Raw genomic sequence first — 55990 nt, 5'->3', positions numbered from 1 at the left:
CGCCGTTCATGGGACCCTCGCCGGCCACATCGGGGACATCGAGGCCGGCCGCGACGGCCACCGCTGTCACCACGACAATCGCCACCAGCGGCGCGGGCACGGCCTTGGTGATCCGCGGCAGCACGGCGATGATGGCCAGGGTCAGCGCGAACAGGGGGTACACCAGCCACGGCACGCCGATCAGGTGCGGCACCTGCGCAGCGAAAATCAAGATGCCCAGGGCATTGACGAAGCCGATCATGACAGACCGTGGGATGAAGCGCATCAGCCGTGCCAGCCCGGCTGCGCCAAACGCAATTTGGACCAGCCCGGCGAGCAGCACGGCGGGGAGCACGTAATCCACCCCGTGGATTTTTACCATGGGTGCAATGACCAGCGCCACCGAGCCGGCCGCGGCCGTCACCATGGCGGACCGCCCGCCGAGGAAGGACATGGACACGGCCAGCACCACGGAGGCCACCAGCGAGACCATGGGGTCCACCCCTGCAATGACGGAAAAGGAAATGACTTCCGGGATCAACGCCAGCGTGGTCACCATGCCGGCCAGCACCTCGCGGCTGAGCAGCCGGGGCGTGCGCAGGACCTGCAGGTGTCCGGCCCAGGTGTCAGCATCTGCCGGCACGGAGGTGGGGGATGCCGGCTTCGCAGTGGTGGCGCGGGCCTTGGCGTTCTTGGGCACGGTGTTCTTTCGTCGGGGGCGGGCTTCGCATTGCCGGGATCCGGAGATTGCCGGGTCCGGAACGCAGGTGCCTAAGTGACGCTGCGTGCTGGAGGCGGTCTCAGAATCGGACCGTGCCCACCTTACCGTGCCGTGGCTGCCCCGCATCCCCGGCCCGGACAGCAACTAACCCGCACCAGTGGTCGAAAAATCGCGAATCGAGACTTTTTTCGAGCACTGGTGCGGGTCGGTGTTTATGCGGCCGAAGCCCGCTCCCTAGACCGTGGCGGTGGCGGCGTCAAACTCCAGGCGGTGCAGGCGCTCGCGGTCCACGATGCCGTTGGGCTTGCCCAGGTTGACTACCAGGAAGGCCTTGCGGGGCGTGCCGTCATTGAACTCGGCGTCGATTCCTGCGGCATCAAAGCCGCCCATGGGGCCGGCGGCCAGTCCGGCGGCGCGGGCGGCCATGATGAAGAAGCCGGCCTGAATGTGGGCGTTGTTCACGGCCATGCCCTGGCGCAGTGCGTCGTTGGCGGCAAAGGTGGGAACCATGCCGGCCGCGTGCGGTGCGGTGGTGGGCATGAGGTCGTGCCAGTCGGTGTCGTAGCTGAGCACGGCAACCATCGGCGCGGCCAGGGTCTTCGCCTTGTTGCCGTCCGCCATGTGCGCCACCAGGCGCTCGCGGGCCTCCGTGGAGCGGACCCAGGTAATGCGCAGCGGCTGGATGTTCATGGCGGTCGGGGCCATCTTGGTCAGCGCATAAACGGCCTCGAGGGTCTCGTCCGCAATCTCGTCCTCGGCCCAGCTGTTGGCGGTGCGGGCCTCCAGGAACAGAGCCGCGGCGGCATTCGTGTCCAAGATCAGCTCATCCTGCAGGTTGATTTCCGAAGAGATGTCAATGCTCACGGGCCCAGCTTTCTGTTTCGAGGTAGGTATTACGTGTTTGTCAGCGCCGGAGGGGCCGCAATTGTTTCCTTAGTCGTTGTGAGTTGTGTCACGGGGACCTTGTGTGGCTAGGCTTGGCCGGTGGGAATGAGAAGTACGACGTCGGCCGGCACCAGTTCCTTCAGCCGCGCCCTGGCGCTTTTGGTCGCCGGGACATATTTCATGGAAATCCTGGACGGCACCATCATTGCCACGGCGGCGGCCGGCATGGCCGCGGACCTCCACGTCCGGCCGGTGGACATCAACCTGGCCATGACGAGCTACCTGATCACCCTGGCGGTGGGCATACCCATCAGCGGCTGGCTGGCCAAACGCTTTGGCGCCCGGCGCGTGTTCACAGCTGCCATCGCCATTTTCACGCTCGCGTCGCTGTTGTGTGCGCTCAGCCCCAACCTGGCGTTCCTCTGCGGCGCGCGGATGCTCCAGGGGCTGGGCGGGGCCATGATGGTCCCCGTCGGCCGGCTGGTGGTGCTGCGCGACGCCGACAGGAAGGAGTTCCTGGAGGCCATCGCCTACCTGACCTGGCCGGCACTCATCGCCCCGGTCATCGCCCCGGCACTGGGCGGGCTGCTCACCACCTATGCCAGCTGGCACTGGATCTTCCTGATCAACGTCCCGCTAGGCATCATCGCCTTCATCACGGCGACCAGGGTGGTCCCGGACATCCGCGCCCGCAAGGTGCCACCGCCGGACTGGACCGGCTTCGTCCTGTGCGGCGTTGCCCTGGCCGCGCTGGTGATTGGGCTGGAACGGGTGGGTTCGGCACCCACCCGGTGGGCCGGCGTCGTGCTGTGGCTGGGCCTGGCACTGGCCAGCGGAACAGGCGCGCTCTGGTGGTTCCGGCGTGCGCGCCATCCGCTGCTGGACCTGCGGGCGCTGCGCATCCCCACCTTCCGGGCGGGCAACGGGGGCGGGGCGCTGTACCGGCTGGTCATCAACGCCGTGCCGTTCCTGCTGCCGCTGATGTTCATGCTCGGTTTTGGCTGGACGGCGTTTGAGGCCGGGCTGATGACCATGGCCGTGTTTGCCGGAAACGTGCTCATCAAGCCCGCCACCTCGCCGCTGATCCGCCGCTTCGGCTTCCGGAACGTGCTGCTCCTCAGCAATGCCGGCGGTGCGCTGGTCCTTGGCGCGTGCGCGCTGCTGGGACCCGAAACACCCCTGGTGGCCATCGCGGCCGTGCTGTTTGCCAGCGGCGTGCTGCGTTCCATCGGCTTCAGCGCCTACAACACGCTGCAGTTTGCCGACGTGCCCAAGGCGCGCATGTCCGGGGCCAACACGCTCTCTTCCACCATCGCCCAAATTGCCACCGGCCTCGGCGTTGCCGTGGGGGCCCTGATCCTGCGGGCCGCGGACGCGCTGCTGCCCGGCGCGGCGCCCGTGGCCAGCTACCAATGGACGTTTGCAGTGCTGGCCGTCCTGATGTTGTATCCGGTGTTGGAGGCGCTGCTCATGCACCGCACCGCCGGCGAAGAGGTGCGGACGCGGTAGCTCGCGCCGGGCATCGGGGGCCGCGGCCCGGTATTTCCTCGGCGACTATCCGACCCGTCGGCCGCAAGCGGCCTTTGGGGTCTCCTTTACGTCGCCTACGGAAACACCGTGCCGCTGCCTTGAGGTCCGGAAGTGCCCCAACGGCAAGCCAGCAGGTGGAGCCGGCGTTTTTTGTAGGCCGCGTAAAGGAGACCTAAGGCCGCCCGCGGCCGACGGTCGGATAGCGGCCGGAAAAATGCCGGGCCACCGGCAGGTGTACAGCTCTCGACCAGCGGGCGCTGCTCGTGCCATGATGCTGGCACCGGAATATAAGCCGGGGCCGGGCAACGCAAGGGAGCGCTGAATCATGACAACGTGGAAAATACGGGACTTTCACCCGCAAGACGTGGAGGGGATACTGGCACTGTGGCAGTCGCTGAAGGAGAACGGCGTCGAACCCGTCTACGACCTGTCCGAGGTGCTGGCCTCCTGCGAAAAGGACCATGCCGTGGTGGCGGCCCACGGTGACCAGGTCGTCGGGGCGGCGGTGGGCAGGGCCGCGCACGACCAGGGCTGGATCGTGTTTCTGTCCACCCTGCCAAAGTTCCGCGGGCGGGGGATCGGCACCTCGTTGCTGGCCGCCGTCGAAAACCGCATGGCGGCACACGGGCTGAACAAGCTCTCCGCACTTATGCCGGAAACCGAAACGCGCGTGGAGGCATTCACCAACCGCGGCTTCGTGGTCAAGAAAAACCTGCGCTACTTTGAACGCCGCATTCCCGTCCAGCGCGCCGAGCTGGGCGCCCTGGAGGAACTTGGCGGGCGCCTGCTGCCGCGTGACCTTTGGGACCGGGTGGCCGGGATGACGGCGGAGAAGGAGCTGCTGGAACGGCGGCTGGTTTTGCCGTTGGCGGAGTCGGAGCTTGCCGAGGAATTCGGGGTGGTGCCGCCGCGCGCCGTCGTGTTGTTTGGGCCGCCCGGAACCGGAAAAACCACCTTTGCCAAGGCCATGGCGTCCCGGCTGGAGTGGCCGTTTGTGGAGGTGTTCCCGTCACGGCTGGCGGGGGAACCCGGCGGCCTGGCCGGCGCCCTGCGGCAGACGTTCCTGGACATTGCCGAGCTGGAGCATGCCGTGGTCTTCATTGACGAGGTTGAGGAGATCGCCGCCCAGCGCTCGGGGGAGCCGCCGTCGCCCATGCAGGGCGTGACGAACGAGCTGCTGAAGATCATCCCGGCGTTCCGAGACCAGCCGGGCCGGCTGCTGGTGTGCGCCACGAACTTCATCCGCTCGCTGGACTCGGCGTTCCTGCGCCACGGACGCTTCGACTACGTCATCCCCATCGGGCTGCCGGACGCAGACGCCCGCACCGCCATGTGGAACCGCTTCATCCCGGCTGCCGCGGTGGGGCATGTGGACGTCGCCGGGCTGGTCGCCGCCAGCCGCGGCTTCTCCCCGGCAGACATCGAGTTTGCGGCCCGCAGCGCCTCCCAGCGCGCGTTGGAAAAAGCCGTGTTCGACGACGGTGCCGGACCGGGCGGTTCCGCCGGCGTCCGCCGTGGCCCGGTCACGGCCGATTACCTCGAGACCATTGCCGACACCCGGGCCACCGTCAGCGACGCCGTCGCCGCGGACTTCCTCGAGGACATCGACGCCCTGGCCCGGACCTGACCGGATGCCCCCCCCCCGACGTTGGGCCCACAGCTTCGAGGGCCCCGACACGAGTACGCGGGTGTTGGAAACAGCTGGGGAGGATCCTTCATCTCCACGGGGAGGGTTGCCCGTGGTCGGGTGGGGTCACGGCGGCAGTTGTTGTCGGGCGCCGGCGTGGTTCGGCTAGACTCACTGGCAGTGACACGGGGTGCCCTTCGCAGGGCTGAGAACCACACCCGTTGAACCTGATCTAGTTAGCACTAGCGAAGGGATGTCCTGCCGGTCTCCTGCGTGCTGCCATTATCGGCGGCACGCGGCCGTGCCCATCTTTTCGCCTTATTAAAGGTGGAGAACCATGCAGTTTTCAGACCAAACAGTCCTCGTTACCGGTGCCGGCCGCGGCCTCGGCGCCCACATAGCCCAGGCATTCCTGGACGCCGGAGCCCGGGTGGTGGTCAACTACCGCAACAGTGCGGACACCGCCGGGGCACTGGCGGCGGAGGCCGGCCCCGGGCGGGCACTGGCCGTGCGGGCCGACGTCACCAACCCGGAGGATGTCGCGGTGCTGTTCGCAACGGCGGAACGGCATTTTAGCGCCCCCGTCACCACCGTGGTGAACAACGCGCTGGCCGACTTTTCCTTCAACGGCGACGCCCGGGCCACCGCCGGCGGCATATCCTGGGCCGACTTTGACGCCCAGTTTTCCGGCAGCGTCCGCGGCGCCCTGAATACCACCCAGGCGGCCCTGCCGGGCATGAAGGCTCACGGCTTTGGCCGGATCGTGAACATCGGCACCAACCTGTTCCACAACCCGGTGGTGCCATACCACGACTACACGGCGGCCAAGGCCGCGCTGCTGTCCCTGACCCGCACGCTCGCCGTGGACCTGGGACCTTCGAATATCAGCGTGAACATGGTCTCCGGCGGCCTGCTGCGCACCACCGACGCCAGCGCGGCCACGCCCGAGGAGGTCTTTGACTACATTGCCGCCGCGACCCCGCTGCGCCGGGTCACCACTCCGGCCGAACTCGCCGACGCCGTGCTGTTCTTCGCGTCGCCGTGGGCCAGGTCGGTGACGGGCCAGAACCTCATGGTCGACGGCGGACTGGTGATGAACTGATGCCCGGCCAATTGGCGGGGCGCCTGATGCACCTGAATGTGTTCCTGCACGGCTGCGGCCACCACGGCGCGGCCTGGCGGATGCCCGGCTCCCCGATCGCGGAGCTGGGCGACATCCGGTACTACGAGCGTCTGGCCCAAACCGCCGAACGAGGGCTCTTTGACGCGGTCTTCTTCGCGGACGGCCAGTCCGCCGGCGATCCGGCCGACGGGCCGCTGTGGCACCTGGAGCCACTGACCATGCTGGCCGCGATAGCCCGTGCCACGGAGCGGATCGGTCTGGTCGCCACGGTGTCGTCAACGTTTTACGAGCCCTTCCACGCTGCCCGGATGCTGGCATCGCTGGACCACATCAGCGGCGGGCGCGTGGGGGTGAATGTGGTGACTTCCATGTTCGATGCCGAGGCCCGTAACCACGGGATGGCCACCATGCCGTCGCACGCCGAACGCTACGCCCGGGCCGCCGAGTTCATTTTCGTGGCACTGGGCCTGTGGAATTCCTGGGACGACGGCGCCCTGCTTCGGGACCGGGCGGGGTGCTACGCGGACGCGGCATTGGTACGCCCCGTGCTCCATGAGGGCAGCCACTTCAGGGTGGACGGCCCCCTGAATGTTCCGCGGTCGCCGCAGGGCAGCCCGGTGCTGTTCCAAGCCGGGGCCTCGGAGCCCGGGCGTGAGCTTGCCGCCAGGTATGCCGAGGGCGTTTACGCCGTCGCCTATGACCTGCCCAGCGCCCAGGCGTACTACCGCGACGTCAAGCGCCGCATTTCGGAGGCGGGGCGGGACCCGGAAGCGGTGGCGATCATGCCCGGGCTCGTCACGTACGTTGCGGCCACGGAAGGGGAAGCGCGGGCGAAGCAGGCTGCCGTCGATGCCCGCCTGCCGGTGGAGGCGTCACTGGCCCAGCTGGGCCGCTTTGTCCAGCGGGACTGCAACGGCTGGGAGCTGGACGCTCCCGTGCCGGCCCTGGTGCCGGCGTCGGACTTCACGGGGCCGCAGGGCCGCTACGCCACCATCCTGCGCATCATTGAGACCGAGCGGCCCACGGTGCGCCAGCTGCTGGGCCGGCTGGCTGCCGGCGGCGGGCACGTCACGATGGTGGGAACCCCGGAGCAGGTGGCCGATGAAATGCAGCGCTGGTTTGGGCAGGGCGGTGCGGACGGCTTCAACCTGATGCCGCCACTGCTGCCGGAGTCGCTGGAGGACTTTGTGAAGCTGGTGGTCCCGGTGCTCCAGCGGCGCGGCCTGTTCCGCACGGAGTACACGGGCAGCACCCTGCGCGGTCATCTGGGCCAGGCTGCGGTGGCGGCCCAGCCCTTTTTCATGCCTGTTTAGCTGCCGGTCCGGCCGGCTGGGCCTGCGGTCCGTCCGGCTGGGAATGATTGGCCGGGCCGGGAAGCCCGGCAAGGAACAGGTCCAGGCCAAAACCAAACGCGGCGTCCGTGTCGGTGCCTTCGTCCGCGAGCAGGCCCGCGCGGAACAGTCCGGCGCGGGTCTGTTCCTGGGTGGCCGAGCCCACGACGTAATGCACCAGGGCACCGGCCGCCCACTCCGAGTGCCGGGGCGACAGGCCGCTGGCGGCCAAAAGTGTGGTGAGGTGCAGCAGCGGAGACGGAGTTTCCGGTGCCAGGGCGTGGGCCAGTGCCACCACCTCGGCGCCGTCGCGGACGGCCAGCAGTGCGGCGCGGATGCGCAGGGCGAGGTGCCGGATGTCCTGCTGGGCGCCGCCGCCGGAGTCCCGGGGTCCTGAGCCCGTGCTCCCTGAGCCTTCAACTGTGGCTGCTTCAGCTGTGTCCGCGGGGGCCAGGATTAGCCCGGCAAGTACCGTCAGCAGCTCCTGTTTGTTCTTCACGTGCCAGTACAGGGCCCCTGGCTGGACGCCCAGGTCCCGGGCCAGGCGGCGCATGGACAGGTCCGCAAGGCCGTATTCCCGCAGGATTCCCATGGCGGTGTCCACGATCAGCTCGCGCGTCAACGCCATGGTGACCGTCCCTTTCCTTTTGTCCGGTGTGCCGCGAAGGCACCACTCCATCTTCCCCCATTCGCGGGCGCCCCGGTTGACAGCCGGTCCCGCAACTCCCACACTTGAACGGTGTTCAATTACTTTCAAGACCTCGCCGACCGACAGCTGTCCGGTGCCACCCTGACCCGTGCCGAGGCCCTCGCCATCCTCGAATCCACCGATGGCCAGCTGCTGGACGTGGTGTCCGCCGCCGCACGGCTGCGCCGCGCCCACTTCAGCAACACCGTCAAGGTCAATTACCTGGTCAACCTGAAGTCCGGGCTGTGCCCCGAGGACTGCACGTACTGCTCACAGCGCCTCGGCTCGGCCGCTCAGATCCTGAAATACACCTGGCTGAAGCCGGAGGAGGCCGTGGCACAGGCGGGCACCGGCATCCGCGCCGGGGCCTCTCGGGTCTGCATGGTGGCCAGTGGCAAGGGCCCCAGCGACCGGGATGTGGACCGCGTGGCCGGCATGGTCAGGGAGCTCAAGGGGGAGCACCCTGACGTGGAAGTCTGCGCCTGCCTGGGCATCCTGAAGGGCGGTCAGGCCGCGCGCCTCAAGGACTCCGGCGTGGATGCCTACAACCACAACCTGAACACCAGCGAGTCCATGTACGCCGAAATCTGCTCCACCCATGAATTCTCCGACCGCGTGCAGACCGTGGAACACGCCAAGGACGCCGGCCTTTCGCCGTGCTCGGGCCTGATCGTGGGCATGGGTGAGAGCAACAATGACCTCATCGACGCCGTTTTCGCCCTGCGCGGGCTGGGCAGCGAGTCCATCCCTGTCAACTTCCTCATGCCCTTTGAAGGCACCCCGCTGGAAGGGACCTGGCTGCTCACGCCCGCCCAGTGCCTGCGCATCCTGGCCATGGTCCGGTTCGCCTGCCCGGACACGGAGCTCCGCATGGCCGGCGGCCGCGAAATGCACCTGCGCACCCTCCAGCCGTTGGCCCTGCATGTGGCGAACTCCCTTTTCCTGGGCGACTACCTCACCAGCGAGGGTCAGGAAGGGCAGGCCGACCTGGACATGATCGCGGACAACGGCTTTGTCGTGCTGGGGCGGGAGCAGCCGGGACAGGACCCGGACGACGGCGCAACCTCCCCGGGCGCGCCCGTCGCCATCCGCCGCCGCGGGGCAGGTACCCGGGTGGCGCCCAATGCCTGAGGGCACGCGGGCCGCCGGGGCCCTTGTTGCGGCGGAGGCCCTTGTCGCAGCGGAGACGGACACCGCGTCCCTGGCGCCTTCCACCAGCGGGCCAATGCCCCGCGAGCTCACGTCCCCCGAGCCAATGCCCCGCGGGCCCGCTTCCCCGGAGCCCAGGTCCCCGGAGGTCACCTCCCCGGAACCCGTGCCCCGCGCACTCATGTCCCGGGACCTTATTTCCCGAGATCGGGGACTGCTGTGGCACCCCTACGCCCCTCTCGACGGGGACGCACCCTATGCAGTGCACGGCGCCTCCGGAACGCGCTTGAGCCTCGGCGCGGCCGACGGCACGCAATTTGAGGCCGTAGACGCCATGAGCTCCTGGTGGTCCGCCGTCCACGGCTACCGGCACCCTGCCCTGGACCGGGCCCTGCTCGACCAGGCCGGCCGCTTCAGCCACGTCATGTTTGGCGGGCTGACCCACGAGCCAGCTGTCCAGCTGGCCGAACGGCTCGTGGCGCTGGCGCCGGAAGGACTGGACCACGTGTTCTTCGCGGACTCCGGCTCCGTGTCCGTCGAAGTGGCCCTGAAACTGGCGGTGCAATACCAGCAAGGATGCGGCCGCCCGGAACGGACGCAGTTCCTGGCACTGCGCGGTGGCTACCACGGAGACACCTTTGCCGCCATGAGCGTATGCGACCCCGTCGACGGCATGCACGCGGCCTTTCCGTCCCTGGTGGCCCGCCAGCGGTTCCTGCCCCGGCCACCAGCCGCACGGCTGGTCGGCGGTGAACTGGTGGCCGACCCGGCCGAAGTGGCCGCCTGGATTGGCATTCTGGAAGAGACAGTGGGCCGCCACCGCGACGAGCTGGCGGCCATCATTGTGGAACCGGTGCTGCAGGGCGCCGGCGGCATGCACGTCTACGCCCCCGCAGCGCTCGCCGCCGCCCGGCGCGTGGCCAGCGAAAACGGCCTGCTGCTGATCTGCGACGAGATCGCCACCGGCTTTGGCCGGACCGGGAAATTGTTTGCCTCCGAATGGGCGGGGGTGGCCCCCGACATCATGTGCGTGGGAAAGGCTCTGACCGGCGGCTACCTGACGCTGGCGGCCATGCTGTGCTCGGCCGGCGTTGCCGCCGTCATCACCGGCTCGCCGCTGCGCACCCTGCTGCACGGGCCCACATTCATGGCCAACCCGCTGGCCTGCGCCGTGGCCTGCGCATCCCTGGAACTCCTGGCCTCGGCGGGGTGGCAGGAGCAGGTTGCCCGCATCGGGGCGGGGCTGGCAGATGCCCTGGCCCCGGCAGCAGGGCTGGCCGCCGTCCGGGACTTCCGCGTCCTGGGTGCCGTGGGCGTCGTGGAGCTGTCCGCCCCCGTCAACGTCCCGGCCGTGACGCGCGCCGCCCTGGAACACGGGGTGTGGGTGCGCCCCTTCCGCAACTTGATCTACACCATGCCCCCGTACATCAGCACGTCCCAGGACATTGCCGCCATCGGCGCGGGAATCCACGCGGCCGTGGCGCAGGTGCACGGCTGATGGCGGACACCGACACGGCCATGGACGCCTGGCTGCGCTCGCGGGCAGACGTGCGGGCGCAGCGCGGACTGGTTCGCGGCACCGAACCGCAGACCGGGCTGGTCGACCTGGCATCCAACGACTACCTGGGCCTGGCCGGGGATCCCCGGCTGGCGGCCGCTGCCGCCGAGGCAGTGGCGAGGTATGGCACCGGCGCCCGAGCGTCGCGGGTGGTGTGCGGCACCACGGGCGCCCACCAGGAGCTGGAGCGGCAGCTTTGCCTCCTCACCGGCCAGGAAACGTCCCTGGCGTTTTCCAGCGGTTACACCGCGAACCTTGGCGTCGTCACCGCGCTGGGTGGCCCGGGGACCCTGATGATTCACGATGCCCACGTGCACGCTTCGCTGCGCGACGGCATCAGGCTTTCCCGCTCCCCGGCCGTCGCCGTGGCCCACCAGGACATCGCTGGGATCAGGGCGGCTCTGGCCGGGCGCACCCAGCCGCGGGCCGTCGTCGTGCTTGAGTCCATATATTCGGTGCTCGGTGACGCAGCCCCGCTGGCCGAGGCGGCCGCGCTGTGTGCGGAGTTTGATGCGCTCCTGTTGGTGGATGAGGCCCACGGGATCGGCGTGGCCGGTGCCGGCCGGGGCGCCGTCCATGCGGCCGGCCTGGCCGGGGCGGCGCATGTGGCCGTCACGGCCACGCTGTCCAAGGCGCTCGGTTCACAGGGCGGCGCCGTCCTGGGCTCCGCCTTATTGCGCGAGCACCTGGTCAACACGGCCAGGACCTTCATTTTCGACACCGCGCTGGCGCCCGCTGCCGCAGCGGCAGCGGGAGAGGCCGCGCGGATCGTGTTGGCCGAGCCCGGCCTCGCCCGGCGCGTGCTCGAGAACGCCGCGGCGCTGGCGCGGCGTTGTGGAACGCAGCTGGCGGCCGGCGCCGTGCAGTCCATCCCCGTGGGGTCGGCGGAGCGCGCAGCCTCCCTGGCGGCCGGGTTGCGCGCAGCCGGCGTTGCCGTGGGCTGCTTTCGCCCGCCCAGCGTGCCCGACGGCGTGTCCCGCCTGCGGCTCACGGCCCGGGCCAACCTCACAAAAGCGGAACTGGAGCAGGCCGCCGGTGCCGTGGCCCTGGCCGTCGGCGACGCTGCTGGGAACGCCGTTGCCGGGGACCGCGTTGCCGGGGGCCCCGTGGCGGGCACCGCAGACCGCGCGGGAGCCATGGCATGACCTTCACCGTCATCTCCGATCCTGCCCGGGTGCGCGAGGTCATGCGCCGCACGGACGACTTTGCCCCCACGAACGCCCTGACCTCGGTGGTGCCGCTCGCCCCGGCTGCCCTTCGTGTCCTGAGCAGGGCGCGCTTTGCGCTGCCGCCCGTCCTGGCCTCGGCCACCGGGGCGCAGCACCGTGCGGTGCGGACCCTGGTGGGCCGCTTTTTCACGCCCGCCAAGGTGGCCGCCATTGGGCCGCGCGTGCGCGAACTGACGCGGGAGAGGCTGGCCGCCGCCAGTGCAGGGCTGGGCGCGGGCACCGTGGACCTGGCAGATGCCCTGGCCCGGCACATTCCGCCCGTCATCATGGCCGAACTCACGGGGCAGCCCACCCCGGAGCTGGCACTGCTCAAGCGCTGGAGCAGGGATTCGCTTGAGTTGTTTTGGGGCTGGCCCGACCCCGATCGGCAGGTGCTGCTGGCCGGCAGCGCCGCCGAATTTTACCTGTGGCTCCGGCAGGAGGCGGCAGCGTCCCGTGGCACGGATTCCCTCTTTGGTGTGCTGGATACCGCCGGGCTGTCCCAGCCGGAGGTGTGTTCACTGGGCTATTTCCTGGTGATCGCCGGGCAGGAAACCACCTCCCAACTGATCAACACGGCCCTCTACCGTGGCATTGAAAAGGCCGGCAGTCCGGGGCAGGACAGCCCAGGGCCTGACAGCCCAGGAGTCGACGGCGCCGTCTGCGGAGCCGGTGGGTGGGCGGCGCTGGCGGCCCCGGACGAAGCCGGCTCCCATGTGCGACGGGTGCTCTCCTCCGAGTCCTCCGTCCATACCTGGCGGCGGGAAGCCCTGCACGAAACGGTCCTGGACGGCGACGTCCTGCCCGCCGGGGCCGAGATCCTCCTGGAGCTCAGCGGCCGGCACCCGGGCGATGCCGTGCCCACCGCCTATTCGCTCGCATTTGGCCACGGACTGCACCGCTGCCTCGGTGCCCGGCTGGCAGAACTTGAAACGGCCCTGGTGGTGGAGGAAACCGCGCGCGCCCTGCCCGGCCTGCGCCTGGCCGGACCCCGGCCGGAGTGGCTGCGCCTGCTGTCCTTCCAAGCGCCGCTGACCGTCACTGTCACTGGGGGAACCCCATGAAACTGTCCGCCATCACGTTCGTCACAGGCACCGACACCGATGTGGGCAAGACACTGACGACGGCGGCCCTCGCCGCAATGCTGGCCGACGGCGCCTCCGTTGCCGTCTACAAGCCCACCCAGACGGGGGTGTCCCCGGGCGGTGCCGGCGACATGGACGAGGTGGCCCGGCTCAGCGGCGTCGGTACAGTCTTTGAAGGCATCCGCCTGCTGGAGCCCATGGCGCCGGTGGCCGCCGCTGTCCGGGAGAACCGGCCGCTGCCTGCCCTGGCGGACCACGTGGACCGGATCAAGGAACTGGCCGCATCCTACGTCCACGTGCTCGTTGAAGGCGCCGGCGGCTTGCTGGTGGAGCTGGATGCAGAAGGCCACACCCTTGCCGATCTGGCGGCGGCGACGCGGGAAACGGCCCGGACCAACATGGTGGTGGTGTGCCGGAGCGGGCTGGGCACGCTCAACCACACCCAGCTGACGCTCGAAGCGCTCCGCCACCGCGGCCTGCCCGCCGCCGGGCTCGCCATCGGCTCCTGGCCGGCGTCGCCGTCGGACATTGAACAAGGTAACCGCGGCTACCTCCGGGGGCTGGGCACCCCGTACCTCGGCAGCCTGCCGGCAGGGGCCTCGCAGCTGGAGCCGGCCGCCTTCCGGCAGCTCGCGCCGCAGTGGCTGCGGCTGCCTGACGGGGCCTAGTTGCCCGTGTTCTGGCGGGGATCCGCTGGCTCTTCGCTGGCTAGCCGCCACACGCCATACCCAAGCGTCGGCAGGGATCCTAAAGCCAGGTTTTCTTCTTGAAAATAAGGTACATGACGGTCCCGACCAGCAGCATCAGGCCTATGGCGAACGGGTAGCCCCACGGCCACGCCAGCTCGGGCATGGTGTGAAAGTTCATGCCGTAGATGCCCGCCACGAACGACGGGGCGAACAGGATTGCTGCCCACGAGGAGATCTTCTTGACCTGTTCGTTTTGGGCGGCGCTGGCCTCGTTTTGCCGGTTGGCGGTCAATGTCCCGTCCACGGTCAGGGCATTTTGCAGCAGCTGCCGGAAGGAATCCGCCTTGGCCGTCAATGATTCCACGTGGTCCTCGACATCGCGCAGGTAGCGTTGCAACTCCACATTGACCCCATATTTTTTGAAACCGCCCTTGAGCAGGACAAGGGTCTCGCGGAGGGGATGGATGGCCCGCTGGAAGAGGATGACCTCGCGGGATAGCTGGTAAATGCGACGGGAGACGTTCGGGTCGCCGGCAAACAGCTGGTCCTCGATCTCGTCTATGTCGTTTTCCAATCCGCTGGCCACCGGCAGATAATCGTCCACCACCTGGTCCATAATGGCGTACAGGACCGCTTCGGGGCCCTGGGCGAGGAGGTCTGGATCGTCCTCGAGCCGGCTCCGGGTGGAGGCGAGCCCGGGGGTTTCCGCATGGCGGATGGTAATGACGAAGTTCTTGCCGGTAAAGATGTGCAGCTCGCCAAACTCGACCGCCTCTTCGGCGTCCAGGTACCGTGCTGGCCGCAGCACGGTGAACAGGACGTCGTCGTACCTCTCCATCTTGGGCCGCTGGTGGGCCTTGATGGCGTCTTCCACGGCCAGCTCGTGCAGCGAGAACTCGGCGGCCAGGGAGGCCATCTCCGCGGCATCGGGACGGAACATGCCGATCCAGGCCATGCCGCCGCACGCTGCCATGGCCTCGTAGGTCTGGTCGAGGCTGTCCGGGGTGGCAACGCGGGCGCCGCCGACGTAGACGCCATTATCAATGATGGTCACCCACCCATTATGTTCGTTCGACGGCGGGCGGGGCGGCTGCGCGCCCGGCCGCGGCGTGGCGCCCCGTGGCTCAGCCGTGGCTCATGCCCTCCAGCAGCGGTTGGAGCCGGTAAGGGATGTGTTCGTGAAGCGCCAGGGACGTTTCGGTGCGGATCACGCCCTTGATGCGGAGCAGCTGGCGCAGCGCTCCCTGGAGGTGCTGGACGTCGCGGGCGGCCAGCCGGCACCAAACGTCGCCGCCGCCGGAGATTTCATACACCTCCAGGATTTGAGGGACGGCCCGCATGGCCGCAATGACGCCGTCGAGGTCCCGGTGGACCACCTCGATGGTGATGAAGGCAACCACGTCGTAGCCGATCGCCGCCAGGTCCACCTCGCGGCCGCCCTGGCGCAGGGCGCCGGTCCGGGCCAGATGCCGCAGGTGGGACTGGACGGTGTTCCGGGCCACGCCCAGGCTTTCCGCCAGTTCCCCGATCTGTGCGCGCGGATCCGCGATGAGGGCCAGCACCAGCCGCACATCGAGGAGGTCCAAAATGCTCATGCGGGTCACTCCGGGTTCAGGTTCAGGGGAATTATTGAACAGATTGATTCATTCAATGGCAAACATTGAATAGAAACGTCTCGTTTGCCCCATTCTATAGATGGATTTGTGCTGCCGGGTGACCCAAACGAACCCACGCACCCGAAACATCCTGGTGTTCAACTTCCTGAAAGGAACCGCCGTGACCGTCCTGCAGGAACTCGCCATGCGCCCCGCACCAGCCGGGCGGTGGTCCTGGAATGCCACGGTTGCCACTCGCCTGTTCCTTGCCGGGACGGTCATCTTCACCCTGCTGGTGGGTGCGAACCTGGCCACGCCGCTGTATCCGCTGCTGCAGGAGCGCATCGGCTTTGATTCCGTGGGCGTCACGGTCGCCTTTACCGCCTATGTGGTGGCCCTGATTGGCGGGCTGGTGCTTTTCGGCCACTGGTCCGACCACATTGGCCGGCGGGCCGCGCTGGTGCTGGCCGTCGTCGTCGGCCTGGCGGGCGGCTTCGTCTTCGGCACCGCCGATTCCCTGCCTCAGCTGGTGGCCGGGAGGTCCCTGCAGGGGTTGGCCGTGGCCATCGGCACCGGGGCCAGCGCCGCGGCCCTGCGCGATCTAATGCCCAGCAGGCCGGAGTGGGCGTCGCGCTTTACTTTGCTGTCCTCATCCGGCGGCGTGGCGGCCGGGCCGGTCATCGGCGGGCTGTTGTCCCTGCTGCCGGAACACACGCAGGCTCCGTTTGCAGTGCACTCGGTGCTCCTGCTGGGGCTGCTTGTCCCGCTGCTGCTGCTTGACGCCCGCCCGGCCATCAACCCGGCGCCGGCCGGGCAGGGACGCAGCTATCTGCGGCCACGGCGCCCCGCACTGGCCCGTTCGGCACGCGGCACGTTCTGGCTTGCCGCAGTCACCGGCTTTGTCAGTTTTGCCGTGTTCGGATTCTGCCTGTCGCTGGCACCAGGCTACTTCGCCCAGATCATGCAGGCCGATTCCCGGCCGTTGATCGGACTGCTGGCGGCCGTCACGCTGGGCTGTTCGGCGCTGAGCCAGCTGCTGTCACTGCGCGGGCGCTTCCTGGTACCGGCAGGCCTGCTGCTGCTCGGCGTGTCAGTGCTCCTGATTGCCGCCGCCGGGGCGCTTGAGTCGCCGCTGCTGCTCGTGCTGGCCAGCATCAGTGCTGGCCTCGGCCAGGGCGCCGCGTTCCGCGTGGTTTTCAACGACGTCGCCGGAGCCGTGGAGCCATCCCGCCACGCGCAGGTCATTTCCGCCGTCTACATCGTGACGTACCTGGGCAGCGCTGTCCCCGTGCTTGGACTGGGCCTGGCCGTGAAGTTCTGGGGCCTGCAACCGTCCGTCACCGGCTTTGCCATCCCGATCGCCGCGGCCTGTGCCGTGCTGGCACTGGTGGCCCACCGCCGGACCCGGCCAGCCGGCGTCGTGCCGTAACCCCAACTCCCGGCCAGCCGGCGTCCGTAAAAACAGGGCAGGACAGGACCCGCGGACCATGCTCGACGCCGGCGCCACGGTCCCGGCGCCGGCCCGGTTGTGCTAGTCCAGCGGTCCGGTGTGCCCGGGCATGTGCTTGAACACCAGCGTGGTTTCGGTGTGGCCCACCACGGGGTCGGTGGTCAGGTTGTCCAGCACCCAGTCGCGCAGGGCATCGGTGTCACGGACGGCGATGTGCAGCAGGTAGTCCACGGATCCGGACGTGTGAAAGGTGGACAAAACCTCGGGCAGCTGCGGCACCCGGGAGGTGAAGGTGTCGATCTGGTCGCGGTCATGGGCGCGCAGCCGGACAGCAATCAATGCCTGCACGGCGCGGCCGATCACCGCCAGGTTCAGCTTGGCCTCAAAGCCCTCGATGGCCCCGCGTTCCATCAGCGAGCGGGTGCGCATGAGCGCCGTGGACGGGGCAATGCCCACGGCATCGGCGAGGTCGCGGTTGGTGATGCGCGCGTCCGCGACCAGGGTGTCAATGATCTGGCGGTCGACGGTGTCCAATGGCTCCCCAGTGCGGCCGGACGTGGATGTTTCGCGTCGAACGTTCTTCGTTGGTGACGCCATTGAATCCTCCGGATTGGTCTAAAAATGCGATTCTGGCGATTGTTCTTGCTAGTAGTTCGTCATTCTACCAAATATCTGTATCTTTGGGCCATACTTGCTGCTACTTGATGAACCTTTCTGGCAATGGTGCCGGGGAAAGCAGGCTGGCCATGTCACACGGGGTTTTGGGAATGGAACTGGGTTGGGATACGACGGCGGTGCACGCCGGGCGTGAGGACCTGGCGGCATTGGGTGTGCATGCCATTCCACTGGACATGTCCACCACGGCGCCGCTGGCAAGCGTGGGGTCCGGCGGCGAGGCCTACGAGCTCATGGCCACCGGAGGCGTTCCGGCACCCGGCCAAACCACGGTTTACCAGCGTCTGTGGAATCCAACCGTGGCCCGCTTTGAGTCCGGAGTTTCTGCGCTGGAAGGCGCGCCGGAGGCGGTGTCGTTCGCCACCGGAATGGCTGCCCTGGCGGCGGTGCTGCTGGCCGCAGTCGCGGACGGGAAGCCGCATGTGGTGGCCGTCCGCCCGCTCTACGGCGGCTCCGACCATGTACTGGCCACGGGCCTTTTGGGTACGCAGGTGACGTTTGTCCGGCCGGGAGGGGTCCGCGCCGCACTTCGCCCGGACACCGGGCTGGTCATTGCCGAGACCCCCGCCAATCCGGACCTGCGCCTGCTGGACATCAAGGCGCTGGTGGCCGAGGCGGACGGCGTGCCAGTGGTGATCGACAACACCTTTGCCACGCCCGTGCTGCAGCGGCCGCTGGAAATTGGGGCCTCGCTGGTGCTGCACAGCGCCACGAAATTCCTGGGCGGCCACGGGGATGCGATGGGCGGCGTGGTGGCAACCGACCCGGGGTGGGCCGCACGGCTGCGCCAGATCCGTGCCATCACTGGAGGGCTGCTGACGCCGTGGCCCGCCTACCTTTTGCACCGCGGCCTGGCCACCCTGCCGGTACGGGTCCGGGCGCAGCAGGAGAACGCCCACAAGGTGGCTGCCGCGCTGCAGTCGCACGAGGCCGTCACTCGCGTGCTGTATCCGGGGCTGCCGGAATGCGACCCCCTGGGGCTGGTGGGCACCCAAATGTCCGGCCCGGGGTCCCTGATGTCCTTTGAAGTGGACACGGCCGACCAGGCCGAGGCCATCCCGGCGCATGTCTCGCTCATGACCCATGCCGTCTCGCTGGGTGGGGTGGACACCCTGATTCAGCATCCTGCCGGGCTGACCCACAGGCCCGTCGCCGCTGAGGCGAAGCCCCATGCCACCATGCTGCGGGTCTCGATCGGCCTTGAAAATCCCGAAGACATTCTGGCGGACCTGGTCCAGGCGATCGAGGCTGTCTGCTAGGCGCGTCGGCTTCCGCTATGCGCAACGCCGGCCCGGAGTGCCGCGCATAAACGACGGATGGTTTCTTTATGCGCACGGCCGGGGTCCGGCGTCTGCGCAGCTTGTCCACTGGCGCAGTGCCAGCACCCTGGCGATGCGCATAATAAACCGGCTGGCGCCGGCGGGCGCCACAGCCACGTGAGGCAGCTTCATGGGCCGGATAGTCCACAGGCCCAGCTCCTCGGCCTTGGTGGAGCAGGTCCTCCGAGCCTGGTGCGGGGCAAGGCCGGCATCGAGCAGATTCGCCCCGGCAGTGCAAAGTATCCGCGGGTGACGCACTCGATGGTTCCTGCCGCCAAGGCCCGTTGCAGCTTTCACGCCGTGCATCCGCGCGCGCAGCAGACCCTTGCGCCCGGCCACCGTGCCAAACGCCTTGATGGCGTCCCGCTCGGTTCCGATGTCCCGGACCTTTGAATCTGCCGGCCGTCCACCGTGCCGAACCAATCGGGGCTGCGGCAGCCCCGCCGTCGAACTTGTGGACAAACGCCGGCAGGGGCCACCTGTGGAGGATTCGACACCACTTCAAATTCGCCGGACCGGCACTTGAATCTCGTGCAGCTCGCCCACGAGTCCCATGCCTCCGGCCGGACCGGCATTTGAGGCGCCCTGCTGCGGGAAAGCCCGACGATTGAGGCGCCAACCGTACAGCCCGGTTCCAGCACCGCGCCCGGGGTTACCGCCGCGGGGCGGGGACGGAGGGGCGCCCGGACGGCAGCAGCGCGACGGCGGCCACTGCCGCCAGCAGCGCCAGGAACGCCAGTACGGCTGCCATTGCGTGCCATCCAACGGCCTGGAAAACGAATCCCGCGGCCCAGCCCACCACGCTGGAACCGGCGTAGTAGCTCAGGTTGTACAGCGAGGATGCCTGCGCCCGGCCTGTGGTGGCCAGTGCCCCCGTCCAGCCGGAGGCGATGCTGTGGGCGCCGAAGAAGCCGGCGGTGAACAGCACCAGACCGGCCAGGATGATGGGCAGGGGACCGGCCAGCGTCACGGCCAGGCCGGCCACCATCACGCCGGTGGATGCCAGCAACATGCTGCGCCGGCCAAACCGTGCGGCCAGGCCGGCCACGGCACGTGAGGATACGGTTCCGGCCAGGTACGCCAGGAACAACAGCGCCACTGCCGAGGCAGGCAGTAGGTAGGGCGGCGCCTCGAGACGGAAACCCAGATAGTTGTAAACGCTGACAAAGGCACCCATCAACAGAAATGCCTGGGCGTACAACGCAAGCAGCTGCTTGTTCCGCAGCTGCGGCAGCAGCCTGGCCAGCACCGCGCCAAAGCCGCCGCCCTCAACCGGAACAAAGCCACGCGGCCGCGGCGCCAGCAACAGGAAGCCGGCGGCGGCCGCGGCAGCGCAGACGGACACGGCAAGGGTTCCCATCCGCCAGCCGGCGAGGTCCGCCACCGGGCCGGCCAGCAGCCGTCCGAAGAGCCCGCCCAGGGTGGTGCCGGCCACGTATGCACCGGCCGCCGCGCCCGCATGCCGCGGGCTGATCTCCTCCGTCAGATAGGCGATCGCAAGGGCCGGAATGCCCCCGAGGGCGGCGCCCTCCAAGGCCCGCAGGACCAGGAGTGCTTCAAAGGAGGGGGCCGCCGGAACCAGCAGGCCGAAGACGGTGGCCAGGATGACGGCGAGGCCCATGATGCGCACCCTCCCCACCCGGTCGGCCACAAACGACCAGGGAAGCACCGCCACCGCCAGCCCCATGGTGGCCACGGAAATGGTCCGGGACGCCTGGGCAGCGGTGATGGCCAGATCGCGGGACATTATTGGCAGCAGGCCCTGGAGGGAATAAAGCTGCGCAAACGTTGCCACCCCGGAACACGCCAGCGCGGCCAGCACCCTGCGGTAGCCGGTGCTGCCGAGTCCGTGGCCCGCCCACGGGTCCACCATGGCCGTTGGTGTGCTGCCTGCCTTGTTTGCCTTGATCACAAGATCAACCGTAGGACCGAGCAACCAATGCGTCCAATGCATGAATCCCCAATAATCAATCCACGTACGGATGACAGGGCAGCGGTTTCCGTGGTTCCATGAAGCATGGAAGATGACCACTGGGACTTGTCCAGGCTGCTGCCGGTGTTGCCCATTCTCGTGGAACTGGGAGTCAGCCGACAGGTCACTGCCGCGGCAGAGGTATTGGGGATCCCGCAGTCAACGGTAAGCCGGGCGCTCTCCCGGGCCGCCGACGTCGTCGGCACTCCGTTGCTGCTGCGCAGGGGCCGCGGCGTGGAGCTGACCCCCGCGGCGCTGGCGCTCATACCGAGGGCGGCAGAGGCTCTGGATGCGGTGCGCACAGGCCTGGCCTTGGCCCGGCAGGAGTCCGGAAGGTCGTTCGGCCGGATCTCGGTGGCATTTCAGCACACGTTTGGCGAAGCCGCGCTGCCGTTGCTCATCAGGGCCTTCGCCCGGGAGAACCCCGGCGTCAGCTTTGACCTCCAGCAGGGCAGCCGCGCGTTTTGCCTGGAGCTGCTGGCCACCGGCGCCTCGGACCTTGCCCTGGTGGCCCCGCCTCCGGCGCCAAGCCGCACCCTCGGTGCGGAGGTGTTGTACTCCGAACCATTGAAGCTGGTGGTTCCCGAGGGACACCGCCTGGCCGGTTCGGGCGGCACCCGACTCGATGCTGTGCGGGACGAAGGGTTCGTGATGCTTGAGCCGGGATACGGCATGCGTTCCATCGTGGAGGCGCTGTGCCGGAGTGCCGGGTTCCGCCCGCGGGTGGCCTTTCAGGGCCAGGACCTGCACACCGTCCGCGGGCTGGTCTCCGCCGGGCTTGGCGTGGCCGTTGCCCCGCCGGCAAAGTCCGGGGGCCGGACTTCGCAGCGCGGCACCCTCGGGTGGCGAGAGGTCGACGTCACCTGGCCGTCCGCACGCCGCGACATTGGGCTCGTGTGGCGCAACCGGCCCGACGGGCCGGCCCAGGCGGCCCGGTTTAGGGACATGGTGTTGGCCGAGGGCAGGACACTGCTTGGTTCGGGGGAGGCGCCGGCGTAGTACGCGCCGGGGACCTACAGCTCGTTCAGGAAACCGGCAATGATGCCGGCCACGGGTCCGGACGCGGCCTTTTGCCACGCTGTCCCCGCCCACAGGTTCAACGACTCACGGTCGCCTGCGGCAGCCGCGGCGGCGCGCAGGGGGCCGGTGAGAAAATGCACTTCCGGGTAGGCGTTTGGCGCCCCGGCGGAATGCTCCCGGACAAAGCCATTGACCAGTGCCCGCGCCGGCCTGCCGGTAAACGCCCGGGTGACCGCGGTGGAACTGTAGGCCGGGTCGGCCAGCGCGTCCTTGTGCAGCCCCCGGGCGCCGCTTTCGTCGCTTCGCAGCACGGCCGTTCCCAGCTGCACGGCCTCTGCCCCGGCGGCCAGCACGGCCTTGGCGGCTGCGGCGTCGCCAATCCCGCCGGCACCGGCCAGGGGAAGCCCGACGGCGGCGCGCACCTGTGCGACCAGCTCCACGAGCGTGGGTGCGCCAGGGCCGGCGCCGGGCAGGAACGCTGCCGAGTGTCCGCCGGCATTGCCGTGCTGCACCACCAGGGCGTCCACGCCGGTTTCCGCGGCGGCCAGCGCCTCGGCAACGCTGGTCACCGACGCCACCACGCGGGTGCCCTTGCCCTGCAGCGCTGCCACGGCAGCGGCCGGGGCCAGGCCAAACGTGAAGGAGACGACGGGCACGGGCTCGCGCAGCAGCAGCTCCAACTTCTCGTCCCAGAAATCCTGGGACCTGGGATCGACAAAGTCCGGTGAAATCTCCGGAACCGTTGCGCCCAGGCGTCCCGCCGCCACGACCAGCTCCGTACGGTAACGGGCCAGCGCGGCAGCGTCGTCAACGGACAGCGGAGTGTTGCGCGGAACAAACAGGTTCACGCCAAAGTCGGCACCGGCCGCGCGCAGCGGTGCCAGATGAACGGAGAGGGCCTCGGCGCTCTTGTACCCGCCTGCCGCGTACGCAAACGCGCCGGCGCGCTGGGCAGCCAAGGCGAGGTCCGCCGTCGTGGTTCCGCCGGCCATGGGGGCAACGATGATGGGGGAAGGGAACATGCCATTAGTCTAGGTGGGTGATAGACGACACCTTGAAGACCGTGGCCCCGCCGGAGACCGTCCTGGGCCTGGACATTGGCGGCTCCAAGACGCGCGGCATGGTCTGGGTGGACGGCAGCATCACCGCGGACGCCAGCGCCGGCAGCGCCAATGTGCAAAACGTGGACGTGGCGACGGCGCGCGAAAACCTGGCCGAACTCTTTGGGAAGCTGGGCAGCCCCCGGCCGGCCGTGGTTTTTGCCGGTGCCGGGGGAGTGGACACGGACGACGACGCCGCCTCCCTGCGGGAACTGATCGCACCTTTTGTGGGGGGAGCCGAGATCACGGTGGTCCACGACACCCGCCTGCTGCTCGCCGCCGGCGGGGCGTCCACGGGCGTGGCCGTGATTGCCGGAACGGGATCAGCTGCGTGGGGCACCAATGCCGGGGGCGCCGAGGCGCGCTCCGGGGGCTGGGGCTACCTGCTCGGCGACGAAGGCAGCGGCTACTGGCTGGGGCGCGAGGCCGTCCGGCACAGCCTGCGCCAAATGGACCTGGGTGCCGAACCCGACGAGCTGGCCCGCGGCCTGCTGGACTACTGCAGGCTCGGGCACCCCGGCGAACTCATTGCCCATTTTCACCAGGGCACCACGCGCCGGTACTGGGCCGCTGCGTCGCCGGTGGTTTTCGCCGCCGCCGCCAACGGCCATGCCGGGGCGCTGGCCATGGTGGACCGTGCCGGCGCGGATCTGGCGGCCATGGCCCACCAGGTGGCGGTGCAGCTGGGGCTGGCCGGGCCCATTGTGCTGGGCAGCGGACTGGGCAGCAACGTGCCCGCCTTGCAGGAGTCCTTCAAGCGGCACCTTGCCGCCAAGGGGCTGGACGATGTGCGGATCCTGGACAGGGACCCGATCTTTGGGGTGCCGCTGCTGGTGGCGGACAGGGCAGCAAACGGCGCCGGCTGACCGGGAAGGACGGCCCGCCGGGCAGTTAGCCTGCGGGCGGCGGTGCGGTGCTGGCGCGCACCACGAGCGTCGGCTCCACCAGCTCGGGAAGGTTTTCCATGTCCGGGTCCGCAATCTGTGCCAGCAGGTGGAGCACGGCACGGCGCCCGGTGTCTTCGAAGGACTGGCGGATGGTGGTCAGCGGAGGGTTGGAATAGGCTGCCAGGTCAATGTCGTCGATGCCCACCACCGACACGTCCTCGGGGATGCGCCGGCCCAGTTCACTGAGGGCGCGGATGACGCCGAACGCCATTTCATCGCTGGCCACCAAAATGGCCGTCACCTCCGGCATTCGGCCCAGGATCAGGCCGTTGCGGTAGCCGGATTCCGGGCTCCAGTCCCCGCGAAGTTCCGGCGGGATCTCGCAGCCGGCCTCGGCCAGCGTCCGGCGCCAGCTCTCCATGCGGATGGCCGCGTCGGACCAGTCGCGGGGGCCCGCTACATGCCAGACCGTCTTGTGGCCAAGGTTCAGCAGGTGCTTCGTGGCCAGGACTGCTGCGACGTCCTGGTCAACACCCACCAGGCCGTCGCCAACGCCGGAGGAGCCGTCAGTGTTGACGGTGGGGATGCGTGCCGTGAGCTGGCGGACCTTCGAGGCCGCCTCCTGCAGTGGTGCGGCGATGATAATGCCGTCCACGCCTTGGAGCACCAGCCGGCTGACGGCATCGGTCAGGGCCTGCACGCTCAGGCTGGAGGTGACCGAGTTGACCGTGTATCCGGCCTCGCGGGCCGCCAGCTCAACACCCAGGGCCAGCGAGGACCGTGAATAGTAGTTCGTGGCAAGCGTCAACACGCCGATGGTCTTGGACTGTCCCGTAACCAGGGCCCGGGCGGTATTGTTCCGGCGGTAGCCCAGTTCCTCCACCGCCTCCATCACCCGCCGGCGCGTGGCCTCCTGGACATTGGGGTGGTCGCTGAGGACACGGGAAACGGTTTGTGCCGAGACTCCGGCCGCTGCGGCGACATCGCGCATCGCGGGGCCGCGCTTGAACTTGTGTTCCATGCTGTCATCCTCATTTGGGTGGGCCAGGTGCGCCGTGCAATCAAGGCGAGTGGTGTTGGTATGAGTGTAATTGTTTCTTGTAACATCCATGCGCAATGGTCCAACATCACCGGTGGCGCTTCGTGGCCGGGCGTCCGTGCGCTTATGCTTGTTATCCATAACAGATTGTCCTTCGTCCCTTGATTGCCGAACCAGCGCCAGGAGAAAAGTTGTCCATGAATGCCGCACTGCCTGCCTCGTGGCAGGAGACTGCCGCCCACGATGGCGGCACGGCCCGCGGCCCTGGGCCCGCGGCAGCCCTGTCCCATGCCGGCCGGAAGCTTTTCAAGCAGGGCAGGGAGCACCGGATCATCGCCGGTGCCATCCATTACTTCCGCGTCCACCCGGATCAATGGCAGGACCGGATTGACCGGCTGGCCGCCATGGGCGTCAACACGCTGGACACCTATGTGGCCTGGAATTTCCACCAGCCAACCCAGGGCGCGGCCCCGGATTTCACCGGCTGGCGCGACCTTGCACGCTTCATCACGATCGCCGGGGACGCCGGCCTGGACGTGATCGTCCGCCCGGGGCCCTACATCTGCGCCGAATGGGACAACGGCGGCTTCCCTGCCTGGGCCATCGCTGATCCCGGGATGGTGCTGCGCTCCTCCGACCCCCGCTTTACCGACGTCGTGGAGACGTGGTTCGATGCCCTGCTGCCCGTCATTGAGCCACTTCAGGCCATCCATGGCGGCCCGGTGGTCGCCGTGCAGATTGAAAACGAATACGGCAGCTATGGGGACGATGCGGAGTATCTGCGCTGGAACCGCGCTGCACTGCAGTCCCGCGGCATCACCGAAATGCTGTTTACGGCCGACGGCGGCACCGACTACTTCCTGGACGGCGGCTCCCTGCCGGGGACCTGGGCGACGGCGACACTCGGATCCCGCGGCGATGAGGCCGACGCCGTGTGGGAACGCCGCCGGCCCGGCGAACCGTTCTTCAACGTGGAGTTTTGGAACGGCTGGTTTGACCACTGGACCGAGGAGCACCACACCCGCAGCGCCGCCGACGCCGCGGGCGAGGTCGGCAAGATCCTGGATCTGGGCGGTTCCGTCTGCCTGTACATGGCCCACGGAGGCACCAACTTTGGCCTGACATCAGGGGCCAACCACGACGGCGTCATCCAGCCGACCGTCACCAGCTACGATTCCGATGCCCCCATTGCAGAGGACGGCCGCCTGACGGAAAAGTTCCACGCCATGCGGGCAGCATTCTTTGCTGCGGAGGGCCGCGATTTGACCCCGGTGCCAGCGGAGCTGGCCCGTCCGGCAGCGGTGCTTCCGGCATCGGGCATTGACCTGGTTCCAACCATGGGGCTGCTTGACTGGGTCCGTGCCGTGGAGCCGGTGAAAAGCGTCAAGCCACTCTCGTTTGAACAGCTTGGCTTGGACCGGGGGCTGGTCCACTACGCCGCCTCGGCCGTGCTGCCCATCGGGGCAGGCACCGTCAAGATTCGGGGCCTGCACGACCGTGCGTACCTGTGGGTTGACGGCGACTACGCCGGAATGCTGACCGACGGGACTGCCGCGGAAGGCCTGAAAGTAGTCCACCCGGGCGGGCAGGTCAGGCTGGAAATCCTGGTGGAGAACCAGGGCCGCATCAACTACGGACCGTTGTTTGGGCAGGGCAAGGGCATCCTGGACGGTGTGCTGGTCAACCAGCGTTACGTCTTTCACTGGGAGCAGCGGGCCATCGACCTGGACCGGCCGCTGGAAGAACTGCTGAAACTCAGCGGGAACAAACGTGGGGCCGAAGCACCATCTGAAACGGGGTCGACACCAGGTGCAGCGGCCCGCAAGGGACCGGGACCGGGCTTCTTCCACGGCGACTTCCATGTTGCCGCGCCGGCCGACACACATCTGGCGCTGCCGGGCTTTGGCAAGGGATTTGTCTGGCTCAACGGTTTCCTGCTGGGCCGCTTCTGGGAAGTGGGGCCGCAGGTCACCTTGTATGTGCCCGCCCCGCTGGTGAGGGCCGGCAGCAACCGGATCACCGTCCTGGAACTCGAACACGGGGGTACACGGGCGCAGCTCCTGGAGGCTCCCGACCTCGGCGCCAAGGGCCCCACCCACGTCGAAAACCTGGGCTGACTGGCTGTTCATGTTGCTTCCGTGGTTGCACCGAAGCCTCCTACCATCTTCGAAAAATGCGGCACCATGCATGCCGCGCGCCACGGCAGCGACATGGACTGCCGCTTCCCGGCGACCTGGCAAGCGTGGCCCCAACCCCGGATGCCAAGCGCCACCGCTAAGCTTGATCTGAACGAGGCGCGCTTTTGCGTGCACCCGGAAATCACGTCAGACCCCGGCGGCCCGCACCAGGCCGCCAGACACCAAGGGAGAGCATGCGCCTGTTACGGTTGGCCGCCGCCGCGGCCGTGGCGGCGCTGCTGGTCACGGGGGCCACGGCCTGCACGCCGAGCCCCATTGTGGCCATTCCCAGCGCGGCCCAGTCGTCCGGCCCTGCTCTGGTGGTGGGCACCCCGGCGGTGCCCGACGGCGCGAACCCGCTGGAAGGGGTCCTGCTGGCCAATGTCTATGCCGCGGCCCTGAATGCGGCCGGCCTGAAGGCGACGGTCAAGGCCGAAGATCCCAAGGACCCCACGCTGCTGGACGAGCTGGCCGCCGGAACAGTGGACGTGGTTCCCGGATACTCCAGCACCATGCTGCTGCAGCTGGAACACTCCACCGGAGCCTCCACCACTGCCCAGGTCCTCGACGCGCTGAAGGCAGGGCTTCCGGCGGGCACTGCCATGCTGGACGCCGCCAAGGCCGAGGACAACGATTCCCTGGCTGTCACCACAGTGACGGCGGAAAAATACAATCTGAAAACCATCGGCGACCTGGCCAAGGTGTGCGGGAAGCTGGACTTTGGTGGCTCGACAAATTTCCGCACGAAGGACCGGGGACTCTCCACGGTGGCAACGGACTACAACTGCGTGCCCAAGGACTATCAGGAACTGCCCAACACCAACAACGAGCTCCTGCTGGCCCTGCTGCGCGGCAACATCCAGGTCGCCGACATCCACAGCTCATCGCCGGCCATCGGCGACAACGCGCTGGTGGTCCTCACGGACACCAAGGGGATCTTCCGGACGGAAACCATCGTGCCGGTCGTTGCCGCGAAGAAGGTTCCTGCGGACGTGCAGGCGGTGCTGAACAAGGTCACCGCCGCCCTCGGCAATGACGCGCTCATCAATTTGAACCGACTCGGCAGGGCCAGCCATTTTGGCTCGCCCGCCGAAGCCGCGCACGCCTGGCTCGTGCAACAGGGACTGCTTAAGGCCACTTCCTAGCCATTGGCACCACCCGGCGGGCACGTCACGCCAGCACGAGCAACGGCTGTGTGCCATATTTGGTAAATGGCAGATTTCAAGCAGTCCACCAAGCTTCACAATGTTCTCTATGACATCCGCGGGCCCGTGCTGGAACGGGCCCAAAAGTTGGAGGCCGAGGGACACCGCATCCTCAAGCTGAACATTGGCAACCCCGCGCCGTTTGGATTTGAGGCGCCGGACGCCATCCTGGTTGACATGATCCGCCACCTGCCGCACGCCCAGGGATACAGTGACTCCCGCGGCATCTTCTCGGCGAGGACCGCCGTCGTGCAGTATTACCAAACGCGCGGCATCCACAACATCCACGTCGATGACGTTTACCTGGGCAACGGCGTCAGCGAGCTCATCACGCTCTCCCTCATGGCGCTGCTGGACACCGGCGACGAAATCCTGGTGCCCACGCCCGACTACCCGCTGTGGACGGCATCCGTCAGCCTGGCCGGCGGGCGCCCCGTCCACTACCTGTGCGACGAGGACAGCGAATGGTGGCCGGACCTGGAGGACCTGGAAGCGAAGATCACGCCCAGGACCAAGGGCCTGGTCATCATCAATCCCAACAATCCCACAGGCGCTGTCTACCCGCGGCACGTTGTGCAGGCCATGGTGGACCTGGCCCGCAAGCATGACCTGGTGGTGTTCTCGGATGAGATCTACGAGAAAATCCTGTACGACGGCGCCGAACACATCAATACTGCCTCCGTCACCGGCGAGGACGTGCTGTGCATGACGTTCAGCGGCCTGTCGAAGGCATACCGGATCTGCGGCTACCGCTCCGGCTGGCTGGCCATTTCCGGGCCCAAGGCACGGGCGGCCGACTATCTTGAAGGCATCAACCTGCTGGCCAACATGCGCATGTGTGCAAACGTGCCAGGACAACACGCCATCCAGACCGCATTGGGAGGGCACCAGAGCATTGAGGACCTGATCCTGCCCGGCGGCCGGCTGAAGGAACAGCGGGACATCGCGTACCGCCTGCTCAACGAAATCCCGGGAGTCTCAACGAAACAGGCCAAAGGTGCGCTTTACCTGTTCCCCAAACTGGATCCCGAGGTGTACCCGATCAAGAGCGACGAGAAATTCGCCCTGGACCTGCTGGAGCAGCAAAAGATCCTCATCTCCCACGGCACGGCCTTCAACTGGGTCCGCCCGGACCACTTCCGGCTGGTCACGCTGCCCAACGTCAAGGACCTGGAGGAGGCAGTCGGCCGGATTGCGGAGTTCCTGAGCACGTACAAGCCCTAAGGAAAGGTTTCACCGTGTCACTACCCCTTGGATTCACTGCCCGCCCCGCCGAACTGCTGAAGGCGGGTGCCGGATTCCGACTCGCCGGGCAGCCCACCAACGCTGCGCCCGGGTTTTCCGGCAAGAAGGACGACGGCGCCGCAGCCTTGGCCGACCGGGCACCGGTTTTGGCCCAACTCCAGGAACAGCTGTTCGCCGAAAGCCGCTTCGGCGGAAGGAAGTCCATCCTGCTGGTGCTCCAGGCCATGGACACGGCGGGCAAGGGCGGGATTGTGGGCCACGTGGTGGGTGCGGTGGATCCGCAGGGCGTGAAGCTCACTGCGTTCAAGGCGCCCACGGACGAGGAAAAATCCCATGACTTCCTGTGGCGAATCCGGCCAGCCGTCCCGGGACCGGGAGTCTTTGGCGTCTTTGACCGTTCCCACTACGAGGACGTGCTCATCCACCGCGTCCACGGGTGGGCGGACGACGCCGAGCTGGACCGACGGTACGAGGCCATCAACGACTTTGAGGCAGAGCTCGCCGCCGCAGGGACCACCGTAGTGAAGATCATGCTGCATCTGGGAGCGGACGAACAGCTTGAGCGGCTCCGGGCCCGGCTGCACGACCCCACGAAGTATTGGAAGTACAGCCCCGGCGACCTGGACGAGCGGGCATTCTGGCCCGACTACATGGACGCGTACCAAAAAGTGTTTGAGCGTACGTCGTCACCGGACGCGCCCTGGTATGTGGTCCCCGCGGACAAGAAGTGGTACGCCCGCCTGGCCGTCCAGGAGATCGTGATCGAAGCCCTCGCCTCCCTGAACCTGCAATGGCCGGCCGGCAACTTCGATGTCCAGCACGAACGCGCCCGCCTCAAGTCCGCATAGGCGGAGCCAGCGAAGCCGGCATTTTCTCGCCGACTATCCGACCCACGGCCGCGGGCGGCCTTAGGGTCTCCTTTACGTCGGCTACGAAAACACCGACTCCGCCGGCGCGTAGCGACGGTACGGGCACCAGCCCCCACCTCGCGAGAGCGCCGCCGCCGGGGTTCAGCCCTCGGTTGAGGCGCGCGCGGCGTCGAGGCGGGCCTTGGCGCCCTCGAGCCATTCCTCGCACTTCTTGGCGAGGGCTTCGCCGCGCTCCCACAGGGCCAGCGAGTCTTCGAGGCTGGAGCTGCCGGCCTCCAGCTGGTTGACCACGGCCACGAGCTGCTCGCGGGCCTGCTCGTAGCTCAGTGCTGCAACGTCCGCGTTTTGCGGCTTCGGGGACGAGGGGGTTTCCTGGGCCATGGTCAGTCCTTTACTTTGTGGTGGCAGCGGCGGCGAAGTCGCCACCGGCCACACGGATGTTTAGCGGTGTGCCGTCAGGGGCCTGGACGGGGTCGCGGACAATGCTGCGGTCCTCGAGCTGTACCACGGCGTAGCCCCTGTCGAGCGTTTTCTGCGGCGAGAGGGCACGCACCTGGGCGCGCAGGTGCCGGAGCTGGTCGCCGTGGCGGCCCACCTGGCTGCGCACGGCGGTCAGGGCACGGCCGCCCAACCGGGAGACGTCGTCGTACCTGGCGGTGAGCATGGAATCCGGGTTGGCCAGGGCCGGACGGGAGCGCAGCTGGGCCAGGCGGTCGCCTTCGCGTTCAAGCAGCTGATTGATGCGGCGGTTGAGCTGCATGCGGGCGGCATCCACGCGGCCCAACTCCTCGGCCACGTCGGGCACGATCCGCTTGGCGGCGTCCGTCGGGGTGGAGGCGCGGAGATCGGCGACGTCGTCCAACAGGGGCCGGTCCGCTTCGTGGCCGATGGCGCTGACCACGGGGGTGGCGGCATCGGCCACGGCCCGGACCAGGGATTCGTGGCTGAAGGCCAGCAGGTCCTCCAGCGAGCCGCCGCCGCGCGCAATGACAATCACATCCACGGCAGGGTCGGCGTCGAGTTCGCGCAGTGCCCCGATCACGGCCGCAACGGCATTGACGCCCTGAACGGCGACCTCCCGGACCTCAAATTCGACTGCGGGCCAGCGAAGTGCTGCGTTCCGCAGCACATCCTTCATGGCGTCCGAGTTGCGGCCCGTGACCAGCCCGATCCGGTGGGGGAGCAGCGGCAGCTTCTTCTTGCGCCGCGGGTCAAACAGCCCCTCGGCGGCGAGGGCCTGGCGAAGCTGCTCAATCCGGGCCAGCAGCTCGCCCAGGCCCACGGGCCGGATGTCGCGGCCCTGCATGGACAGCCGGCCGGTTTTCAACCAAAAGTCCGGCTTGAGTAGGGCCACCACCCGGGCGCCGCGCTCCAGGGGGGTGGCGAGCTGGCTCAGCACCGAACCCCAGACGGTGACGCTGAGCGACACTTCGGCGTCGACGTCGCGGATGGTCAGATAGCTGACATTGGCGCGCTTGTTCAGCTCAATGATCTGACCCTCAACCCAGGCCGGGGGCGCCTTCTCAATATGCGCCTTCAGCTTTTGGCTCAGCATCGCCAGCGGCCACGGGTTCTCGGGGGTGGTCTCGGCAGCCGTGACGGGAATGATCTTCCGTTCCGGGGTTTCCTGCATGGGCAATGCTCACCGTCCTTGCGTGGGCAACATATCGTTTGGGAAACAAATTGTTGTTCAACTCTAGCTTTGGCCACCGACATCCACGCGCCGCCGTCCACAGGCGTGGTGCCGGGTGGGCAGGGGCCGTGGCCAAGGCAGCAATGTCAGTGACATAAAGTGGTAGCTCACCACTTCGACCAAGGGATGGTTCATGCGCACATTGGGTTCGGCAATACTCGTTCTTGTTTCGCTCTTGCTGGCGGCTGTTGCGGGTCCGGCCATCTGGGCGGAACGGAACATTGTCAGCGAGGCCGGCTTCGTGGAGCTCGCCGGACCGCTGGGCGCGAACACCGATTTCCAGCAGGGCCTCTCAACCATGGTGGCCCATCAGGCGTCCGCCCAGCTGAATGTGCCGCCTGCGCTGCAGGGACTCGCCTCCGGCATCATCAAGTCCGCGGCACAGTCCGTCTACACGCAGCCCGGGTACGCAGCAGCCTGGACGGAAACGCTGCGCCGCAGCCACGCCCTGACTTTTGCCCCGGCCGCGGACCAGCAGGGCCAGGGCGACCTCCACCTGGACATCGCGCCCATGGTCGCGCTGGTCGCAACCAAGGTTTCTGCGGACATGGGCGTGACGCTTCCCACCCCGAAGCAAGTCCCCGTCAGCCTGGACCAGCCGGCAGTGGCCAAGGCCATCCCCCTGGTGACCAAGCTGGGAGGCCTGGGTGGCTGGCTGGCATTCATCGCCGTCGACCTTCTCCTGCTGGCGGTGGTGGTGGCACGCAAAAGGTCGGCAACACTCATTTGGGCGGGACTGGGCATGGCCGTTGTCGCGCTGGTCTGGCTCCTGGGCTCGGGCTTTGCGGTGGACCAGGTCAACGCCCTTGGCGCGGGCAACGAGACGGTAGCCCAATTTGGTCGTCAAATCGGTGCGCGGGCCCAGGCGAGCTGGACCTGGGGCATCAACTTTGGATTCATAGTGGCCGGCGCCCTGGTGGTTGCGGGCCTCATTGGCCGCATGATCAGGAGAGCCCGGACAACGTAGGATGGGGGCATGAGCACCACTGCCATTTCCGTTCCCATGCCCGCCGTTCCGCGACGCCGCAGGTCGCCCGAAGAGGTGGCTGCAGCTGCTCCCGTGGTCGGCACCAAGCGCGTCCTGCTGGCCGCGCCGCGGGGCTACTGTGCCGGCGTGGACCGGGCCGTGATTGCCGTGGAAAAGGCGCTGGAACACTATGGGGCGCCCGTCTATGTGCGCAAGCAGATTGTGCACAACGTCCACGTGGTCTCTTCGCTCGAGGCCAAGGGCGCGATCTTCGTCGAGGAAAACGAGGAGGTGCCCGAGGGCGCCCTCGTGGTCTTCTCCGCTCACGGCGTTTCGCCCGCCGTGGTGAAGTCCGCGGAGGACCGCGGCCTGCGCACCATTGACGCCACCTGCCCGTTGGTGACCAAGGTCCACAAGGAAGCCGTGCGGTTCGCCAACGACGACTACGACATCCTGCTGATCGGGCACGAGGGTCACGAGGAAGTTGAAGGCACCGCGGGGGAAGCCCCGGAGCATATTCAGATTGTGAACGGTCCGCACGAGGTGGACAAGGTGCAGGTCCGTGACCCCGAAAAGGTCATCTGGCTGTCCCAGACCACGCTGAGCGTGGATGAAACCATGGAGACCGTCCGGCTGCTCAAGGACCGCTTTCCCACGCTGCAGGACCCTCCCAGCGACGACATTTGCTACGCCACCACTAACCGCCAGGTGGCCATTAAGAAGATCGCACCGCAGTCCGATCTGGTCATCGTGGTCGGATCGGCCAACTCCTCCAACTCCGTGCGCCTCGTTGAAGTTGCGCTGGAATATGGCGCGAAGGCCTCGCACCGCGTGGACTTCGCCAACGAGATCGATGAAGGTTGGTTTGAAGGCGTTGCCACCGTTGGCGTCACCAGCGGCGCCTCCGTCCCGGAAATCCTGGTCCAGGACGTGCTGCATCTTTTGGCCAGGTATGGCTACGGCGAAGTCGAAGAAGTGGTCACCGCGGAGGAAGACATCCTCTTCTCCCTGCCGAAGGAACTCCGGGCCACGTTGAAGGCTGCCGGGGACACCTCCCGCAGTCTGGGCGGTCGTAGCCACGGGCGCGTGGGCTAGGGCCTGGGCCCACGCAACCGAGGGACCCAAGTGCATCCGCGCCAGAAAATTGGTTTGGGAGCGCCTGGGTCCACGCGCCCGAGGGACCCGATCGAAGTCGCGCCAGCGGATTCGTCTGGGAGGGCGTGGGGACTAACCAGCGCGCTCCTCAAGTTCCGGCGCGGTCAATGACCGCGGTGAAACCTCCACCAACGGCGGCGTTGCCAACGTTTCCGGATCGAAGGCGTTCAGCTTGCGAGCCGTGGGCAGAACCCTCGCTTCAAGTGTGCCCACCAGCTTGTTGTAGCGGTCCACGGACGTTTTCAGGGAGGCGCCGACGCCGGACACGGCCTCGCCCAGGACGCCCAGCCGCGCATAGAGCTGCGCCGAGAGGTCAAAGAGCTCCTTGGCGCTTTCCGTCAGGACGTCCTGGCGCCAGCTGAACGCGATGGACTTCAAAATGGCCAGCAGCGAGATGGGCGAGGCCAGCACCACGCTCTTGCCCATGGCGTAGTCCAGCAGCGAGGGGTCCGCGGTCAGGGCCGAAGACAGGATGGATTCCACCGGGACAAAACAAATCACCAGTTCCGGTGAGTTGTGGGCCGACGCCCAATACTTCTTGGCGGCCAGCGCATCGACGTGGGCCTTGACCGCCTTCGCATGGCGGGCCAGGTGTTCGTCGGCCAAGGCACCCGCGCCGGGGCCGGCGTCGTGCGCGTGAAGGTAGGAGGACAGCGGCACCTTCGCATCCAGCACCAGCTCCTTGCCCCCGGGCAGCCGCACCACCATGTCGGGGCGGTGGGCGCCGTCGTCCGTAGTCGTGTGGACTTGTTCGTCAAAGTCGACGTGGGCCAGCATGCCCGCCGCCTCCACCACGCGGCGCAGTTGCACCTCGCCCCACTTGCCCCGTGCACTGTTGGACCGCAGGGCGGACTCCAGGGACGTGGTGGTGGCCAGGAGCCGGGCGTCTGCGTTCTTGGCCTCACGCAACTGCTCGGCCAGCTGGCCATACTGCTCCACCCGGTCCCGTTCCAGCAGCGCCACCTGGCGCTGGACTGCCGTCAACTTTTCCGAGACGGGCCCCAGGGCCTGGAGCACGGAAGAATCCGAGGACTGCTGCGCGGACAGCGCCCGGTTCTGGTTGAACAGCAGCCTGCGTTCGGCATCCGCTGCGGCAAAGTTCGCGTTCACCTCGCCTGCCCGCCGTTGCGCAGCCGCAGCCTCTTCCTGTGCGGCCAGCAACCGCCCGCGCAGCAGCCACGCCGCCACGGCGGCACCCGCCAGCAGCCCGGCCAACAACATCAATACCGCCACAAGCCATCCAATTCCAGTCATGTAATCACCTTCCCACGAGGAACTGACATGCTGGGCTGGCGGTGCCGCGTATTCGCTGCAGGCAGCGAAAGGGTGGCCCGGCCGGTACGATTGACGGGTGGCTCTAACTATTGGCATCGTCGGACTGCCCAATGTCGGCAAATCAACCCTTTTCAACGCACTGACACGCAACAACGTGCTCGCGGCGAACTACCCGTTCGCCACGATCGAGCCCAATGTTGGCATGGTCAGCCTGCCCGATCCGCGCCTGGCGAAGCTCGCCGAGGTCTTCGGCTCGGCCCGTCTGCTGCCGGCGACCGTGACCTTCGTGGACATTGCCGGTATCGTCAAGGGCGCCTCGGAGGGCGAAGGCCTGGGTAACAAGTTCCTGGCCACCATCCGCGAGGCCGAGGCCATCGCCCAGGTCATCCGTGTCTTTGACGACCCCGATGTTGTTCATGTGGACGGCAAGGTGGATCCCAGCTCCGACATGGAAACCATCAACACCGAGTTGATCTTGGCTGACATGCAGACCGTTGAAAAGGCCATTCCTCGTATTGAAAAGGCCGTCAAGCTCAAGCAGCGCGATGCAGCCGAGCTGACCGCCATCAAGGACGCCCAGAAGGTCCTGGAGCGTGGCGACACCATCTTCTCCTCCATCAAGAGCGACAAACTGGAGATGGAACACCTGAAGGAACTGAGCCTGCTGACCGCCAAGCCGTTCATCTACGTGTTCAACGTTGATGACGCGGTGCTGGGCAACCCGGAACGCCAAGAGGAGCTGCGTGCTCTGGTGGCTCCGGCCGACGCCATCTTCCTGGACGCCAAGCTGGAGTCCGACCTCGTTGAACTTGACGAAGAGGAAGCCCGCGAAATGCTGGAAATGAGCGGCCAGGAGGAATCCGGGCTGGACCAGCTGGCGCGTGTCGGCTTCCACACGCTGGGCCTGCAGACCTACCTGACTGCCGGACCCAAGGAAACGCGCGCCTGGACCATCCACCAGGGCGACACCGCCCCGATGGCCGCCGGCGTCATCCACTCGGATTTCCAGCGCGGTTTCATTAAGGCCGAAGTGGTCCACTTCGAGGATTTGATCGAGGCCGGCTCCATGCACGATGCCAAGGCCAAGGGCAAGGTCCGGATCGAAGGCAAGGAATACGTCATGCACGACGGCGACGTGGTTGAATTTAGGTTCAATGTGTAGGTCCTGACCTCCATGAAACCTTTTGCGATGGCCGCCATGACCACGTGTTCATGGCGGCCATGCGCTTTTCTGAGCGGTTGCCACCTCGATACAGCCAGCATTCTGCTGCATACCGAACGAGTGACCAAGATCGTGGCCGCAATCAAAGTCGGCCAAAGAACTTAATGCAACGTTCTTGCCTGGCGTTGGATCCGCTCCGCAGACGCGCCGGTAGAGGACGACTCAACGTGACACGGACTGCCAAGCCAGTAGCCGTAATTCCCCTAGAACAGCGGCCAGGGCACCGCCGACATCTCACCGCTAGGAGCCGGAAACCGCCCTGCCAAGCGCAACCGGGCGCAGCGCGCGGCGAGCGATGCGATTTCATCGGTGCTGAGCAAGTCCGCCAGGTTTCGGCCCATCTCACCGTGCAGTCCTTCGCTGACACGATCTATGCCGTCGACTTCGTCGGCGGTTAGAGCGTCTCCCCTCCATCCCCACAGCACCGTGCGCAGCTTGTGGTCACGGTGAAAGGTGAGCCCGTGGTCCACGCCGTGCCGGTGTCCGTCAGCCAGGGCAAGGATGTGGTCGCCTTTGCGGTCGGCGTTGTTGACGATGACGTCGAACACCGCCATGCGTCTGAGCGCTGGCGAGTCTTCGTGAACGAGGGCGACCATCCGTCCGTTCTCATCTCGTCCCTGGAGAACGTGTTTCCAACCTGTCGCCGGCACGTGGTCCGCCGCGATCAGGTTCACGGCGTCTTGGGCGGGATCCTGCTCCTGCCAGAGCTGCACCATTCCTTCGCCCATCGGACCATCGCGCAGCCAGGTGTGGGGCACGACGCCCCAGCCAAAGGCCTGCGAGACCAGGTAGGCGGCCACCTCCCGGTGAGCCAGCGTTCCCTGGGGAAAATCCCACAGCGGACTTTCGCCGGCTATCGGCTTATAGACGACCACCACGTCGCCGATGCTGCCAAGAAATGTAGCGTTTGAAGCCGTCGTGATACGGCCGGTGAGAGTCAGCTCGGCGGCCACTAGGTCTGGCGTTGGCATCAAACCTCGGGAAGGGTGCAGATGTGTCCGTCAGCGTCCACGGGATAACCGCAGAGCGGGCACATCGGACGCCCAGCACCCACGATCTCGCGGGCCCGCTTGGCGAATGCGCGGGCGCTGCCGACCGGCATTCGCACACGCAGCATTTCGGGCTCGTTGGCCCCGTCCACATGAAGCAATTCGTCGTAGTCATCAGCATCAGCATCAGCATCAGCATCGGAATCGTCATCGGTGATGGGGTGGGCCTCAATGACGATCTGGGCCGTGGTTGGGTCCCACCCCAAGCTCATTGCCCCGGTGCGAAACTGCTCCTGGACGGCCTCGAGCGGGTCATTGTCGACAAGTTCAATGGGAGTACCTGTGGGAATGCTGAAGGGGTTGCTCTCGACGGTGATGAGCTGGTCGAGAATTTCATCGATCTTCTCCGCGAGCAGAGCCGACTGCTGCTTCTCCAGGGCAATACTCACGACTTGCTTCCCTGCGCGCACCTGCAGGTAGAAAGTACGCGCCCCCGGAAGGCCAATGGCGCCAATGACGACCCGATCAGGCCAGGAAAACTCGTGAACACGTGTGCGCATGTCAGTATTCTAGGCCCATGAGCTTCATGGCGCCCTTTGACCTGCACCGCCGCCCACCGGCGCATCGCCAGAGTCGATGCCGTTCGACAACCACGACAGATCACCCGCATCGGTGTTGGTCGCATAGACGCTTGGCCGACTAGCGCCGTAGCGCACGATCGATATGGAGGCGGGGCCCACGTTGATTCGCTGGAATAGGTCAAGGTGCATGCCGAGCGCGTCGGCGAGGATTGACTTAATGATGTCTCCGTGACTCACTGCCGCCCACACGGCCCCTGGCCCGTGCTCGGATTCGAATGCTGCATCGTGGCGTCGAATTGCTGCCACTGATCGAGCCTGCATCGCGGCCAGGGATTCACCGCCCGGAAAGACGACGGCGGACGGTTGCGACTGGACCACCGGCCACAAATCCTCGGTCGTGAGATCACTGAGCATGCGGCCCTGCCACTGGCCGTAATCGCACTCGGTGAGATCGAGGTCAACTGGCGCGTACGGCGCGCCCGTCTGGCGATCGATGATGAACTGGGCGGTCTGCTGACAGCGCTCAAGAGGGCTCGACACCACCCCGACTAAAGGCACGGGCGCGAGCCGGTCTCCGCTCAGGGCCGCCTGGTCCCGCCCAATCTGGTCCAGGCTGACTCCGAAAGCCCGACCGGCCAGCAGCCCAGTGGCATTGGCTGTGGAGCGGCCGTGCCGCACGAGAATAACTGTCGCCATCCACCCAGCCTAACCACCCGCTCGGTGGCAGTGCGAACGTACCCGCCCGGGCGACGAGCTTCCCGAGTCGAATCCGGCGTGTCGAGCTGGCCGCACAAACGTCCCGCTCTGGAGTCTGTCGCGGAAGAAGCAGAGATTCTTCGGTAACGGAACCGGGGCGAGCCTCCTCCGCGGAGCTGATGCGTGAGCTCGGCAGCTGAATTCGTGCACTGTCAAACAAGGTCAAATACGTTCCATCAGCAGCGACAGTGATTTGCAAGGGCGCGTACGATCGGTGTGTGGATATGGAGCGCAAGTTTGAGGAACTCTATCTCGCGGGCGGCTGCCTCTGGGGTGTGCAGGCGTTCGTCGCGACTCTACCCGGGGTGACGTTCACAGAGGCTGGACGGGTCAACGGTACCAGTCAGCACATCGACGGGGACTACGACGGCTATACGGAATGCGTGAAAACACGATTCGATCCGTGCGTCGTGAGCGTCGAGCAGCTGATGGCATACCTCTTTGAGATCATCCACCCTTACGGGGTGAACAGACAGGGGCCGGATGTCGGAGAGAAGTATCGCACCGGTGTGTACTCCGGCAACCTGGCCCACCTCGAAGAGGCGCGGGTCTTCATCGCGACGAGAGACGACGCTGACCGCATCGCCGTCGAGGTGCTGCCGCTTGCCAACTATGTGCAAAGCGCGGAAGAGCATCAGCATCGTCTCGCTCGTTTCCCGGAGGACTCCTGTCACCTCTCCATGGAACTGTTGGCTAAGTACCGCCGGTGAAGTCGGCCCTGACTGTTGAATCTCGCCAGAAGTCGGTATATGCGAGGACCCGGTGGAGTTCCGCTTCAAAATGTTGATTGCCGTTGGAAAACACGGTGAGCTAGAGTTCAAATATTTCCAGATCTCGACTACACAGGGGTTCTCATGGTTCAAACGCGAGTGCACAACCTGTTCGTTTCTTCCGATGGATATGCCGCTGGAGACCACGTGACGCTCGAAGAGCCCATCGGGGGAGCTGGGGCGCTTTTTGGCAAGTTCGACGGACGTGTCATCCATGGAATTCATCGCATTAAGGACCCCGTGACCGTGGATCGGGCCATGTTCAGTATGTGGGGCCAGGGCATCGGGGCGGAGATCATGGGCCGCCGTAAATTTGGTCCGCAGTCGGGGGAATGGCCCGACGACGGCTGGGAAGGTTGGTGGGGCGACGAACCTCCGTTCCTCACTCCGGTTTTCATTCTGACCCACTTTCCTCGTAAAACTCTCGAGTTTGCTAACGGCACCAGCTTCCACTTTGTCGATGCGTCACCCGAGAAAGTGCTTCGCCTTGCGCAGGATGCGGCGGGCGGGTTGGATGTGCGGATAGGCGGTGGCCCGTCGACGGTGAGCGAATTCCTCCAGGCCGATCTCATCGACTTCCTGCATGTGGCGATCGTTCCGATTGTGCTCGGCTCCGGTGTCCGGATCTGGGATCATCTGGCTGGCTTGGAAGACCGGTTCAGCGTCGAATCCATCAGCACATCCAGTGGGCTGACTCATCAGCTGTGGAACAGGATTGGCCGCGACTGAATACTTCAGCATGATCAGTTGCGGCTGGATTTATGGCGTTCGGAACGGTGCGCCGCATTTGCTCCACGCTGAATTGGCCAAAGCTGATATGGAATTCAACGTCGGCTACGGTGCCCGTATGCAGTCTGACTTGCGAACGCCTAATTTCTCGCGTTCGGGCCAGATCTGGTGTTTCAGATTATGGAATCAGCCAGTAGCGACTAGGCAGTTCGGTAGTGGCGCGATATGAGGATGACACCGATTCCGGCAATCAATGCGATGCCGCCAGGAATGGCTTGCCCGAAGGCCATAGCGAATAGTGGCAAAACGAGTGCGAACCAAGTGCCGACCAGTAGAAGGACTATTGCTGCTAGCCATCCGAGGGCGCGCAGCGGACTCTTGTTTGTCTGTTGTGTGCTCAACATCGTCCCCCTCAAGACAGTAGCTAGATTCTAAGGATCAAGTTAGATCTGTAGGCCGTCGGCCCGATGACTCATAAATGCTGGGCCGCGATTCATATGTCAAGGACCGCGACAGATGCACCGATGGCAATCACGATTGGCATCACTACAGGCGAGACAGCAAGAGTGGGCCACCGTCCCACGAGAGCTTCCATTTCGGACATGCCGGTTGATGTAGAAGTCGCTGTTCTCACCGGCCCAACGCGTCATGGTGTTGTATGCAGGTTCGCTGCACGATGAGAAAGGAGCTCCGCGCATACCCAGGACTTTGACCGGGCGCGAACCATGCCCGATGCCCGTCCGCACGGGGTTCCTCCGCGGACGGCTACAAATTAATAAGCCATTGACAAGTTGCTCACCAGCAGGGGCTCAGCTGAGTTGCGTGGCACCGTCTGATTGCGCGTTCGGTTCAGCCCCGAAACAGCTGCCAAGTGCTTACCTCGCACTGCTTGTCAGCATTGTTACCAGTCGCCACTACGGTACCGTCGGCGAGCAGCCCAAGCGAATGCGTAGACCCCGCGGCGATGGCCACGACTCCGTTCCACGCTTCCACACTGCACTGCCCGAACTGATTGTGGCCGGCAGCGCGCACCGTTCCATCATGGAGAAGTGCCATGGTGTGATAGCTGCCTGCCGCCACAGCTGTGACGGCGCTCCATGACGTGACCTCACACTGACCCCACGCGTTCTCTCCGGTGGCGACCACTTTCCCATCGTCCCGCAGCCCAACAGTGTGGAGGTATCCGGCCGAGATCCCGACTAGTCTCCGCCACTGACCGACGTTGCATTGGCCGCGCGGGTTGTTGCCGGTGGCAAGGGCCGCGCCGTCCCACTGGATAGCGACAGAGTGCCAGTCACCACACGCAATCGAGATGACTTCTTGCCACGCGCTCACCTCGCATTGGCCTTCCGAGTTGCGCCCGGTGGCCACTGTGGTTCCGTCTGTTCGAAGCCCGAGGGTTGTTCTCCACCCTGCGGCGATGGCGGCGATTTCGCTCCAATCGGCAACGTTGCTCTGCCCATCACTGTCCCATCTAGTAGCTATGACGGTTTGGTCGGCTCGAAGCCCTATGGTGTGCGAACGACCCGTATTACGTGCCGAGTGCACGTTTCCGGCAGCGACGGCGATGATGCCCGACCAAGTCAATACGTCGCACTCGCCAGCCCGGCTATAGCCGGTGGCCACCACGGTCCCGTCGCCGCGGCACGCCACAGAGTGTCGCCGGCCAGCTGCTAGTACGCCCGCCATGTGATCTCCTTCCGCAGGTCTCGGCACCTCATATTATGTCCGCTCCGGCCTGATGCGCCGTTGACTGCCTTTGATGGGGATCCTGCACCGGGTATGCCACTATTTCTAGTCAGAGAATCTAATGAGAGGCGATGACGTGACAACGGACACCCAGGCAGGCTGGTACGACGACGGCTTCGGAGCAATGCGATGGTGGGACGGCAAGCATTGGACGGAACAAGTGCAGCCGCCAGCACCGCCGGCTGGCGGACTCGCTGGGGCGATCAACATGACCGGGGCCGAAGCCGTAGCCGGAGGCCATCTCCGTCCAGCCCCCGCAGCCATGAGCTACGTGGTCATTCAAGTCATCCTCAAGGAGAAGCTGTGGGGCACGGGTTCCGGAAACCTCCCGGAACTTGAAAAGACAATTAATGCCCAGGCCACCCTCGGATATCGTCTCCACACCATTTCAACGGCAGTGTCCGGAAGCAGGGGGCTCGGCGGCGGCGACCGCATTCAGGCCACGATGGTCTTCGAGCGACTGCCCTAACCGGACCAGCGGAACAGACGGCAACAGCTGCGGAAGAGGTCCTCACCTAGTTTTAGTCCCGGAGTGGCGTGGGGACAGAAGTTCGACGTCGGACTCCGGGGGCAGGCGATTTTGCTCGCCTTCACTGACCTAATTCCCGGTTGGCCAGAGATCGGGCCACCACTATCAACCCACTAATTTCCGTGCGCGCCCTTGCGTTCAGGAGGGAGCAGAGTCCTAGGCTGATGGTGAAGCCGCGTTTCAACGTCCCTGAGGAACACCATGAGCAAGCATGAAGGCATCCCCGTTCCGCCTGTGGCCATGGCGGCTGCAGTGGCAACACAACGATTGACGCGGAAGGGCCAGAAGGCGCGCAGGGTTCGCCGAGCAGCCGCGGCTGCCCTGGCGGCCGGGTCTGCAAGCATGCTGCTGGCCACGCTCGTCGCATTCCTCCGACGAGGCACCACCCTTGATCCCACAGCTCCGGCAAATGCCTCGGTGCTTGTCACGGGCGGCAGTAATGGCATTTCACGCAATCCCATGTACGTTGGCCTGGCAGGAATGTTGCTTGCGCATGCAGTGAGTAGGGGGTCCTGGCGGGCGCTGCTGCCAGTTGGCGGCTTTGTCCTGGTGATGGACCGTTTCCAGATTGCCAGCGAGGAACAGGCACTCCGAATACGTTTCGGTGACGAGTACCTGCGCTACTGTGCCAGTACTCCGCGGTGGCTTGACCGCCGCTCACTGAACGTCATTAAATGGCGCTGACCGCGCTAGGCACCTAGACCTCTGCCTGCTCCCCCTCAGCCAGTGCCCGCAGCACGCAGAACTCATTCCCCTCAGGGTCCGCCATAACCACCCACGTGACACCAGCACCCTGACCGATGTCCACGCGGCGGGCACCCAGCGCTTCCAACCGCGCCACCTCCGCTGCCTGGTCGTCGGGGCGCAGGTCCAAGTGGAGCCTGTTTTTCACCGACTTGGACTCTGGCACGCGCAGGAACAAGATGTCAGGGAGAACGCCAGCCTCCGGACTTCCGGCGGCTGGCTGCAAACCGATTTCGTCTGGGTCGTCGTCCTCGATGATCTGCCAGCCAAGGGCCTGCGCCCAGAAGCGGGAAGTCTCGACGGGTGTGGTCGAGTCGAAGGAAATGTTCTCTAGTCGGAAGGTCATGCACGCATTCTGCCGCCAAAGCGGGCCGCTGGCCACCCCCGGGATAGGCCGGACCCGGAAATCAACGCCCCACCGCCTACTTCGACGGGAAGGGATACCTCGTTGTGGCAGAGTTTCCCCATGGATACCCCCACCTACCGCACGCCCGAAGTCCCCGACGTCAGAACTGGCCCATCGTTCATGGCCGGCGAACGCGAGTCATTGGAAGCCTGGCTGGAGTTCTACCGCGAGACCCTTCCCCTCAAGGTTGGTGGACTGACCGCCGGTCAACTTTGCCAGCCGGCCGTTCCGCCGTCCACCATGACGATCGCGGGGATTGTCCGGCACCTGACCGACGTCGAACGTTACTGGTTTTCCAACGTTGCGGCAGGCAGCGACCAGCCAGCCCGCTACCGGGCCGTGGACCGCGACGCCGACTTCACCGCGTACAGCGAGGCCACGGCTCTGGCCGATGTCGCGGCCTACACCGAGGAGCTCCGCCAGGTCCGGCGCTTGGCAGCCGAGGTTGCGGACCTCAATGCCCCGCTGGCAGGGCTCCGGCACGGGCAGGAGCTGAACCTGCGCTGGGTGTATACGCACATGATTGAGGAATATGCACGGCACCTGGGCCACGTGGACCTGCTGCGCGAATGCATCGACGGCACCACCGGCTACTGACGTTCGCCGCCGGCCACCCACCACGTGCAGGCCACGCCTAACCCTGCCAGCCTGGCCGGCGCCCTGCGGTAGTCTGTCACACAGGCTTAATCCCCGCCGCGGCACCTTGCCCGCGGTCCGGGAAGCCCATGACGAAGCGAAGAAACTGGAGGTGGAATGCGCGCCGGACGCATTTCAAAGGCATTCGCCCTGGCCCTGGCCGCAGTATTGGCCCTGGGTGCGTGCACGGGAACGCCGCCCGAGCCGAAGGATTCCACGGCTGCAGCCACGGCAGCCGCCGGCGGCAATGTCAGGGTAGTTGAGGCGGCGCCCTTCACGTCCTTCAATACCGGCAGTACCACCGGGCAGAGCGCCACGAATGCCCGGATCGACTACGCCACGCACTCGGGATTCAACTACGTGGACAGTGACCTCAAGCTCGTTAAAAATGAGAAATTTGGCAAGTACCAGAAGGTCTCCGACAACCCGCTGACCATCAAATACACCATCAACGACGGCGTCCAGTGGTCCGACGGCGCACCCGTCACGGCCGCGGACCTCCTCCTCCAGTGGGCAGCCGCCTCGGGCTTCTACAACGACGCAACGCTGGATGCGAACTTCAAGGTGGTCAAGGGAAGCGCCTACTTCAACTATGCCGGGGACACCACCGGGCTGTCCCAGACGTCCATGCCCGAAATTGGCGACAACGGCACCTCGCTGACCCTGACCTACACCAAGCCGTTCTCCGACTGGGAAACCGCGCTGGGCTCAACCGTGAGCATCCCGGCACACATCGTGGCGGTCCGTGCGGGCCTCAAGGACGCCAACGCCCTGGCAGCGCTGTTGCAGGGGATCCCCAAGGGCGACCCCGCGGCTCCGGCCCGGCCAAATGCGGAGCTCCGCAAGGTGGCCGACTTTTGGAACACCGGCTTTGACACGAAGTCCATGCCCGATCCCTCCCTGGCCCTGTCCAACGGCCCCTACCTCGTCAAGGGCATCACCGCCGGCAAGGAGCTGGTGCTCACACGCAACGTCGACTACTCATGGGGCACGGTGCCCACCCTGGACACCGTCACGGTCCACTACGATGCCAAGGCGGACGGGCAGATCGCGGCCCTGAAGGCAAAAACCGCGGACGTCGCTTCGCCTCCGGCGACGGAGGAAACCCTGGCCACTTTGGCTGAATTGAAATCCGGCGGTGTCCAAACCCAGGTCGGCAACACCCTCGGCTTTGACCAGGCGCTGCTCAACTTCAAGGGGGTCTTTGCCAAGCCGGACATCCGCACGGCGTTCCTGAAGACCGTGCCCCGCCAGGACATTGTCGACGCCGCAGCCGTTCAGCTGAACCCGAACGCCAGTGTGCTCAACTCGTTTGTGTTCCGGGCCGTCCAGACGCCCTACAAGGAGTCGGCCAGCAGCAATGGAAGCTCCGGCTTTGCGAAGGCGGACATCCCCCAAGCCACGGAACTGCTCGCCGGGGCCAAGCCCACCATCAGGATTCTCTACAACAAGGACGATCCCGTGCGGGCCAAGGAGTTCGCCCTGATCACCGCTTCCGCGGAACTGGCCGGCTTCAGCGTCACCGACGCGGGAAAGAGTGCCGGCCAGTGGCTGTCCGCGCTCAAGGCAGGCGCGTTCGACGTCGCCCTGTACGGCTGGACCAGCAACCCCACCGGTTCCGAGCAGGTGCCCCAGATCTTCCGCACCGGGGCGGTTTCCAACCTGAACAATTTCTCCAACACCGTGGTTGACCAGCTGACCGAACAGCTTGCCCAGGAACCGGATGATGCCAAGCAGAACGCCCTGAAAATGCAGATCGACAAGCTGGTGTTCGGGGCAGGCTACGGACTGCCGCTGTTCCAGCGCAGCGGCCTTGCCGCAAACGGCCCGCACGTAAACGGCGTGAAGTATTCTCCGGTCGCCGTCGGCGTGTGGTGGAACGTGTGGGATTGGAAATACGTCAAGTAGGTTGCGCCCCGAGCCCGCCCGGTCCCTCCAGGGAGCCCCGCAGGGTACGACGGCGGCAGGTGAGTTTGGTCACGGAACCGGCCTGCCGCCGTCGTGCTTTGAGGGGAAAATGCCCCTTGCGGCCGGGATCCGCCGGCCGGGGTGTGACGAAAACCTGGCCGTCATGCGATAAAGTGACTAGGCCGGAATTGGCACTACGTCTAGAATGGTGTTATCTGCCGATAATCACGGCCAAACATAAATGTGACTTTCTGCCGTCGCCCCACTTCGGGCCTGCAGCCGGGCCCAACTGAAACGAGTCTTCACGCATGAGCGATACTTCCCTCAACACTGCCTCGCGCAATGACCTGCGCAACGTCGCCATTGTGGCGCACGTTGACCATGGCAAGACCACCCTGGTCGACGCCATGCTCAAGCAGACGCACTCATTTGCCGAGCATAGCAATGTTGCCGAACGCGCCATGGATACCGGAGACCTGGAGCGCGAAAAAGGCATCACCATTTTGGCCAAGAACACCACGGTTGCCTACAACGGACCGTCCGCTGATGGCCAGGTCATGACCATCAACGTCATTGACACCCCCGGCCACGCGGACTTCGGTGGCGAGGTCGAGCGTGGCCTGTCCATGGTGGACGGCGTGGTGCTCCTCGTTGACGCCTCCGAGGGCCCCCTGCCCCAGACCCGTTTTGTGCTGCGCAAGGCGCTGGCCGCCAAGCTGCCCGTAATCCTGCTCGTCAACAAGACCGACCGCCCCGATGCGCGCATCGACGAGGTCGTTGCCGAGTCCATGGACCTGCTCCTGGGCTTGGCTTCCGACATGGCTGACGAAGTTCCGGACCTGGACCTCGACGCCGTCCTGAACGTCCCGGTCGTCTACGCCTCCGGCAAGCTGGGCCGCGCCTCCCTGACGCAGCCGGAAAACGGCGCCGCCCCGGACAACGAGGACCTTGAGCCGCTGTTCAAGACGATCGTGGACCACATTCCCGCCCCGCGCTACAACCCCGAGGGTGTCCTGCAGGCGCACGTGACCAACCTTGACGCTTCCCCGTTCCTGGGCCGCCTGGCACTGCTGCGCATTTTCAACGGCACCCTGCGCAAGGGCCAGACAGTTGCCTGGTGCCGCCACGACGGAACCATCAAACCCGTCAAGATCACCGAACTGCTGGCCACCCAGGCCCTGACCCGCGTTCCTGCCGAATCCGCAGGCCCCGGCGAAATCGTCGCCGTCGCCGGTATCGAGGACATCACCATTGGTGAAACCCTCACCGACTTGGAAAACCCGCAGCCGCTGCCGCTGATCACGGTTGACCCGCCGGCCATCTCCATGACCATCGGTATCAACACCTCCCCGATCGCCGGCCGCGTCAAGGGCCACAAGGTCACCGCCCGCCAGGTCAAGGACCGCCTTGACAAGGAACTGGTGGGTAACGTCTCGCTGAAGGTTCTCCCCACCGAGCGCCCCGACGCTTGGGAAGTTCAGGGCCGTGGCGAGCTGGCACTGGCCATTCTTGTGGAGCAGATGCGCCGCGAAGGTTTCGAGCTGACCGTCGGCAAGCCGCAGGTTGTGACCAAGCAGGTCGACGGCAAGACCCACGAGCCCATGGAGCACATGACCATCGACGTCCCCGAGGAATACCTCGGCTCCGTGACGCAGCTGATGGCCGCACGCAAGGGCCGTATGGTCAACATGGCCAACCACGGCACCGGCTGGTGCCGCATGGAATTCATCGTTCCGGCCCGTGGCCTGATCGGTTTCCGCACCCGCTTCATGACCGACACCCGCGGTGCCGGCATTGGAGCGTCCATCTCCGAAGGCTACGAGCCGTGGGCCGGCCCCATCGAGTACCGCACCAACGGTTCGATCGTGGCTGACCGTTCTGGCGTGGTCACCCCGTTCGCGATGATCAAGCTCCAGGAACGCATGAACTTCTTCGTGCAGCCCACCTCCGAGGTCTACGAGGGCATGATCGTTGGCGAGAACTCACGCGCCGATGACATGGACGTGAACATCACCAAGGAAAAGCAGCTCACCAACATGCGTGCTGCTTCCTCGGACACCTTTGAGAACATGACCCCGCCGCGCAACCTCACGCTGGAAGAGTCCCTCGAATTCGCCCGCGAAGACGAGTGTGTCGAGGTGACTCCGGAGTCCATCCGCATCCGCAAGCTCATCCTGGACGCTTCCGAGCGCGCCAAGGCCTTCCGCAGCCGCGCCAAGGCGTAAGCAACCAATACCTGCAATTGCCGGCAGCCCGTCCCCTCTCTGAGGAGGCGGGCTGCCGGCCTTTAAGGTTTCATCTCGGTAAAGATCTGGGCGTGATGTGCTTTGGATTACTTGCTGGTAACCAATTCCGGGTAGCCTTGACCGGTATGAGTTGAGACACGTTGACGTTCAAAGGCGAACCAGCTGTTTGATGGTTTCAGCTCGAATCCATTTCATAACCAAGGAGGCGGAATGCGTTTCTCGCGCACTTCCAAAGCACTGGGCGTGGCAGCTGTACTTGCCATGTCCCTCACCGCATGCGGTGGCACATCCGGCGGCGGCAACTCTGCCGGCGGCGGCAACACCAGCAAGGCGATCACCGCCAACAGCACCGAGCCGCAAAACGGACTGCTGCCCGCCAACACCAACGAAGTTGGTGGCGGCCGCGTCATGGACCTGCTCTTCTCCGGTCTGGTCAGCTACGACGCCAAGGGCAAGATCGTCAACGAACTGGCACAGTCCATTGAGACCAAGGACTCCCAGAACTACACCATCAAGATCAAGTCCGGCGAGACGTTCAGCGACGGCTCACCGATCACGGCAAAGAACTTTGTGGATGCCTGGAACTTCGGTGCAGCCGCCAAGAACACACAGCTGAACAGCTACTTCTTCGAGTCCATCAAGGGCTACGACAAGGTCAGCGCCGAAAAGTCCACCCTGGACACCATGGAAGGGCTGAAGGTTGTGGATGACACCACCTTCACCGTTGAGCTGGCCGCGCCCGAATCCGACTTCCCGCTGCGCCTTGGCTACACGGCGTTCTACCCGCTGCCGGAGTCCGCGTACAAGGACACGAAGGCATTCGGCGAGAACCCGGTCGGCGACGGCCCCTACAAGCTGGCGGCTGACGGCTGGAAGCACAACGTTTCCGTTACCCTGGTCCCCAACGAGAAGTACAAGGGACCGCGCAAGGCCAAAAACGGTGGTGTGACGTTCAAGCTGTACAACAGCCCGGACGCCGCCTACACGGACGTGCAGTCCGACAACCTGGATGTCCTTGACCAGGTGCCGCCGAGCGGACTGCAGAACTTCAAGACGGACTTCAAGGACCGTTTTGTCAACCAGCCGTACGCCGGCAACGCCACCATGACGATCCCAAGCTACCTCCCTGAGTTCAAGGGTGAAGCCGGCATGATGCGCCGCCAGGCAATCTCGATGTCGATCAACCGCCAGCAGATCATCGACAAGATCTTCTACGGTAACAAGAAGCCTGCTGTCGACTTCACCTCGCCCGTATTGGACGGCTATGACGCCAACCTGCCCGGCAGCGATGTCCTGAAGTTCAACGCGGCCAAGGCCAAGGAACTGTGGGCCGCGGCCGACAAGATCAGCCCGTGGCCGGCCGGCAAGGTCTTCACCATCACGTCCAATATTGATGGCGCCGGCAACAAGGAATACATCACGGCCATGGCCAACCAGATTGCCACCACCCTGGGAATCAAGGCTCAGCTGAACCCGATCGCCACGTTCAAGCAGATGCGCGACCTGGTAAACAAGAAGGCGCTCACCGGCGCTTCCCGCGCCGGCTGGCAGGCCGACTACCCGTCCCTGTACAACTTCCTCGGCCCGCTGTACGGCACCGGGGCAGGGTCCAACGACGGCGACTACTCCAGCGCTGCCTTTGACGCGAAGCTGAAGGAAGGCCTGTCGGCCAAGAGTGTTGAAGAGGGCAACAAGATCTTCAACCAGTCCCAGGAAATCCTGCTCAAGGACCTGCCGGTCGTACCGCTGTGGTACCAGGCAGTCCAGGGCGTGTGGAGCAACAACGTCAACACAGTGCAGTTCGGCTGGAACGGCGTTCCGCTGTACTACGAAATTACCGCTAAGTAACTTTCCTAGTACTTTGGCATGAATGGGGGACCCGGCCTAGGTGCCGGGTCCCCTTTTACTGTCTGAACCATGCACTCCTGTGTTACTTTTCGTACTGGAGGCGTAGCGGCGATCCCGCAAGTCCTCCAGTGCCGTCCACTACTTGAACAGGTAATTTCATGAACGATTTGCGTTTCGGGATCCGGGGAGGGGTGACGCCACAATGGTGATGTTCACTCTCCGCCGCTTTCTGCAGCTGATTCCCGTCTTTTTTGGGGCCACGCTGCTGGTGTATTTCCTTGTCTTTGCAACCCCCGGAGATCCCATTGCGGCCCTGTCCGGCGGCAAGCCGATGGCCCCGGCCGTCGAAGCGGCACTCCGGGCCCAATACAACCTGGACCAGCCATTCTGGGTCCAGTACGGCCTGTACCTGAAGAACCTGGTGACGCTCAACCTCGGGCAGACGTTCTCCGGCCAAGCAGTCTCCGACGTCATCGGCCGCGCCTACCCCGTCACCGCCCGGCTGGCCGTCATGGCCCTGGCCTTCGAAGCCATCTTCGGTGTCTTTTTCGGGGTCATCGCCGGGCTGCGCAAGGGCAAGCTGTTTGACAGCACCGTCCTTGTCGCATCCCTCGTGGTCATCGCCGTCCCCGTCTTCGTCCTGGGCTTCGTGCTGCAGCTCGTGGTTGGCGTCCAGCTCGGGTGGGCCAAGCCCACGGTCAGCGGGGCTGCGCCGCTGAACGAATTGGTCCTGCCCGCCCTCGTGCTGGGGCTCGTGTCCCTGGCCTACGTCATCAGGCTCACGCGTGCCTCCGTCAGTGAGAACATGAGCGCCGACTACGTGCGCACGGCAACGGCCAAGGGCCTGAGCCGCCGGCGAGTCGTAGTGGTGCACATCCTGCGCAACTCGCTCATCCCTGTTGTCACCTTCCTCGGCGCGGACCTCGGCTCCCTCATGGGCGGGGCCATTGTCACCGAAGGCATCTTCAACGTCCCCGGCATCGGCAACCTGCTGTACAAGGCCATCCAAAACGGGGAAACCCCCACAGTCGTGGCGGTTGTCGGCATCCTGGTCATCGTCTTTGTGGTGGCCAACCTCGTCGTGGACCTCTTGTACGCCTGGCTCGACCCAAGGATTCGCTATGTCTGAGAAACTGACACCTGATACTGACCTGACCAAGCCGGTAATCCCGGCGGCGCGCCAGGGAAAAAAGTCCAGTCGCGTCATTGAACACTTTGTGGCCCCGTTGGAGGACACGCCACTGGCAGCGATCGACAACGTGGATGAAACCGCGGCCCCGCTGAGCCTGTGGGCGGAAGCATGGCGGAACCTGCGCAAGCAGCCGCTCTTCCTCATTTCGGCCCTGCTGATCGTGGTGGTGCTGGTCGTGGCCTTCTTCCCGCAATGGTTCGCCAGCGTTGACCCCACCAGCTGCACCTTGGACAATTCAGCCGAGGGAGCCCGCGCGGGCCACCCGATGGGCTTCACCCTGCAGGGGTGTGACGTGTATTCACGCATGATCTACGGCACGCGCGCCTCCCTCATGGTTGGTGTGTTCACCACGATCGGTGTGCTCATCATTGGCGGCATCATGGGCGCCCTGGCCGGCTTCTACGGCGGCTGGATCGATGCCATCCTGGCCCGACTGGGCGACATCTTCTTCGCCCTGCCGCTGATCCTCGGCGCCATCGTCATGATGCAGCTGCCCGCCTTCCGCGACAACCGCAGCGTGTGGACGGTGGTCCTGGTGCTGGTCATCTTCGGTTGGCCGCAAATTGCCCGCATCACCCGCGGTGCCGTCATTGAAAACCGCAATGCGGACTTTGTGACCGCCGCGAAGGCACTGGGATTGTCCCGCTTCAGCGCACTGGTGCGCCACGTGGTGCCGAACTCGCTGGCACCCATCATCGTGGTGGCCAGCATCTCACTGGGGACGTTCATCGTTGCAGAGGCCACGCTGTCATTCCTGGGCATCGGGCTGCCGGACACCATCATGTCCTGGGGCAATGACATTGCCAACGCCCAGCCCCAAGTGCGCAACAATCCCGCCGTGCTGCTGTGGCCCGCCGTGGCACTGTCCATCACTGTCCTGAGCTTCATCATGCTCGGTGACGCCCTGCGTGATGCGCTCGACCCCAAAGCAAGGAAGCGGTGACGGCCATGTCAAATCATGAAAAAGGCAAGTCTGTTTCATCCTCAGCACCCCGCAACGACGATGCGCCGCTTCTTGAAATCCGGGATTTGGCCATCACCTTTGATACGCAGAACGGGCCAGTCAACGCGGTGCGCAACGCACACCTGACCATCCTGCCCGGCGAGACGGTGGCCATTGTGGGCGAGTCCGGCTCCGGCAAATCCACCACAGCGCTGGCCGCCATCGGTCTGCTGCCCTCCAACGGGCGGGTCAGCGGCGGGCGGATCATCTTTGACGGCGAGGACATCACCAATGCCAGCGCCAAGAGGATCATTGAGCTCCGCGGAAACTCCATCGGCATGGTCCCCCAGGACCCGATGTCCAATCTCAACCCGGTCTGGAAGATCGGTTTCCAGGTCAAGGAGACGCTCAAGGCCAACGGCCTGGACGGTGCCAACTCCAAGGAGCGCGTTGCGGAGGTGCTGAGCGAGGCCGGGCTGCCCGATGCAGCAGCCCGCGCCAAGCAATACCCGCACGAGTTCTCCGGCGGCATGCGCCAACGTGCCTTGATCGCGATTGGCCTTGCCTGCCGGCCGCGCCTGCTCATTGCAGACGAACCAACGTCCGCCCTGGATGTGACCGTGCAGCGACAGATCCTGGACCACCTGGATCGGATGACCACGGAGCTGGGCACGGCCGTGCTTCTCATTACGCACGACCTCGGCCTCGCCGCGGAGCGTGCCGAGAAGCTGGTGGTCATGTACAAGGGCCAGGTGGTGGAGTCAGGCCCGGCACTTGAGATCCTGCGCAACCCGCAGCACCCGTATACGCAGCGCCTGGTCAACTCAGCTCCGTCGCTGGCATCCCGCCGCCTGCAGTCGCAGAAGGCCAAGGACGCACTGGCTGCGGCCGTCGAGGACCTCGATGATCCGGCCGACGCCGCGTACACTGGCGAGGCTCCCATGCGAGCCGGGCACACGGCGTCGTCCATCCCCGCCGCTGCCGCGCAGCCCGTCAAGGCCGCCCGGCCCGCCAAGGACGGGGAACGCAAGGGGGCGCAGGCGGGCGAGACCATCTTGGAGATCAAGAACCTCACCAAGGTCTTCAAGCTCCGCGGTGCCCTCGGAAAGACCACGGACTTCAAGGCCGTGGATGATGTTTCCATCAGCGTCCCGCGCGGAACCACCATGGCGATCGTTGGCGAGTCCGGCTCGGGCAAGTCCACCGTGGCGCAGATGGCGCTGAGCCTGCTGGCGCCCACGGAGGGCAGCATTCTCTTTGACGGTGTGGAGGTGAACACGCTTAAGGGGAAGGCGCTCTTTGACTTCCGCCGCCGTGTGCAGCCCATCTTCCAGGACCCGTACGGCTCCCTTGACCCGATGTTCAACATCTACCGCACCATCGAGGAACCGCTGAAGATCCACAAGATCGGCAATGCGAAGTCCCGGGAGAAGAAGGTGCGCGAACTGTTGGACCAGGTGTCCATGCCTGCCTCCACCATGCACCGCTTCCCGAACGAGCTCTCCGGCGGCCAGCGCCAGCGCATCGCCATCGCGCGTGCCCTGGCGCTGAACCCGGACGTGATCATCTGTGACGAGGCCGTGTCCGCGTTGGACGTGCTGGTGCAGGCGCAGGTGCTGAACCTGCTCAACGAACTGCAGGAGGACCTGGGCTTGACGTACCTGTTCATCACGCACGACCTCGCCGTGGTCCGCCAGATCGCCGATCACGTCACGGTCATGCAGAGTGGGCGCGTGGTGGAGGCTTCCTCCACGGATGACGTGTTCAGCAACCCGAAGCAGGTTTACACGCAGGAACTGCTCAACGCCATTCCCGGGGCCGCACTCCTGGTCTAGCGGACAGCAACTGCAATTGCGGCACCAAGGGCCGGCGCATCCACTCTCCGCGGATGCGCCGGCCCTTGGCGTTTCCGTCCTGCGTCTGCGCGTTGCGGATCTGCGGTGGAGGCGCCCGGGCGCCTGCGGGTAGATTGGGAGCCATGGAGAACCCCACGTTGCTGCCCGGAGTGGGCCCGGACGCCACGCTGCTTTTTGTCCATGCGCACCCGGACGACGAAACCCTCGTCACCGGCGCCACCATGGCCGCCTATGCCGCGGCCGGCGCCCGCGTGGTGCTGCTGACCTGTACGCGCGGGGAGCTGGGTGAGGTCATTCCGCCGGAACTGGGCCACCTCGAGGTGGGGCGGCAGCTGCGCCTTCCGCAGGAGGCGGGCATGGACGACGCCGGGACCGGACCGGTTGCCCCGCCTGCCGACGGCACGGGGCTGGCCCGTGAGCGGGAACGGGAACTGGCTTCCGCCCTGGCCGCATTGGGAGTCGGTGAACACCTCTGGCTGGGCCAGGGGTTGGCTGCGCCGGCCTCGGGTGAGGTAGTGTTCCGTGATTCCGGGATGCAATGGGGCACCGACGGCCGCGCCGTGGCCGCCACAACAGTTCTGGCGGGATCTCTGTCCCGCGAACCTCTGGCGGGGGAGGCGGCCCTGGTGGCCTCGGCGATCCGTGCCCTGCGCCCGGATGCAGTGGTGACGTATTCGGCCGACGGCGGCTACGGTCATCCGGACCATGTCCGCACGCACCAGCTCACCATGGCGGCACTGAACCTGGCGGCCCGTGATGCCGGGGACGCGCCGGGCTGGGACGTCCCGCACGTGTTTGCCATTGTCAGTGACCGGCCCGAACGTCCCCTGGAACCGGGCGTGCCACGCATTTCCGTGGCGGGAAACAAGGCCGCAAAGGCTGCCGCCATGAGGGAGCACCGGACGCAGGTTGTCGTGGACGGGGACCGGTATGCACTCTCCGACGACGTCTGGAGGGACATTTCCGGCGTCGAGGAATTTGTGGAGTTGGCGCCGCCTCCGTCCGTTTGCGGCGTCCTGTGAACGGGCCCGCAGAGTCCGGCTGGCCTGCGGAGCCCGGCGGGCCCGCGGAGGGCAGGCCGCTGCCGCCGCCGCGCCGGTGGGCTGTGATTGCTGCAGCCATTGGTGCGGGAATCGGCGCGGGCCTTTTGGGAACTTCGCTGCACGGACACGCCTGGTACGGGAACGGCTTTGCCATTCCGCTGGGCTCCGTGGCAGCGCTGGTGCTGCTAGCCGCCGTCGAACTTTTTGTGGGTTTGTGGAGCCGGAATTCCTGGACGGTGGTGCTCTGCGGCGCCGCGGCGTACCTGTGCGCGGGCGTGCTGTCCCTGCAGCGCGGAGCCTTCGGCATGATTTCGGCCAACATCCAGGGGACGGTGTGGCTGTACGGAATCGCCGTGGCCACTGCCCTGGTTGCCTGGTGGGCCTGGGCCGTCCTGCGCCGGACGCGGTGACTGGACAGTTGTGGCTGTTTAGACCGAGGCTTAGCAGCCACAACTGTCCAGTGACGGCGGTTGTTACCGAGAGCGGCGCGGGGGAGGCGGGGGGACCGGCTTGGCCAGCTGGACGTCGGCCAGGGCCACCACAACGTCACCGGCGCGGGTCGCCACGGTCACGCCCAGCGCGTCCCGGGCCGTAAGTCCGCCCAGGACGTCGGTGCTGCCGCCCTCG

Annotated in this window: 52 protein-coding genes and 1 riboswitch (2 of these 53 running past the window's edge); of the genes, 33 read left to right on the top strand and 19 right to left on the bottom strand. The window is 66.0% G+C overall.

Going from position 1 to position 55990, the window contains the following annotated elements; all coding sequences use genetic code 11:
- Together CVV68_RS03440 and CVV68_RS03435 are read right to left on the bottom strand one after the other, a co-directional pair.
- On the bottom strand, positions 1-622 hold the 5' end (the start) of the coding sequence (locus tag CVV68_RS03440; protein ID WP_245933314.1) for a SulP family inorganic anion transporter. Its footprint begins 857 nt before the window's first position; 622 of the gene's 1479 nt are visible here — the first part of the coding sequence; the start codon lies at positions 620-622; its stop codon lies off the left edge, out of view.
- Positions 623-934: 312 nt separating this feature from the next.
- Positions 935-1564 carry a malonic semialdehyde reductase gene (locus tag CVV68_RS03435; RefSeq protein ID WP_245933304.1) on the bottom strand — a complete coding sequence of 210 codons (630 nt, stop codon included), beginning with the start codon at positions 1562-1564 and terminating at the stop codon, positions 935-937.
- 126 nt (positions 1565-1690) lie between these two features.
- On the opposite strand from CVV68_RS03435, the gene CVV68_RS03430 reads away from it, so the two are divergent.
- The 4 genes from CVV68_RS03430 to CVV68_RS03415 all read left to right on the top strand — a co-directional run bounded on the left by CVV68_RS03430 (position 1691) and on the right by CVV68_RS03415 (position 7178).
- Entirely contained in the window at positions 1691-3094 is a 1404-nt protein-coding gene (locus CVV68_RS03430; protein WP_110499594.1) for an MFS transporter, read from the top strand.
- A 346-nt stretch (positions 3095-3440) separates the two neighbouring features.
- On the top strand, positions 3441-4742 hold the full coding sequence (locus tag CVV68_RS03425) for an ATP-binding protein (RefSeq protein WP_110499593.1): 1302 nt from the start codon (positions 3441-3443) through the stop codon (positions 4740-4742).
- Positions 4743-4918: 176 nt separating this feature from the next.
- A riboswitch (TPP riboswitch) is annotated at positions 4919-5013 on the top strand.
- A gap of 66 nt (positions 5014-5079) precedes the next feature.
- Positions 5080-5844 carry a 3-oxoacyl-ACP reductase gene (locus CVV68_RS03420; RefSeq protein WP_110499592.1) on the top strand — a complete coding sequence of 255 codons (765 nt, stop codon included), beginning with the start codon at positions 5080-5082 and terminating at the stop codon, positions 5842-5844.
- The gene (locus CVV68_RS03415) at positions 5844-7178 is read left to right on the top strand and encodes an LLM class flavin-dependent oxidoreductase (RefSeq protein WP_110499591.1); all 1335 of its coding nucleotides are present in this window, start codon (positions 5844-5846) and stop codon (positions 7176-7178) included. The genes CVV68_RS03420 and CVV68_RS03415 overlap by 1 nt, the downstream gene beginning before the upstream one ends.
- On the opposite strand, the gene CVV68_RS03410 is transcribed toward CVV68_RS03415, so the two are convergent.
- Positions 7165-7824 carry a TetR/AcrR family transcriptional regulator C-terminal domain-containing protein gene (locus CVV68_RS03410; RefSeq protein WP_110499590.1) on the bottom strand — a complete coding sequence of 220 codons (660 nt, stop codon included), beginning with the start codon at positions 7822-7824 and terminating at the stop codon, positions 7165-7167. The genes CVV68_RS03415 and CVV68_RS03410 overlap by 14 nt on opposite strands.
- A gap of 111 nt (positions 7825-7935) precedes the next feature.
- Here CVV68_RS03410 and bioB point away from each other — a divergent pair, with 111 nt between their 5' ends.
- The 5 genes from bioB (at position 7936) to bioD (ending at position 13552) form a co-directional block, all read left to right on the top strand.
- Entirely contained in the window at positions 7936-9015 is a 1080-nt protein-coding gene (bioB, locus tag CVV68_RS03405) for a biotin synthase BioB (RefSeq protein ID WP_110499589.1), read from the top strand.
- Between the two features lie 199 nt (positions 9016-9214).
- Entirely contained in the window at positions 9215-10531 is a 1317-nt protein-coding gene (locus tag CVV68_RS03400) for an adenosylmethionine--8-amino-7-oxononanoate transaminase (RefSeq protein ID WP_110499649.1), read from the top strand.
- A complete protein-coding gene (locus CVV68_RS03395) occupies positions 10531-11736 on the top strand; it encodes an aminotransferase class I/II-fold pyridoxal phosphate-dependent enzyme (RefSeq protein WP_245933303.1) in 1206 nt (401 codons plus the stop codon). Before CVV68_RS03400 ends, CVV68_RS03395 begins: the two co-directional genes overlap by 1 nt.
- Positions 11733-12863 (top strand): cytochrome P450, encoded by a 1131-nt coding sequence (locus CVV68_RS03390; protein ID WP_110499588.1) that lies wholly within the window; start codon positions 11733-11735, stop codon positions 12861-12863. Before CVV68_RS03395 ends, CVV68_RS03390 begins: the two co-directional genes overlap by 4 nt.
- Positions 12860-13552 (top strand): dethiobiotin synthase, encoded by a 693-nt coding sequence (bioD, locus tag CVV68_RS03385; RefSeq protein ID WP_110499587.1) that lies wholly within the window; start codon positions 12860-12862, stop codon positions 13550-13552. Before CVV68_RS03390 ends, bioD begins: the two co-directional genes overlap by 4 nt.
- A 79-nt stretch (positions 13553-13631) precedes the next feature.
- Here the strand turns inward: bioD and corA are convergent, their stop codons facing one another.
- Entirely contained in the window at positions 13632-14627 is a 996-nt protein-coding gene (gene corA / locus CVV68_RS03380; protein ID WP_110499586.1) for a magnesium/cobalt transporter CorA, read from the bottom strand.
- Positions 14628-14697: 70 nt separating this feature from the next.
- Complete coding sequence (locus tag CVV68_RS03375) at positions 14698-15168, bottom strand: Lrp/AsnC family transcriptional regulator (RefSeq protein ID WP_211320703.1); 471 nt, start codon at positions 15166-15168, stop codon at positions 14698-14700.
- Positions 15169-15349: 181 nt separating this feature from the next.
- On the opposite strand from CVV68_RS03375, the gene CVV68_RS03370 reads away from it, so the two are divergent.
- Positions 15350-16597, top strand: a complete 1248-nt coding sequence (locus CVV68_RS03370; protein WP_110499647.1) for an MFS transporter — start codon at positions 15350-15352, stop codon at positions 16595-16597.
- A gap of 102 nt (positions 16598-16699) precedes the next feature.
- Here CVV68_RS03370 and CVV68_RS03365 read toward each other — a convergent pair whose 3' ends face one another.
- The gene (locus CVV68_RS03365; RefSeq protein ID WP_110499584.1) at positions 16700-17215 is read right to left on the bottom strand and encodes an Lrp/AsnC family transcriptional regulator; all 516 of its coding nucleotides are present in this window, start codon (positions 17213-17215) and stop codon (positions 16700-16702) included.
- Between the two features lie 149 nt (positions 17216-17364).
- On the opposite strand from CVV68_RS03365, the gene CVV68_RS03360 reads away from it, so the two are divergent.
- Positions 17365-18552 (top strand): trans-sulfuration enzyme family protein, encoded by a 1188-nt coding sequence (locus tag CVV68_RS03360; RefSeq protein WP_245933302.1) that lies wholly within the window; start codon positions 17365-17367, stop codon positions 18550-18552.
- 66 nt (positions 18553-18618) lie between these two features.
- Here CVV68_RS03360 and CVV68_RS23090 read toward each other — a convergent pair whose 3' ends face one another.
- Both CVV68_RS23090 and CVV68_RS03350 read right to left on the bottom strand, forming a co-directional pair.
- Complete coding sequence (locus tag CVV68_RS23090; protein ID WP_146238813.1) at positions 18619-19074, bottom strand: hypothetical protein; 456 nt, start codon at positions 19072-19074, stop codon at positions 18619-18621.
- A 190-nt stretch (positions 19075-19264) separates the two neighbouring features.
- Positions 19265-20485 carry an MFS transporter gene (locus tag CVV68_RS03350; protein ID WP_110499645.1) on the bottom strand — a complete coding sequence of 407 codons (1221 nt, stop codon included), beginning with the start codon at positions 20483-20485 and terminating at the stop codon, positions 19265-19267.
- Between the two features lie 144 nt (positions 20486-20629).
- On the opposite strand from CVV68_RS03350, the gene CVV68_RS03345 reads away from it, so the two are divergent.
- Positions 20630-21583: a LysR family transcriptional regulator gene (locus CVV68_RS03345; protein ID WP_110499582.1), complete on the top strand. Its 954-nt coding sequence runs from the start codon at positions 20630-20632 to the stop codon at positions 21581-21583.
- A gap of 14 nt (positions 21584-21597) precedes the next feature.
- Here the strand turns inward: CVV68_RS03345 and CVV68_RS03340 are convergent, their stop codons facing one another.
- Entirely contained in the window at positions 21598-22626 is a 1029-nt protein-coding gene (locus CVV68_RS03340; RefSeq protein ID WP_110499581.1) for a nitronate monooxygenase, read from the bottom strand.
- Positions 22627-22643: 17 nt separating this feature from the next.
- Here CVV68_RS03340 and CVV68_RS03335 point away from each other — a divergent pair, with 17 nt between their 5' ends.
- A complete protein-coding gene (locus CVV68_RS03335) occupies positions 22644-23570 on the top strand; it encodes an N-acetylglucosamine kinase (protein WP_245933301.1) in 927 nt (308 codons plus the stop codon).
- Between the two features lie 25 nt (positions 23571-23595).
- Here CVV68_RS03335 and CVV68_RS03330 read toward each other — a convergent pair whose 3' ends face one another.
- Complete coding sequence (locus tag CVV68_RS03330; RefSeq protein ID WP_245933300.1) at positions 23596-24612, bottom strand: LacI family DNA-binding transcriptional regulator; 1017 nt, start codon at positions 24610-24612, stop codon at positions 23596-23598.
- Between the two features lie 215 nt (positions 24613-24827).
- On the opposite strand from CVV68_RS03330, the gene CVV68_RS03325 reads away from it, so the two are divergent.
- The 4 genes from CVV68_RS03325 (at position 24828) to CVV68_RS03310 (ending at position 30105) form a co-directional block, all read left to right on the top strand.
- On the top strand, positions 24828-26747 hold the full coding sequence (locus CVV68_RS03325; protein WP_110499580.1) for a glycoside hydrolase family 35 protein: 1920 nt from the start codon (positions 24828-24830) through the stop codon (positions 26745-26747).
- A gap of 254 nt (positions 26748-27001) precedes the next feature.
- Entirely contained in the window at positions 27002-27952 is a 951-nt protein-coding gene (locus CVV68_RS03320) for an ABC transporter substrate-binding protein (protein WP_110499579.1), read from the top strand.
- Between the two features lie 66 nt (positions 27953-28018).
- Entirely contained in the window at positions 28019-29236 is a 1218-nt protein-coding gene (locus CVV68_RS03315; RefSeq protein ID WP_110499578.1) for a pyridoxal phosphate-dependent aminotransferase, read from the top strand.
- Positions 29237-29250: 14 nt separating this feature from the next.
- Positions 29251-30105, top strand: a complete 855-nt coding sequence (locus CVV68_RS03310; protein ID WP_110499577.1) for a polyphosphate kinase 2 family protein — start codon at positions 29251-29253, stop codon at positions 30103-30105.
- Positions 30106-30267: 162 nt separating this feature from the next.
- On the opposite strand, the gene CVV68_RS03305 is transcribed toward CVV68_RS03310, so the two are convergent.
- Positions 30268-30507 carry an exodeoxyribonuclease VII small subunit gene (locus CVV68_RS03305; protein WP_110499576.1) on the bottom strand — a complete coding sequence of 80 codons (240 nt, stop codon included), beginning with the start codon at positions 30505-30507 and terminating at the stop codon, positions 30268-30270.
- Between the two features lie 10 nt (positions 30508-30517).
- On the bottom strand, positions 30518-31759 hold the full coding sequence (xseA, locus tag CVV68_RS03300) for an exodeoxyribonuclease VII large subunit (RefSeq protein WP_211320702.1): 1242 nt from the start codon (positions 31757-31759) through the stop codon (positions 30518-30520).
- A gap of 193 nt (positions 31760-31952) precedes the next feature.
- Here xseA and CVV68_RS03295 point away from each other — a divergent pair, with 193 nt between their 5' ends.
- Positions 31953-32786 carry a hypothetical protein gene (locus CVV68_RS03295; RefSeq protein WP_110499574.1) on the top strand — a complete coding sequence of 278 codons (834 nt, stop codon included), beginning with the start codon at positions 31953-31955 and terminating at the stop codon, positions 32784-32786.
- A gap of 9 nt (positions 32787-32795) precedes the next feature.
- Positions 32796-33881 carry a 4-hydroxy-3-methylbut-2-enyl diphosphate reductase gene (locus tag CVV68_RS03290; protein ID WP_110499573.1) on the top strand — a complete coding sequence of 362 codons (1086 nt, stop codon included), beginning with the start codon at positions 32796-32798 and terminating at the stop codon, positions 33879-33881.
- 132 nt (positions 33882-34013) lie between these two features.
- Here the strand turns inward: CVV68_RS03290 and CVV68_RS03285 are convergent, their stop codons facing one another.
- The gene (locus CVV68_RS03285) at positions 34014-35195 is read right to left on the bottom strand and encodes a DNA recombination protein RmuC (protein ID WP_110499572.1); all 1182 of its coding nucleotides are present in this window, start codon (positions 35193-35195) and stop codon (positions 34014-34016) included.
- Between the two features lie 97 nt (positions 35196-35292).
- Between CVV68_RS03285 and ychF the strand changes: the two genes are divergently transcribed.
- On the top strand, positions 35293-36378 hold the full coding sequence (ychF, locus tag CVV68_RS03280; RefSeq protein WP_110499571.1) for a redox-regulated ATPase YchF: 1086 nt from the start codon (positions 35293-35295) through the stop codon (positions 36376-36378).
- Between the two features lie 263 nt (positions 36379-36641).
- On the opposite strand, the gene CVV68_RS03275 is transcribed toward ychF, so the two are convergent.
- The 3 genes from CVV68_RS03275 to CVV68_RS03265 are packed head-to-tail and all read right to left on the bottom strand — an operon-like array spanning position 36642 to position 38704.
- Positions 36642-37409 (bottom strand): SCO1664 family protein, encoded by a 768-nt coding sequence (locus CVV68_RS03275; RefSeq protein WP_110499570.1) that lies wholly within the window; start codon positions 37407-37409, stop codon positions 36642-36644.
- Positions 37409-37987: a DUF3090 domain-containing protein gene (locus tag CVV68_RS03270; protein ID WP_110499569.1), complete on the bottom strand. Its 579-nt coding sequence runs from the start codon at positions 37985-37987 to the stop codon at positions 37409-37411. Before CVV68_RS03270 ends, CVV68_RS03275 begins: the two co-directional genes overlap by 1 nt.
- A 24-nt stretch (positions 37988-38011) precedes the next feature.
- Positions 38012-38704: a histidine phosphatase family protein gene (locus tag CVV68_RS03265; protein WP_110499568.1), complete on the bottom strand. Its 693-nt coding sequence runs from the start codon at positions 38702-38704 to the stop codon at positions 38012-38014.
- A gap of 284 nt (positions 38705-38988) precedes the next feature.
- Between CVV68_RS03265 and CVV68_RS03260 the strand changes: the two genes are divergently transcribed.
- Together CVV68_RS03260 and CVV68_RS03255 are read left to right on the top strand one after the other, a co-directional pair.
- Positions 38989-39474 carry a peptide-methionine (S)-S-oxide reductase gene (locus tag CVV68_RS03260; RefSeq protein ID WP_110499567.1) on the top strand — a complete coding sequence of 162 codons (486 nt, stop codon included), beginning with the start codon at positions 38989-38991 and terminating at the stop codon, positions 39472-39474.
- Between the two features lie 144 nt (positions 39475-39618).
- Positions 39619-40263, top strand: a complete 645-nt coding sequence (locus CVV68_RS03255; RefSeq protein ID WP_110499566.1) for a dihydrofolate reductase family protein — start codon at positions 39619-39621, stop codon at positions 40261-40263.
- Between the two features lie 849 nt (positions 40264-41112).
- Here CVV68_RS03255 and CVV68_RS03250 read toward each other — a convergent pair.
- Positions 41113-41952 carry an RCC1 domain-containing protein gene (locus CVV68_RS03250; protein ID WP_110499565.1) on the bottom strand — a complete coding sequence of 280 codons (840 nt, stop codon included), beginning with the start codon at positions 41950-41952 and terminating at the stop codon, positions 41113-41115.
- A gap of 136 nt (positions 41953-42088) precedes the next feature.
- Between CVV68_RS03250 and CVV68_RS03245 the strand changes: the two genes are divergently transcribed.
- Positions 42089-42481: a DUF2510 domain-containing protein gene (locus tag CVV68_RS03245; RefSeq protein ID WP_110499564.1), complete on the top strand. Its 393-nt coding sequence runs from the start codon at positions 42089-42091 to the stop codon at positions 42479-42481.
- A 261-nt stretch (positions 42482-42742) separates the two neighbouring features.
- Positions 42743-43225 carry a methyltransferase family protein gene (locus CVV68_RS03240; protein ID WP_110499563.1) on the top strand — a complete coding sequence of 161 codons (483 nt, stop codon included), beginning with the start codon at positions 42743-42745 and terminating at the stop codon, positions 43223-43225.
- Positions 43226-43238: 13 nt separating this feature from the next.
- On the opposite strand, the gene CVV68_RS03235 is transcribed toward CVV68_RS03240, so the two are convergent.
- The gene (locus CVV68_RS03235; RefSeq protein WP_110499562.1) at positions 43239-43631 is read right to left on the bottom strand and encodes a VOC family protein; all 393 of its coding nucleotides are present in this window, start codon (positions 43629-43631) and stop codon (positions 43239-43241) included.
- Positions 43632-43751: 120 nt separating this feature from the next.
- Here CVV68_RS03235 and CVV68_RS03230 point away from each other — a divergent pair, with 120 nt between their 5' ends.
- From CVV68_RS03230 to CVV68_RS03190, 9 genes are all read left to right on the top strand, one after another.
- The gene (locus tag CVV68_RS03230; protein ID WP_110499561.1) at positions 43752-44288 is read left to right on the top strand and encodes a DinB family protein; all 537 of its coding nucleotides are present in this window, start codon (positions 43752-43754) and stop codon (positions 44286-44288) included.
- A 156-nt stretch (positions 44289-44444) separates the two neighbouring features.
- Complete coding sequence (locus tag CVV68_RS03225; protein ID WP_110499560.1) at positions 44445-46235, top strand: ABC transporter family substrate-binding protein; 1791 nt, start codon at positions 44445-44447, stop codon at positions 46233-46235.
- Between the two features lie 308 nt (positions 46236-46543).
- Positions 46544-48460, top strand: a complete 1917-nt coding sequence (gene typA / locus CVV68_RS03220) for a translational GTPase TypA (RefSeq protein WP_110499559.1) — start codon at positions 46544-46546, stop codon at positions 48458-48460.
- 231 nt (positions 48461-48691) lie between these two features.
- Positions 48692-50329, top strand: a complete 1638-nt coding sequence (locus CVV68_RS03215) for a peptide ABC transporter substrate-binding protein (RefSeq protein ID WP_110499558.1) — start codon at positions 48692-48694, stop codon at positions 50327-50329.
- A 202-nt stretch (positions 50330-50531) separates the two neighbouring features.
- Positions 50532-51458 carry an ABC transporter permease gene (locus CVV68_RS03210; RefSeq protein WP_110499557.1) on the top strand — a complete coding sequence of 309 codons (927 nt, stop codon included), beginning with the start codon at positions 50532-50534 and terminating at the stop codon, positions 51456-51458.
- On the top strand, positions 51451-52464 hold the full coding sequence (locus CVV68_RS03205) for an ABC transporter permease (protein WP_110499556.1): 1014 nt from the start codon (positions 51451-51453) through the stop codon (positions 52462-52464). The genes CVV68_RS03210 and CVV68_RS03205 overlap by 8 nt, the downstream gene beginning before the upstream one ends.
- A 5-nt stretch (positions 52465-52469) precedes the next feature.
- Positions 52470-54299 (top strand): dipeptide ABC transporter ATP-binding protein, encoded by a 1830-nt coding sequence (locus CVV68_RS03200; protein WP_110499642.1) that lies wholly within the window; start codon positions 52470-52472, stop codon positions 54297-54299.
- A 143-nt stretch (positions 54300-54442) separates the two neighbouring features.
- Positions 54443-55342 (top strand): PIG-L family deacetylase, encoded by a 900-nt coding sequence (locus tag CVV68_RS03195; RefSeq protein WP_170133070.1) that lies wholly within the window; start codon positions 54443-54445, stop codon positions 55340-55342.
- Positions 55339-55773: a hypothetical protein gene (locus CVV68_RS03190; protein ID WP_110499554.1), complete on the top strand. Its 435-nt coding sequence runs from the start codon at positions 55339-55341 to the stop codon at positions 55771-55773. Before CVV68_RS03195 ends, CVV68_RS03190 begins: the two co-directional genes overlap by 4 nt.
- A gap of 63 nt (positions 55774-55836) precedes the next feature.
- Here the strand turns inward: CVV68_RS03190 and CVV68_RS03185 are convergent, their stop codons facing one another.
- Positions 55837-55990, bottom strand: the 3' portion of a protein-coding gene (locus CVV68_RS03185; protein ID WP_110499553.1) for a putative acetyltransferase. It continues 68 nt past the right edge of the window; the window shows 154 of its 222 coding nt (coding positions 69-222); its start codon lies off the right edge, out of view — the gene reads right to left on this strand; its stop codon occupies positions 55837-55839.

This window comes from Arthrobacter livingstonensis (genome assembly GCF_003219815.1).
Classification (GTDB): domain Bacteria; phylum Actinomycetota; class Actinomycetes; order Actinomycetales; family Micrococcaceae; genus Specibacter; species Specibacter livingstonensis.
This window is presented reverse-complemented; position numbering and strand designations above follow the sequence as displayed.

Excerpts from the sequence above, each read along its gene's own strand:
- CVV68_RS03420 (WP_110499592.1), top strand. The coding sequence starts at position 5,080 with ATGCAGTTTTCAGACCAAACAGTCCTCGTTACCGGTGCCGGCCGCGGC.
- CVV68_RS03295 (WP_110499574.1), top strand. The coding sequence starts at position 31,953 with ATGCGCACATTGGGTTCGGCAATACTCGTTCTTGTTTCGCTCTTGCTG.
- CVV68_RS03290 (WP_110499573.1), top strand. The coding sequence starts at position 32,796 with ATGAGCACCACTGCCATTTCCGTTCCCATGCCCGCCGTTCCGCGACGC.
- CVV68_RS03235 (WP_110499562.1), bottom strand. The coding sequence starts at position 43,631 with ATGACCTTCCGACTAGAGAACATTTCCTTCGACTCGACCACACCCGTC.
- CVV68_RS03345 (WP_110499582.1), top strand. The coding sequence starts at position 20,630 with ATGGAAGATGACCACTGGGACTTGTCCAGGCTGCTGCCGGTGTTGCCC.
- CVV68_RS03325 (WP_110499580.1), top strand. The coding sequence starts at position 24,828 with ATGAATGCCGCACTGCCTGCCTCGTGGCAGGAGACTGCCGCCCACGAT.
- CVV68_RS03340 (WP_110499581.1), bottom strand. The coding sequence starts at position 22,626 with ATGTTCCCTTCCCCCATCATCGTTGCCCCCATGGCCGGCGGAACCACG.
- CVV68_RS03400 (WP_110499649.1), top strand. The coding sequence starts at position 9,215 with ATGTCCCGGGACCTTATTTCCCGAGATCGGGGACTGCTGTGGCACCCC.
- CVV68_RS03330 (WP_245933300.1), bottom strand. The coding sequence starts at position 24,612 with ATGGAACACAAGTTCAAGCGCGGCCCCGCGATGCGCGATGTCGCCGCA.
- CVV68_RS03200 (WP_110499642.1), top strand. The coding sequence starts at position 52,470 with ATGTCAAATCATGAAAAAGGCAAGTCTGTTTCATCCTCAGCACCCCGC.
- CVV68_RS03270 (WP_110499569.1), bottom strand. The coding sequence starts at position 37,987 with ATGCGCACACGTGTTCACGAGTTTTCCTGGCCTGATCGGGTCGTCATT.
- CVV68_RS03425 (WP_110499593.1), top strand. The coding sequence starts at position 3,441 with ATGACAACGTGGAAAATACGGGACTTTCACCCGCAAGACGTGGAGGGG.
- typA (WP_110499559.1), top strand. The coding sequence starts at position 46,544 with ATGAGCGATACTTCCCTCAACACTGCCTCGCGCAATGACCTGCGCAAC.
- CVV68_RS03350 (WP_110499645.1), bottom strand. The coding sequence starts at position 20,485 with ATGGTGGACCCGTGGGCGGGCCACGGACTCGGCAGCACCGGCTACCGC.
- CVV68_RS03365 (WP_110499584.1), bottom strand. The coding sequence starts at position 17,215 with ATGGCGTCACCAACGAAGAACGTTCGACGCGAAACATCCACGTCCGGC.
- CVV68_RS03275 (WP_110499570.1), bottom strand. The coding sequence starts at position 37,409 with ATGCCAACGCCAGACCTAGTGGCCGCCGAGCTGACTCTCACCGGCCGT.
- CVV68_RS03390 (WP_110499588.1), top strand. The coding sequence starts at position 11,733 with ATGACCTTCACCGTCATCTCCGATCCTGCCCGGGTGCGCGAGGTCATG.
- CVV68_RS03430 (WP_110499594.1), top strand. The coding sequence starts at position 1,691 with ATGAGAAGTACGACGTCGGCCGGCACCAGTTCCTTCAGCCGCGCCCTG.
- CVV68_RS03240 (WP_110499563.1), top strand. The coding sequence starts at position 42,743 with ATGAGCAAGCATGAAGGCATCCCCGTTCCGCCTGTGGCCATGGCGGCT.
- CVV68_RS03410 (WP_110499590.1), bottom strand. The coding sequence starts at position 7,824 with ATGGCGTTGACGCGCGAGCTGATCGTGGACACCGCCATGGGAATCCTG.
- CVV68_RS03230 (WP_110499561.1), top strand. The coding sequence starts at position 43,752 with ATGGATACCCCCACCTACCGCACGCCCGAAGTCCCCGACGTCAGAACT.
- CVV68_RS03205 (WP_110499556.1), top strand. The coding sequence starts at position 51,451 with ATGTCTGAGAAACTGACACCTGATACTGACCTGACCAAGCCGGTAATC.
- CVV68_RS03285 (WP_110499572.1), bottom strand. The coding sequence starts at position 35,195 with ATGACTGGAATTGGATGGCTTGTGGCGGTATTGATGTTGTTGGCCGGG.
- CVV68_RS03195 (WP_170133070.1), top strand. The coding sequence starts at position 54,443 with ATGGAGAACCCCACGTTGCTGCCCGGAGTGGGCCCGGACGCCACGCTG.
- xseA (WP_211320702.1), bottom strand. The coding sequence starts at position 31,759 with ATGCAGGAAACCCCGGAACGGAAGATCATTCCCGTCACGGCTGCCGAG.
- CVV68_RS03320 (WP_110499579.1), top strand. The coding sequence starts at position 27,002 with ATGCGCCTGTTACGGTTGGCCGCCGCCGCGGCCGTGGCGGCGCTGCTG.
- CVV68_RS03255 (WP_110499566.1), top strand. The coding sequence starts at position 39,619 with ATGGTTCAAACGCGAGTGCACAACCTGTTCGTTTCTTCCGATGGATAT.
- CVV68_RS03305 (WP_110499576.1), bottom strand. The coding sequence starts at position 30,507 with ATGGCCCAGGAAACCCCCTCGTCCCCGAAGCCGCAAAACGCGGACGTT.
- CVV68_RS03360 (WP_245933302.1), top strand. The coding sequence starts at position 17,365 with ATGTCACACGGGGTTTTGGGAATGGAACTGGGTTGGGATACGACGGCG.
- CVV68_RS03415 (WP_110499591.1), top strand. The coding sequence starts at position 5,844 with ATGCCCGGCCAATTGGCGGGGCGCCTGATGCACCTGAATGTGTTCCTG.
- CVV68_RS03250 (WP_110499565.1), bottom strand. The coding sequence starts at position 41,952 with ATGGCGGGCGTACTAGCAGCTGGCCGGCGACACTCTGTGGCGTGCCGC.
- CVV68_RS03375 (WP_211320703.1), bottom strand. The coding sequence starts at position 15,168 with ATGAGCATTTTGGACCTCCTCGATGTGCGGCTGGTGCTGGCCCTCATC.
- CVV68_RS03395 (WP_245933303.1), top strand. The coding sequence starts at position 10,531 with ATGGCGGACACCGACACGGCCATGGACGCCTGGCTGCGCTCGCGGGCA.
- CVV68_RS03260 (WP_110499567.1), top strand. The coding sequence starts at position 38,989 with ATGGAGCGCAAGTTTGAGGAACTCTATCTCGCGGGCGGCTGCCTCTGG.
- bioD (WP_110499587.1), top strand. The coding sequence starts at position 12,860 with ATGAAACTGTCCGCCATCACGTTCGTCACAGGCACCGACACCGATGTG.
- CVV68_RS03210 (WP_110499557.1), top strand. The coding sequence starts at position 50,532 with ATGGTGATGTTCACTCTCCGCCGCTTTCTGCAGCTGATTCCCGTCTTT.
- CVV68_RS03265 (WP_110499568.1), bottom strand. The coding sequence starts at position 38,704 with ATGGCGACAGTTATTCTCGTGCGGCACGGCCGCTCCACAGCCAATGCC.
- CVV68_RS03315 (WP_110499578.1), top strand. The coding sequence starts at position 28,019 with ATGGCAGATTTCAAGCAGTCCACCAAGCTTCACAATGTTCTCTATGAC.
- CVV68_RS03215 (WP_110499558.1), top strand. The coding sequence starts at position 48,692 with ATGCGTTTCTCGCGCACTTCCAAAGCACTGGGCGTGGCAGCTGTACTT.
- CVV68_RS03225 (WP_110499560.1), top strand. The coding sequence starts at position 44,445 with ATGCGCGCCGGACGCATTTCAAAGGCATTCGCCCTGGCCCTGGCCGCA.